The organism is Leucobacter chromiiresistens (genome assembly GCF_900102345.1).
Taxonomy (GTDB): domain Bacteria; phylum Actinomycetota; class Actinomycetes; order Actinomycetales; family Microbacteriaceae; genus Leucobacter; species Leucobacter chromiiresistens.
The window spans coordinates 2,782,287-2,823,343 of sequence record NZ_FNKB01000001.1 but is presented as its reverse complement, the minus strand read 5'-3'; the positions used below and the strand labels follow the sequence as shown (position 1 = coordinate 2,823,343).

At 71.3% G+C, this 41,057-nt stretch carries 42 protein-coding genes and 2 pseudogenes (1 of these 44 only partly in view); 37 read left to right on the top strand and 7 right to left on the bottom strand.

The window, feature by feature from the left end; translation table 11 throughout:
* The 19 genes and pseudogenes from BLT44_RS15975 to dapF form a co-directional block, all read left to right on the top strand.
* A partial coding sequence (locus BLT44_RS15975) for a lipid II:glycine glycyltransferase FemX (RefSeq protein ID WP_244887484.1) occupies positions 1 to 940 on the top strand: 940 nt, incomplete at its 5' end.
* Positions 889 to 1,065, top strand: a pseudogene (locus tag BLT44_RS15970) (lipid II flippase MurJ); the annotation flags it as partial. The gene BLT44_RS15975 and the pseudogene BLT44_RS15970, both read left to right, overlap by 52 nt.
* 250 nt (positions 1,066 to 1,315) lie before the next feature.
* Complete coding sequence (locus BLT44_RS15965; RefSeq protein ID WP_244887483.1) at positions 1,316 to 1,492, top strand: hypothetical protein; 177 nt, start codon at positions 1,316 to 1,318, stop codon at positions 1,490 to 1,492.
* Positions 1,493 to 2,087: 595 nt separating this feature from the next.
* On the top strand, positions 2,088 to 2,930 hold the full coding sequence (locus tag BLT44_RS12885; protein WP_244887482.1) for a lipid II:glycine glycyltransferase FemX: 843 nt from the start codon (positions 2,088 to 2,090) through the stop codon (positions 2,928 to 2,930).
* Positions 2,864 to 3,121, top strand: a complete 258-nt coding sequence (locus BLT44_RS15960; protein WP_244887481.1) for a peptidoglycan bridge formation glycyltransferase FemA/FemB family protein — start codon at positions 2,864 to 2,866, stop codon at positions 3,119 to 3,121. Before BLT44_RS12885 ends, BLT44_RS15960 begins: the two co-directional genes overlap by 67 nt.
* Before the next feature lie 451 nt (positions 3,122 to 3,572).
* Positions 3,573 to 5,278: pseudogene (locus BLT44_RS16185) on the top strand (DNA translocase FtsK); the annotation flags it as partial.
* Positions 5,279 to 5,335: 57 nt separating this feature from the next.
* A complete protein-coding gene (locus tag BLT44_RS16180; protein ID WP_425311211.1) occupies positions 5,336 to 6,157 on the top strand; it encodes a DNA translocase FtsK in 822 nt (273 codons plus the stop codon).
* A 79-nt stretch (positions 6,158 to 6,236) separates the two neighbouring features.
* Positions 6,237 to 7,277 (top strand): hypothetical protein, encoded by a 1,041-nt coding sequence (locus tag BLT44_RS12875; protein WP_010156630.1) that lies wholly within the window; start codon positions 6,237 to 6,239, stop codon positions 7,275 to 7,277.
* A 34-nt stretch (positions 7,278 to 7,311) separates the two neighbouring features.
* Entirely contained in the window at positions 7,312 to 7,911 is a 600-nt protein-coding gene (gene pgsA / locus BLT44_RS12870; RefSeq protein WP_010156631.1) for a CDP-diacylglycerol--glycerol-3-phosphate 3-phosphatidyltransferase, read from the top strand.
* Entirely contained in the window at positions 7,908 to 8,450 is a 543-nt protein-coding gene (locus BLT44_RS12865; RefSeq protein WP_010156633.1) for a CinA family protein, read from the top strand. Before pgsA ends, BLT44_RS12865 begins: the two co-directional genes overlap by 4 nt.
* A 64-nt stretch (positions 8,451 to 8,514) precedes the next feature.
* Positions 8,515 to 9,981: an amino acid ABC transporter substrate-binding protein/permease gene (locus tag BLT44_RS12860; protein WP_414531131.1), complete on the top strand. Its 1,467-nt coding sequence runs from the start codon at positions 8,515 to 8,517 to the stop codon at positions 9,979 to 9,981.
* Positions 9,978 to 10,736 (top strand): amino acid ABC transporter ATP-binding protein, encoded by a 759-nt coding sequence (locus BLT44_RS12855; RefSeq protein WP_010156635.1) that lies wholly within the window; start codon positions 9,978 to 9,980, stop codon positions 10,734 to 10,736. The genes BLT44_RS12860 and BLT44_RS12855 overlap by 4 nt, the downstream gene beginning before the upstream one ends.
* 207 nt (positions 10,737 to 10,943) lie before the next feature.
* The gene (locus BLT44_RS12850; protein ID WP_010156636.1) at positions 10,944 to 11,264 is read left to right on the top strand and encodes a helix-turn-helix domain-containing protein; all 321 of its coding nucleotides are present in this window, start codon (positions 10,944 to 10,946) and stop codon (positions 11,262 to 11,264) included.
* 100 nt (positions 11,265 to 11,364) lie between these two features.
* The gene (locus tag BLT44_RS12845; protein ID WP_010156637.1) at positions 11,365 to 11,589 is read left to right on the top strand and encodes a DUF3046 domain-containing protein; all 225 of its coding nucleotides are present in this window, start codon (positions 11,365 to 11,367) and stop codon (positions 11,587 to 11,589) included.
* 264 nt (positions 11,590 to 11,853) lie between these two features.
* On the top strand, positions 11,854 to 12,969 hold the full coding sequence (recA, locus tag BLT44_RS12840) for a recombinase RecA (protein ID WP_010156638.1): 1,116 nt from the start codon (positions 11,854 to 11,856) through the stop codon (positions 12,967 to 12,969).
* Positions 12,970 to 12,976: 7 nt separating this feature from the next.
* Positions 12,977 to 13,951, top strand: coding sequence for a regulatory protein RecX (locus BLT44_RS12835; RefSeq protein WP_176783290.1), 975 nt, complete (start codon positions 12,977 to 12,979; stop codon positions 13,949 to 13,951).
* Positions 13,952 to 13,998: 47 nt separating this feature from the next.
* The gene (gene miaB / locus BLT44_RS12830; RefSeq protein ID WP_010156640.1) at positions 13,999 to 15,564 is read left to right on the top strand and encodes a tRNA (N6-isopentenyl adenosine(37)-C2)-methylthiotransferase MiaB; all 1,566 of its coding nucleotides are present in this window, start codon (positions 13,999 to 14,001) and stop codon (positions 15,562 to 15,564) included.
* A complete protein-coding gene (gene miaA, locus BLT44_RS12825) occupies positions 15,561 to 16,505 on the top strand; it encodes a tRNA (adenosine(37)-N6)-dimethylallyltransferase MiaA (RefSeq protein WP_010156641.1) in 945 nt (314 codons plus the stop codon). The genes miaB and miaA overlap by 4 nt, the downstream gene beginning before the upstream one ends.
* Before the next feature lie 10 nt (positions 16,506 to 16,515).
* Positions 16,516 to 17,397, top strand: coding sequence for a diaminopimelate epimerase (dapF, locus tag BLT44_RS12820; RefSeq protein WP_010156642.1), 882 nt, complete (start codon positions 16,516 to 16,518; stop codon positions 17,395 to 17,397).
* A 131-nt stretch (positions 17,398 to 17,528) separates the two neighbouring features.
* On the opposite strand, the gene BLT44_RS12815 is transcribed toward dapF, so the two are convergent.
* Positions 17,529 to 18,152 carry a class I SAM-dependent methyltransferase gene (locus BLT44_RS12815; RefSeq protein ID WP_010156643.1) on the bottom strand — a complete coding sequence of 208 codons (624 nt, stop codon included), beginning with the start codon at positions 18,150 to 18,152 and terminating at the stop codon, positions 17,529 to 17,531.
* Between the two features lie 95 nt (positions 18,153 to 18,247).
* Between BLT44_RS12815 and hflX the strand changes: the two genes are divergently transcribed.
* The 4 genes from hflX to BLT44_RS12795 all read left to right on the top strand — a co-directional run bounded on the left by hflX (position 18,248) and on the right by BLT44_RS12795 (position 24,422).
* Entirely contained in the window at positions 18,248 to 19,861 is a 1,614-nt protein-coding gene (gene hflX / locus BLT44_RS12810; protein WP_010156644.1) for a GTPase HflX, read from the top strand.
* A 129-nt stretch (positions 19,862 to 19,990) separates the two neighbouring features.
* Positions 19,991 to 22,312, top strand: a complete 2,322-nt coding sequence (gene metE, locus BLT44_RS12805) for a 5-methyltetrahydropteroyltriglutamate--homocysteine S-methyltransferase (RefSeq protein ID WP_010156645.1) — start codon at positions 19,991 to 19,993, stop codon at positions 22,310 to 22,312.
* On the top strand, positions 22,309 to 23,523 hold the full coding sequence (locus BLT44_RS12800; RefSeq protein WP_244887480.1) for a uroporphyrinogen decarboxylase/cobalamine-independent methonine synthase family protein: 1,215 nt from the start codon (positions 22,309 to 22,311) through the stop codon (positions 23,521 to 23,523). The genes metE and BLT44_RS12800 overlap by 4 nt, the downstream gene beginning before the upstream one ends.
* Positions 23,520 to 24,422 carry a methylenetetrahydrofolate reductase gene (locus BLT44_RS12795; protein ID WP_010156647.1) on the top strand — a complete coding sequence of 301 codons (903 nt, stop codon included), beginning with the start codon at positions 23,520 to 23,522 and terminating at the stop codon, positions 24,420 to 24,422. Before BLT44_RS12800 ends, BLT44_RS12795 begins: the two co-directional genes overlap by 4 nt.
* Positions 24,423 to 24,425: 3 nt before the next feature.
* Here BLT44_RS12795 and lipA read toward each other — a convergent pair whose 3' ends face one another.
* From lipA to lexA, 3 genes are all read right to left on the bottom strand, one after another.
* Complete coding sequence (lipA, locus tag BLT44_RS12790; protein ID WP_010156648.1) at positions 24,426 to 25,403, bottom strand: lipoyl synthase; 978 nt, start codon at positions 25,401 to 25,403, stop codon at positions 24,426 to 24,428.
* The gene (gene lipB / locus BLT44_RS12785; RefSeq protein ID WP_010156649.1) at positions 25,400 to 26,077 is read right to left on the bottom strand and encodes a lipoyl(octanoyl) transferase LipB; all 678 of its coding nucleotides are present in this window, start codon (positions 26,075 to 26,077) and stop codon (positions 25,400 to 25,402) included. The genes lipA and lipB overlap by 4 nt, the downstream gene beginning before the upstream one ends.
* Positions 26,078 to 26,162: 85 nt before the next feature.
* Positions 26,163 to 26,828, bottom strand: coding sequence for a transcriptional repressor LexA (lexA, locus tag BLT44_RS12780; protein ID WP_010156650.1), 666 nt, complete (start codon positions 26,826 to 26,828; stop codon positions 26,163 to 26,165).
* 262 nt (positions 26,829 to 27,090) lie between these two features.
* On the opposite strand from lexA, the gene BLT44_RS12775 reads away from it, so the two are divergent.
* From BLT44_RS12775 to BLT44_RS12750, 6 genes are all read left to right on the top strand, one after another.
* Positions 27,091 to 27,495 carry a LysM peptidoglycan-binding domain-containing protein gene (locus tag BLT44_RS12775; RefSeq protein WP_010156651.1) on the top strand — a complete coding sequence of 135 codons (405 nt, stop codon included), beginning with the start codon at positions 27,091 to 27,093 and terminating at the stop codon, positions 27,493 to 27,495.
* An 81-nt stretch (positions 27,496 to 27,576) separates the two neighbouring features.
* Positions 27,577 to 28,665: a histidinol-phosphate transaminase gene (locus BLT44_RS12770; RefSeq protein ID WP_029608260.1), complete on the top strand. Its 1,089-nt coding sequence runs from the start codon at positions 27,577 to 27,579 to the stop codon at positions 28,663 to 28,665.
* Between the two features lie 43 nt (positions 28,666 to 28,708).
* Positions 28,709 to 29,317, top strand: coding sequence for an imidazoleglycerol-phosphate dehydratase HisB (hisB, locus tag BLT44_RS12765; RefSeq protein WP_010156653.1), 609 nt, complete (start codon positions 28,709 to 28,711; stop codon positions 29,315 to 29,317).
* Between the two features lie 77 nt (positions 29,318 to 29,394).
* On the top strand, positions 29,395 to 30,006 hold the full coding sequence (gene hisH / locus BLT44_RS12760; RefSeq protein WP_029608261.1) for an imidazole glycerol phosphate synthase subunit HisH: 612 nt from the start codon (positions 29,395 to 29,397) through the stop codon (positions 30,004 to 30,006).
* A gap of 106 nt (positions 30,007 to 30,112) precedes the next feature.
* Positions 30,113 to 30,859 carry a bifunctional 1-(5-phosphoribosyl)-5-((5-phosphoribosylamino)methylideneamino)imidazole-4-carboxamide isomerase/phosphoribosylanthranilate isomerase PriA gene (priA, locus tag BLT44_RS12755; protein ID WP_010156655.1) on the top strand — a complete coding sequence of 249 codons (747 nt, stop codon included), beginning with the start codon at positions 30,113 to 30,115 and terminating at the stop codon, positions 30,857 to 30,859.
* 17 nt (positions 30,860 to 30,876) lie between these two features.
* On the top strand, positions 30,877 to 31,770 hold the full coding sequence (locus BLT44_RS12750) for an SseB family protein (RefSeq protein WP_010156656.1): 894 nt from the start codon (positions 30,877 to 30,879) through the stop codon (positions 31,768 to 31,770).
* Positions 31,771 to 31,794: 24 nt separating this feature from the next.
* On the opposite strand, the gene BLT44_RS12745 is transcribed toward BLT44_RS12750, so the two are convergent.
* The 3 genes from BLT44_RS12745 to BLT44_RS12735 are packed head-to-tail and all read right to left on the bottom strand — an operon-like array spanning position 31,795 to position 33,319.
* Positions 31,795 to 32,121, bottom strand: a complete 327-nt coding sequence (locus tag BLT44_RS12745) for a branched-chain amino acid transporter permease (RefSeq protein ID WP_010156658.1) — start codon at positions 32,119 to 32,121, stop codon at positions 31,795 to 31,797.
* Entirely contained in the window at positions 32,114 to 32,920 is an 807-nt protein-coding gene (locus tag BLT44_RS12740; protein WP_010156659.1) for an AzlC family ABC transporter permease, read from the bottom strand. Before BLT44_RS12740 ends, BLT44_RS12745 begins: the two co-directional genes overlap by 8 nt.
* 9 nt (positions 32,921 to 32,929) lie before the next feature.
* Positions 32,930 to 33,319, bottom strand: a complete 390-nt coding sequence (locus tag BLT44_RS12735) for a DUF1844 domain-containing protein (protein WP_010156660.1) — start codon at positions 33,317 to 33,319, stop codon at positions 32,930 to 32,932.
* Positions 33,320 to 33,600: 281 nt separating this feature from the next.
* On the opposite strand from BLT44_RS12735, the gene infC reads away from it, so the two are divergent.
* From infC to pheT, 8 genes are all read left to right on the top strand, one after another.
* Positions 33,601 to 34,164, top strand: coding sequence for a translation initiation factor IF-3 (infC, locus tag BLT44_RS12730; RefSeq protein ID WP_414531132.1), 564 nt, complete (start codon positions 33,601 to 33,603; stop codon positions 34,162 to 34,164).
* Positions 34,165 to 34,240: 76 nt separating this feature from the next.
* Positions 34,241 to 34,435, top strand: a complete 195-nt coding sequence (gene rpmI / locus BLT44_RS12725; RefSeq protein WP_010156662.1) for a 50S ribosomal protein L35 — start codon at positions 34,241 to 34,243, stop codon at positions 34,433 to 34,435.
* Between the two features lie 51 nt (positions 34,436 to 34,486).
* Entirely contained in the window at positions 34,487 to 34,870 is a 384-nt protein-coding gene (rplT, locus tag BLT44_RS12720) for a 50S ribosomal protein L20 (RefSeq protein WP_010156663.1), read from the top strand.
* Between the two features lie 113 nt (positions 34,871 to 34,983).
* Positions 34,984 to 35,796, top strand: a complete 813-nt coding sequence (locus BLT44_RS12715; RefSeq protein ID WP_010156664.1) for a TrmH family RNA methyltransferase — start codon at positions 34,984 to 34,986, stop codon at positions 35,794 to 35,796.
* Positions 35,797 to 35,828: 32 nt separating this feature from the next.
* Positions 35,829 to 36,584 (top strand): LamB/YcsF family protein, encoded by a 756-nt coding sequence (locus tag BLT44_RS12710; RefSeq protein WP_010156665.1) that lies wholly within the window; start codon positions 35,829 to 35,831, stop codon positions 36,582 to 36,584.
* A complete protein-coding gene (locus BLT44_RS12705; protein ID WP_074690260.1) occupies positions 36,585 to 38,483 on the top strand; it encodes a 5-oxoprolinase subunit B/C family protein in 1,899 nt (632 codons plus the stop codon).
* 11 nt (positions 38,484 to 38,494) lie between these two features.
* Entirely contained in the window at positions 38,495 to 39,547 is a 1,053-nt protein-coding gene (gene pheS, locus BLT44_RS12700; RefSeq protein WP_010156668.1) for a phenylalanine--tRNA ligase subunit alpha, read from the top strand.
* Positions 39,547 to 41,057: the 5' portion of a phenylalanine--tRNA ligase subunit beta gene (gene pheT, locus BLT44_RS12695; RefSeq protein ID WP_074690258.1), read on the top strand. The gene runs 1,123 nt beyond the window's last position; the window shows 1,511 of its 2,634 coding nt (coding positions 1-1,511); it begins with the start codon at positions 39,547 to 39,549; the stop codon falls past the right edge of the window. Before pheS ends, pheT begins: the two co-directional genes overlap by 1 nt.

Sequence of the window (41,057 nt, the reverse complement as noted above, 5' to 3'; positions counted from 1 at the left end):
GCTGCTGCAGGAGACCGCCGAGGGCGCGTTCGTGCTGCGCTCGGAGCGGTACTACCGCGAGTTCTGGCAGCGCTTCTCGCAAGCCGGCGTCGGGCAGATGTTCCTCGCGCACCGCGACGGTGCGCTCGTCGCCGGAGCGTACGCGATGGCGCTCGGCGCGAAGACGACGTACAAGGACGGTGCCTCCATGCGGGCGAAGACGGCCTACGGGGCCTCGCACGCGCTGCAGTGGGAGGTCATGCGCTGGGCGAACGAGCGCGGCGCCCTCGTGCACGACCTGTGCGGCGCGCCGCCCTCGGATCGCGCCGACGATCGCGAGCACCCGCTGTTCGGCGTGGGGCAGTTCAAGCGCTCGTTCTCGCCGCAGATCGTCGACTACGCCGGTGCGTTCGACCTGCCGCTGCGCCCGCTGGCGTACCGCATCTGGGAGGTCGGGCGATCGGATCGCGCGACGCGTCTCACTCGCCGTTCGGAAGGACCCCTACTACTGATGGCCGCCGGACTCATCCGCGCGAGCGCCGTCATGGGCGTCGGGCACGATCGTCTCGCGCGTGCTCGGCCTCGCGAAGGCCATGCTGCTCGCCTACGCCATCGGCTCGGTCGGGGCGCGCTCGGCCGACGCGTTCGCGAACGGCAACCTGCTGCCGAACACCGTCTACATGATCCTCATCGGCGGCGTGCTCAACGCCGTGCTGGTGCCGCAGATCGTCAAGCCGCTCAGAACAGCGACGGGGAGCGGGGTACATCCAACAAGATCCTCACCCTCGTCACGACCGCGCTCGTGGTGATCACGGGCCTCGCGATGGCGGGCCCCGTGGATCGTGCGGATCACCGTGGAGGGCTGGGCGAGGATCAGCTCGCGCTCCCACGGCGTTCGCGTACTGGTGCATGCCCCAGGTCGTCTTCTACGGCATCTACACCGTCATGGGCGAGGTGCTGAATGCCCGCAGCCGGTTCGGCCCCTTCACGTGGGCTCCCGTGCTCAACAACCTGATCGCGATCGGCGGCATTCTCGTTTCATCGCGATGTTCGGCGCCGACCCTGAGGGCGTCTCGCGTGACGGGTGGACGCCCGAATGATCGCCGTGCTGGCGGCAGCGCGACGCTCGGCATCGTGGCGCAGCGCTCATCCTCTTCGTGTCGTGGCGCAACGCGGGCATCCGCTTCCGGCCAGACTTCCCTGGCGCGGCGTGGGCCTCGGCCACACCGCCGCCTCGCGACGTGGACGCTCGCAATGGTCGTGGTGATGCAGGTCGGCGGCATCGTGACGAACCGCATCGTCGCGATCGGCTCGGGGAGGGCCGTCCACGAGCGCGATGCAGAACGTCTGGCTCATCTTCATGATGCCGCACTCCGTGATCGCGGTATCGCTCGCGACCGCCTACTTCACCCGGTTGGCGGAGTGGGGGCAGTCCGGCCGCATGACCGAGTTCCGGAGCGACCTCTCGGCGTCGCTGCGGCAGATCGCCTCGTCATGGTCTACGCCGCCGTGATCCTCGTCACCGCGGCGCCCTTCGTCGGCCGCATCATCAACTTCGGGGCGCTGCCCGAGCAGGTCGACATGTTCGCCGAGGCCCTCGTCGCCTACGCGGCGAGCCTCGCGGCCTACAGCTTCCTGTTCGTCGTGCAGCGCGCCTTCTACCGCTCTCCGACACGCGGACGCCGTTCGTGTTCACCACGATCCAGATGGTGCTCGTCATGGCGCTCTCCCTGCTGCTGCCCGTGCTCGTCGCCCCCGCCACATCGGCGTCTCGTTCGCGGTGATCTGGTCGTTCGCCACGATCGTCGAGGCGCTGATCGCGACCTGGCTGCTCCGGCGCAAGATCGGCTCCATCGACGGGCGGCGAGTGGCGCAGAGCCTGACGAAGTACCTCATCGCCGCCGTTCCCGCCCTCGCCGTCGGCCTGCTCGCGACGCACCTCGGGCGCCTCATCGCGCCGAGTTCGGCGTCTGGCAGGCGCTCCCGTTCGCGGTCGTCGAGGCCGTCGTCGTCGGCGTCGTCTATCTGCTGGTGCTCCGCCTGCTCCGATCCTCTGAGGTGTCGGACATCGTCGGCACGCTCACCCGAACTCTCGGAAGGACCCGTTCGTGACCTCCCTCACCGTGACCCCCTGCACCGACCGCGCCGAGTGGGATGCCACCGTCGAGCGGCTCGGCGGCCACCCGCTGCAGCTGTGGGGCTGGGGCGACGTGAAGTCGGCCCACCGATGGTCGGCCGAGCGCGTGCTCGTGCGCTCGGGCGCCGGCGCCGACGCGCCCGTGGTGGGCGCCTGCCAGCTCCTCACCCGAACGCTGCCCGGCCCGATCGGCGACTTCGTCTACGCGCCTCGCGGCCCCGTGCTCGCGCGCGACGCCGAGGCGCCGGAGCGGCCCGCCGCCGCGCCGGCACCTTCCGCCGTCGCCGATGCCGTCGCCGACTACGTGCACGGCTCTCGGCGTGCGGTGGCGCTCTCGGTGGAGCCCGACGAGGACGCGGGCGCGTTCGCCCTCACGCCCCGCTGGCGCCGCGCCGAGACGCCCGTGCTGCCGGCGCGCACGCTGATCCTGGATCTGCGGCGGTCGGAGGAGGAACTGCTCGCGGACATGTCGAAGAAGCACCGGCAGTACATCCGGAAGTCGGGCCGGGAGGACGCCCTGCAGATCCGCCCGGTCGAGACGCTCGAGCAGCTCGACGCCTGCCTCGAGGTGTACCGCGAGACGAGCGAGCGCGCCGATTTCGGGCTGCACGAGGACTCCTACTACCAAGACGTGTTCACCATGCTCGGAGACGACGCCCCGGTCTGGGCGGCGTACGCCGAGGGCCGCCCGGTGGCGTTCCTCTTCATGGCGAAGTCGCGCCGCACGCGTTCGAGCTGTACGGCGGGATGGACGAGACGGGGCAGCGCCTGCGCGCCAACTACGCGCTCAAGTGGCACGTCATCAGGCTCATGAAGTCGATCGGGATCGAGCGGTACGACTTCGGCGGCCTCATCAACGACGGCGTGACCACCTTCAAGACGGGCTTCGCGTCGCACGAGAACCTGCTCGCGGGCAGCTGGGACCGCCCGGGCCCGGGGTACGCGCTGTGGTCGAAGGGCCTGCCGCTCGCGAAGCGCGCGGTTCGGGCGCTGCGCCGACGCTAGGGGCTCCGCCGGTCGCCTCCGGGCCCGGCGATTCGCGCGGGCGCGGAGCGTCAACTCGCCATTGTCGGCGGTCGAACGTACCTCGTACCATGGCCAGTAAAGCTTCGTCGCGCCAGCACACGGGAAAGGCCGCGACTCGGGTTCCCGTTCAGCGGATACCCGAGCGACCGCGAAAACGAAGGTGCTCGCCGAACCGGAGGCTACGGACGGCGTCGTCGTGCGCGCCTGGAACGGATTGGCGCACGCCGTCGGGGCCGCGGCCCGCGCCTTCCGCGTCGAGCCGCTCGCGCCCGAGGATCGTCGTGACGGCGTGCCCCTGCTCCTCGTGCTGCTCGCGATCGCCGGAGCGGTGATCGAGTGGTTCTTCATCGGGCAGACGTTCGCCGTGACCCTCGATGCGTGGTCGTTCGGCGGGCTCTTCGGGCGGGTCGCCTTCGGTCTGCCGATCATCATGGCGGGCTTCGCGCTCTGGCTCTTCAACCATCCGTCGAGCGTGCACGACAACCGGCGCATCGCGACGGGGCTCACGCTCGCCGTGCTCTCGGCAGCCGGTCTGTGCCACCTGTACGGCGGCATGCCGAACCCCTGGGAGAACCCGGAGCAGCTGAGCGCTGCGGGCGGCGTCTTCGGCTGGCTGGTGGGTGGGGCGCTCAAGTACCTCACGATGTGGGTCGCGGTGCCGCTGCTCTCGATCCTGATCCTCATGTCGCTGCTCATCGTCTTGAAGACGCCGCCCTCGCGCATCGCCCGACGCGTGCGCGAGGCGTACGCGTTCCTCTTCGGCGTGAGTGCGGAGGGCGAGCATGATGCCGCGCCCGCGACCGCGCCGAAGCGCAGCCGCAAGCAGGAGCGGGCCGAGCAGCAGGCGCTCTTCGACCTTGAGCAGCAGGAGGGCGACGGCGACGCGGTGCCCTGGTGGCGTCGCAACGCCTCCGGCCGGGAGGAGGACCCGGAGTACGCGGCCGACCGCTCCGGCCTCGATGCCGCACTCGGCGGCTCCGCACTCGGCGGCACCGCGCCTGAGGCGGAGAAGAACGGCGCGTTCGAATCCGCGCTCGCCCCCGAGCCGGCGACCGGCGTGTTCCCCTCAGACCTCTTCGACGAGCTCGAGCAGGCCGAAGCAGCCGTGCAGGCGACGGCGACCGGACCGGCGTCGGGGCTCGGCGACGACTCCTGGGACGACTTCGCGGCCGCCGCTCCCGAACCGCCCGCGGAGGAGCCGGCCGCACCTGCGGCGGCCTCGGAGCCCTTCGTCGTCGCGCCGCCGCACAGCCCCGCCGACCAGGCCGCGTACCGCCTGCCCGACCAGAACGCGCTCTCGGCCGGCGACGCCCCGAAGACGCATACGGAGGCGAACGACCTCATCACGGCCGCGATCGCGCGGGTCTTCGAGGAGTTCAAGGTCGATGCCCGGGTCTCGGGCTTCTCACGCGGCCCGACCGTGACGCAGTACGAAGTCGAGCTCGGCCCCGGCGTCAAGGTGGAGAAGGTCACCGCGCTCTCGAAGAATCTCTCCTACGCCGTCGCCTCGAACGAGGTGCGCATCCTCTCCCCGATCCCCGGGCGGAGCGCAATCGGCATCGAGATTCCGAACCAGGACCGCGAGAACGTCGCGCTGGGCGACGTGCTGCGTTCGAGCAAGGCGCAGCGCAGCCCGCACCCGATGACCATCGGCGTGGGCAAGGACGTCAAGGGCGGCTTCGTCGTGGCGAACCTCGCGAAGATGCCCCACCTGCTCGTCGCCGGTGCCACCGGCTCGGGCAAGTCGAGCTTCATCAACTCCATGATCACCAGCATCCTCATGCGGGCGACGCCCTCCGAGGTGCGCATGGTGCTCGTCGACCCGAAGCGCGTCGAGCTCACCGTCTACCAGGGCGTGCCGCACCTCATCACGCCCATCATCACGAACCCCAAGAAGGCGGCCGAAGCGCTGCAGTGGGTCGTGAAGGAGATGGACATGCGCTACGACGACCTCGCGAGCTTCGGCTTCCGCCACATCGACGACTTCAACGAGGCCGTGCGGTCGGGCGGCATCGTGCTCCCCGAGGGCAGCCAGCGCGTGCTGAAGCCCTACCCCTACCTGCTCGTGGTGGTCGACGAGCTGGCGGACCTCATGCTCATCGCCCCCGGGACGTCGAGGACTCGATCCAGCGCATCACGCAGCTGGCCCGCGCCGCCGGCATCCACCTGGTGCTCGCGACGCAGCGTCCCTCGGTGAACGTTGTGACCGGCGTGATCAAGTCGAACGTGCCGAGCCGCTACGCGTTCGCCGTCGCGTCCGGCACGGACTCGCGCGTCATCCTCGACGAGGTGGGCGCGGAGCGGCTCATCGGGCAGGGCGACGGCCTGCTCCTGCTGAACGGCGAATCGTCGCCGGTGCGCGTGCAGGGCGCGTGGGTCGGGGAGGCGGAGATCGCGCAGGTGGTCGCACACGTCAAGGCTCAAGCGCAGCCCGAGTACCGCGCGGACGTGGCGCAGGCGGTCGAGAAGAAGGAGATCGACGAAGACATCGGCGACGATCTCGAGGTGCTGATCGCGGCCATCGAACTCGTCGTCTCCTCGCAGTTCGGCTCGACCTCGATGCTGCAGCGCAAGCTGCGCGTCGGCTTCGCGAAGGCGGGCAGGTTGATGGACCTGATGGAGTCGCGCGACATCGTCGGACCGTCGGAGGGATCGAAAGCCCGCGACGTGCTCGTCAGCCCTGAGCAGCTGCCCGAAGTGCTCGCGCGCATCGGCGGCGGCCCGGCCCCCGCCGCACCCGCGTTCGAGTCCCCGCGCCCGCAGCCGCCGAGCGCCGGCGCACCGGGCTCCTCCGCATCCGTGGCGAGCGGCGCGGCGGGCCTCGCCTCCGGAGGCGCCGCCTCCGCTCCGAGCACCGGCGGCGACGCGGAGACGGACGTCATCGATCCGTTCGACGCATCGCTCGGAACCGCCGACCCCCGGTACGACGACCCGATCGCCCAGCACCAGGCGAGCCTCGAAGAGGTCGAGAGCGACGGCGACGAGGACGCGTGGCAGCTCACCGGGCGGGACTGACCCGAAACGCTTCGGACCGATGCCGGACCGAAATCCGAGTGGCGCGGAGCCCCCGCGCCGATGAAAAGAGGAGACGACGGTGACGCATCCCGACGCGCAGGTGGCCCCCGGTCCGCACGAGCCGCAGGAGCACGACCGCCGGCAGCGCGGCGCCTGGATCTGGGGAGTGACCGCCGCGCTCGCCGTGGTGGTGCTCGGCGCCGCCGGCACGGTGATCGCCGTCGACGCGCAGTCGAATAATCGCGGTGAGGTGCGTGCGATCGCGGCGCAGTACCTCGACGCGGTCGCGGCGGGGCGTCTCGCCGACGCGGAGCAACTCTTCGACGGAGCACCGTCGGCAGGCTCGGGCGAGGCCCCGAGCGCCGACGTGTTCGCCGAGGCGGAGCACATCGCGCACCCCGAGCTCGGGCGCTTCCGCGTCGACTTCGACGCCGGCCGGGCCACCGGCGAGGTCGTCTACGAACTCGACGGCTACCCGTACACCGACCACCTCGAGCTGCGTCGCGACGAGGACGACTCGTGGAGCGTCACCTCGGGGCTGCGATACGACGTGATGCTCGACACGGCCGGAGGCGGAGCGCTCGGGTTGCGCGGAGCCGACGAGCCGTTCCCCGCGGGGGCCGACGTCGTGACCCTTTACGCGGGCCAGTACGCGCTCGAATCGCACAATCCCTACTTCACGACCCTCGACGGGGCCCGATTCCCCGTCACCTCCGCGGGCGACGCGCTCTTCGCCTCCGACTGGGTCGCTCCCGGGCCCGACTACGCCGACGAGGTGCAGCGGAAGGTCGCCGAGGCCTACCGCGAGTGCGCCACGTCGACGGACGTCTGGGAGTTGCAGTCATGCGGCATCGACGTGATGGAGCCGAGCCCGAGGTTCGACCCCGCCGCCCAGGTGGCCGTATCGGTGGAAATGGTGACGCCGCCGCTGGTGAGCAGCGTCGACGAGACCTCGATCTGGATGCAGATCGAGGATCGCGGGGCATTCACGGCGACGTACACCGGCCGCGGCGCCGACGGCCGACCGCTCACCGAAGAGCTCGAGGTGGGCGCCTCCGACGCGGACGTTGAGGTGACGCCGACGACGGACGGGCTCGACGTCGAGATCTACGCCTACTAGGAGCGGGCGGCGGCGCCTCAAGTAGGCTGCTGACATGACCGCCAACGCCCCCGCGCCCGCGGCGCCCAGCAACTGGAACGCCCCCAACGTCATCACGGGGGCGCGCATCCTCGCCACGCCGTTCTTCCTGTGGATGCTGCTCGCCGATGGCGGCACCGACGGCCCCTGGCGGTGGGCGGCGGCCGTGTTCTTCGTGCTCGCGATCGCGACGGACGCGTGGGACGGGCACATCGCACGGTCCCGAGGGCTCATCACGGATCTCGGCAAGCTGCTCGACCCGATCGCCGACAAATTCCTGACCGGCGCAGCGCTGGTCGGCCTCTCGATCCTGGCCGAGCTGCCCTGGTGGGTCACCGTGCTCATCCTCGTGCGCGAGGTCGGCATCACCGTGCACCGTCTGCTCGTCGCCCACGACGTCGTGCTCGCCGCCGCCTGGGCGGGCAAGGTGAAAACCGTGGCGCAGTCCGTCGCGATCACCCTCGCACTGCTGCCGCTCGCCGGTGTCGTGGGATCCGCCGCGCCCCTCGTCGAATGGGTCAACATCATCACGATGACCATCGCCTTCATCCTCACTATCACGAGCGGGCTCGACTACATCGTGGGGTACGCGCGGGCGAGGCGGGCGGCACGGTGACCGCGTCCCGCCGAGCGGAGCTCGCCCGGCGCGTCATCGAGGAGGCGGGCGCGCGCGGGCTCACCCTCGCCGTCGCCGAGTCGCTCACCGGCGGTCTGCTCGCCGATGCCTTCGTCTCGATTCCGGGGGCCTCGCGCGTGCTCGTCGGGGGCATCGTCGCCTACGACACCGCGCTCAAGCACTCGCTCCTCGGAGTCGACGACGAGCTCCTGCGCCGGAGCGGCCCCGTCGACGGCGACGTCGCGCGACAGATGGCCGCCGGGGTGCGTCGAGCGTGCGCCGTGCCGCGCAGGGGCTCCGCCGAGGCTCCCACGGCAATCGGCGTCGCCACGACGGGCGTCGCCGGGCCCGATCCCGATCCGCAGACCGGTCAACCCGCCGGAACGGTCTGGGTCGCGGTGAGCGCGGGCGCCGTCGAGCGGCAGCGGCTGCTCGACCTCGACGGCGACCGCGCGACCATTCGCGCGGCAGCCGTCACCGCGGCGATCGAGCTGCTGGTCGAGTGCCTCGAGCCCGGATCGGCCTCATCCGCTCCGTGACCTCGGTACGCTGGGGGCGAATCGATCATCGCAGATCGCGGCGATCCAACTCCGCGAAGGGGAATTGAGAGTGCAGAAGAACAGACGTTGGACTCGCGTGCGCGCCGGTCTCGCGGCAGGATTCGCAGCGACGCTGCTGCTGGGAACCGGAGCGGCGACTGCGGTCATGCCGGCTCAGGCGGAGGGGGAGACGTACGTCATCGCGACGGACACCACCTTCGCGCCGTTCGAGTTCCGCGATCCGTCGACCGGAGACCTCGTCGGCATCGACATGGACCTGATGAACACGATCGCGGAGCGGGAGGGGTTCAGCGTCGACATCCGCTCGCTGGGCTTCCAGGCCGCGCTCTCGGCCGTGCAGTCGGGGCAGGCCGACGGCGTCATCGCCGGCATGTCCATCACGGACGAGCGCAAGGAGATCTTCGACTTCTCCGAGCCGTACTTCGAGTCGGGCGTGCAGATGGCGGTCGCCGCGAACGACGACTCGATCGAGGGCTATGACGACCTCGCGGGTGAGACCGTGGTCGCGAAGTCGGGTTCCGAGGGGCTCGCCGAGGCCGAGAAGCTCGCCGAGGAGTACGGCTTCACGGTGAAGGCGCTCGATCAGTCGGCGACCATGTACGAGTCGGTGAAGAACCAATCGGCGGTCGCAGTGTTCGACGACTACCCGGTGCTGGCCTACGGCATCGACCAGGGCAACGGACTCAAGGTCGTCACCGAGAAGATCCCGGGCGGCGAGTACGGCTTCGCCGTGGCGAAGGGCGAGAACTCGGAGCTGCTGGCGGCGTTCAACGACGGGCTGGCGAAGCTGCAGGCCGACGGCACCTACGACGAGATCCTCGACACGTACCTCGGCGATTCCGAGACCACGCAGGGCGGCGGCAACATCTTCGAGCTCGTGGTCGAGAGCTGGCCGGCGCTCTCCAAGGGCCTCTGGAACACGGTGTCGATCACCGTCGTCTCCTTCATCATCGCCCTCGCGCTCGGGCTCGTGTTCGGGTTCATGAAGATCTCGTCCTCGCGCGTCGTGCGCGGAATCGCCACGGTGTACGTCTCGATCTTCCGCGGCACGCCGATCCTCGTCTGGGCCTTCCTCTTCTACTTCGGGCTGCCGCAGCTCACCGGGGCGCCCGGAAACGTCTTCCTCGCCGGTGTCGCCACGCTCGCGCTCAATGCCGGTGCCTACCTGACCGAGATCGTGCGCGGCGGACTGCAGGCCGTGGATCCGGGGCAGATGGAGGCGGCGCGGTCGCTCGGCCTCGGGTGGGGGCGCTCGATGCAGCGCGTCGTCGTGCCGCAGGCAGCCAAGATCTCGATGCCCTCCGTCATCAACCAGCTCGTCATCACGCTGAAGGACTCGTCGCTGCTCCTGACCATCGGCTTCGCGGAGCTCCTCTACCAGGCGCAGCAGATCTATGCGGCGAACTTCCGCACGACGGAGATGCTCATCATCGTCGGAGTGATGTACTTCATCGTCATCACCCTGCTGACCTGGCTTGCGAACATCGTGGATAAGAAGGTGAACAAGTGACCGAGAACACGGCAACGCACACGGGCACTCCGGCGATCGAGGTCGCGGGACTGCGCAAGTCGTTCGGCAGCAACGAGGTGCTCACGGGCATCGACCTCGTCGTGGCGGAGGGGGAGGTGGTCTCCGTGATCGGACCCTCGGGATCGGGCAAGTCGACCCTGCTCCGGTGCCTCAACCGCCTCGAGGAGCCGAGCGGGGGCTCGGTCGTGGTGAGCGGCATGGAGCTCACCTCGCAGCAGGCCGACATCAACGTGGTGCGGCAGAACATCGGCATGGTGTTCCAGCACTTCAACCTGTTCCCGAACATGACGGTGCTCGAGAACATCATGCTCGCCCCGGTCGACCTGAAGAAGAAGTCGAAGAACGAGGCCCGCGATGCGGCGCTGTCGCTGCTCGAGCGCGTCGGGCTCTCCGAGAAGGGGGACGCCCGACCGGCGTCGCTCTCGGGCGGGCAGAAGCAGCGCGTCGCGATTGCGCGTGCGCTCGCGATGGAGCCGAAGATCATGCTGTTCGACGAGGCGACGTCGGCGCTCGACCCCGAGATGGTGGGGGAGGTGCTGCAGGTGATCCGCGATCTCGCGGCCTCGGGCATGACGATGGTGCTGGTCACCCACGAGATGGGCTTCGCGCGCGAGGTGTGCGATCGCGTCGTGTTCATGGACGGGGGCGCCGTGGTGGAGGAGGGCGCACCCGAGCAGGTGTTCGGCGATCCGCAGCAGGCGCGCACGCGGGAGTTCCTCTCGAAGGTGCTGTGAGCGCCTCGGCAGCGCATTCCTGATATTTCGCTGAACCTGAGTCAGGCAGACTCAACTTCAGTGAGATTTCAGGAATACAGCGGTTAAGCTCGGGGTTGTTCACAGTACGGCGATCCGAAAATGGTCGGCGTCCCCGCAGCGACAGCCCGTCGCGGAGCGGGTATGGTGGAGGCACGACTCGGGTTGTGCACGTGAAGGAGGGTTCACATGGTGCTCATGCGTCAGGAGATCGGCGATGTGCTGCGTGACTTCCGGCTGCAGAAGGGTCGTACGCTGCGGCAGGTCGCCGGTGAGGCGAGCGTCGCGCTCGGATATCTGAGCGAGGTCGAGCGCGGTCAGAAGGAGGCGTCGAGTGAGATCCTCGCCGCCGTCGCCGATGCGCTCGACACCCCGCTCTCCGTGATCATGGGAGAGGTGAGCGAGCGACTCTCCGTGGTCGAGGGCTTGTCGCTCCCGATGGCTCACCGGGTTCCCGACACGGTGCCTGCGGAGCTGGTGTCGGGGTTCACCCCCGAGCTGGTCTCGTAGGCATCTCGAGAGGTGCGCCGTGCGAGCGGCGCTGAAGCGCCCGGCCGTTTCCGGTTCGGGCGCTTCGACGTGTCGGGGCGGAAGACAGGAACGGGTGTGAATGATGCGGTTGAGTGAGTTCCGGCGCGCGTGCGTCTCGGAGTTCGGCGAGGACTACGCCCCCGTGCTGCTGCGCGACCACTGGTTGGCCCCGCTCGGAGGTACTGCGAACGAGGCGATCGAGCGCGGAGTGGCGCCGCGTCACGTGTGGGAGGCGCTCTGCGATGACCTCGCCGTGCCGGTGGCGCGGCGTCACGGGCGCGGGCTGCCGGATCCCCGCGAGTAGCGGGAGCGACGGGTGCGCGGCGCGCGCCGCGACAGACACGCCGTCGCATTCTTCGAAACTGTGTTCGAATGGTGTTATCTTCGTCTACAGGTGGTGAGTCGCCCTTCGCATTCACAGTTCTCCGCCTCCGGCCATGAATGTCGGTGGCTGATCCTAGGGTGAGAAGCGCACGACCACCGATGCCTTGTCTGCCCCATCCGGGGCCGAGACAGTATGCAGGCAGCACACCCAGCGGCACGCCGCGCACGTGATGAGGAGCACACCATGGCTGTAGCCAAAGACCGCGAGAAGGCCCTCGAAGCCGCTCTCGCGCAGATCGACCGCAACTTCGGCAAGGGCGCGGTCATGCGCATGGGGAGCCAGGATCGGCCCCCCGTCGAGGTGATCCCCACGGGCTCGGTGGCGCTCGACGTCGCGCTGGGCATCGGCGGCCTGCCGCGCGGCCGCATCATCGAGATCTACGGCCCCGAGTCGTCGGGCAAGACGACGCTGACGCTCCACGCGATCGCGAACGCGCAGCGCGCCGGCGGCATCGCGGCCTTCATCGATGCCGAGCACGCGCTCGACCCCGAGTACGCGCAAAAGCTCGGTGTCGACATCGACGCGCTGCTCGTCGCGCAGCCCGACACCGGGGAGCAGGCGCTCGAGATCGCCGACATGCTGATCCGCTCCGGTTCCGTCGACCTCGTGGTCATCGACTCGGTCGCGGCGCTCGTGCCGAAGGCCGAGATCGAGGGCGAGATGGGCGACAGCCACGTCGGTCTGCAGGCCCGCCTCATGTCGCAGGCGCTGCGCAAGATCACGGGCAGCCTGAACTCGACCAAGACCACGGCCATCTTCATCAATCAGCTGCGCGAGAAGATCGGCGTCTTCTTCGGAAGCCCGGAGACGACCGCCGGCGGCAAGGCCCTCAAGTTCTACGCCTCGGTGCGACTCGACATCCGTCGCATTCAGACGTTGAAGGACGGCGCCGACGCGGTGGGAAACCGCACGCGCGTGAAGGTCGTCAAGAACAAGATGGCGCCGCCGTTCAAGCAGGCCGAGTTCGACATCCTGTACGGCATCGGCATCTCCCGCGAGGGCTCGCTCATCGATTACGGTGTGGAGCAGGGGCTGATCAAGAAGAGCGGTGCGTGGTTCACCTACGACGGCGACCAGCTCGGCCAGGGCATGGAGAACGCGCGTCGGTTCTTGATCAACCACCCCGATGTCGCGCTGGAGATCGAGGAGAAGATTCTGACGAAGCTCGGCGTGAACGGGCGCAAGGAGGCGGGGGCTGAGGAGACGGCTCCTTCGGCGCCCGCAGCCAAGGGGGCGTCAGCGGCCAAGGCGTCGGCGAAGTCGGCGCCCGCAGAGCCCGAGAAGCGCGCGAGCGCCTGAGATGGTGGTGCGGTTTCTCCCTCCGCCCGATGAGGAGTCGCGGTCGGAGGATCGCGGCGACCTGGCCGAAGTCATCGAGCTGCGCTCTCAGCTGAACCGGCCGCGCGTGCGCGGAGCGGTCGGCTTCGGCGATCGCATTGAAGAGGGCGATGGGGCTGATGAGGTCGATCGCATTGATGAGGTCGATCGCATTGATGAGGTCGATCGCACTGATGAGGTCGATGAGGTCGATGCGGTCGATCATCCCGAGGGGGAGGCCGGCTCCGCAGCGCGTCAGGCGACCCGTGAGGAGCTCGCCAGGCTCATCGACTCGGGCGTCGCGTCGATGATCGAGACCGGCGTCCGGCCCGTCGTGCAGGGCGACTTCGCTGCGCGGGTATCGCCGACGAGTGGACCGCTCGAGGGCGGCGCCGATACGGCAGAGCCCGACCAGCAGGAGATCGACGACCCCGAATCGGATCCCGCCGACGAGGCGCCCGGGCGCACCGCCCACGAAGACGGAGTGCGCATCCTGGGTCGCCGCGCCCGGACGAGCGGCGAGCTCCGGGAGGAGCTCGCCCGCCTCGACCACGGGGCCGATGAGATCGAGACGGTCGTCGACGAGTTCACCCGCAGCCTCTATCTCGACGATCTCGGGCTCGCCCGCACGCTCACCGAGAAGCTGCGCCACACGAAGCGGGCGAGTCGGTCGCAGATCCGCGTGAAACTGCAGGCCCGCAGGCTTCCGGGCGACGTGATCGAGACCGCGATCGGCGAGCTCGACTCCGATGAGGAGTTCGAACTGCTGCGGCAGACCGCGCGCGACCGCGCGGCGAAGCTCGGCGGGCTCGAGCGTCAGGTCGCCGAACGCCGGTTGCTCGGCTTTCTCGCCCGGCGGGGCTGGTCCGGCGAACCCGCGATGCGCGCGGCGCGGGACGCGCTCGACGGGGCGACCCGAGGCTCGCGCGGCGGCCGCGGCGGTTCGGGCGTCCGCTTCGAGTAGCAGCGCCCGCCGCCGGCGCGCCCGCCGTCGCCGGTAGACTGGAGACCATGAGTCTCACCGCTGTCGAACCCCCTGAGATCCAGCTGTCGCCCGCATCGGTGCGTCGCGACGGCACCCCCCGCAGCTACTCCGTGCGCACGCTCGGCTGCCAGATGAACGTGCACGACTCAGAGCGCCTCTCGGGGTCGCTCGAAGCCGCCGGATACGTGCCGGCCGACTCGGCGGAGGCCGCCGACGTCATCGTGATCAACACCTGCGCCGTGCGCGAGAACGCGGCCAACAAGCTGTACGGCAACCTCGGCCACCTCGCGGGCGTCAAGCGCGAGCGCGAAGGCATGCAGATCGCCGTCGGCGGGTGCCTCGCGCAGAAGGATCAGGGCGCCATCGTCGAGAAGGCGCCCTGGGTCGACGTGGTCTTCGGCACCCACAACATGGGGTCGCTGCCCGCCCTCCTCGAACGCGCCCGGCACAACGCCGAAGCGCAGGTAGAGATCCTCGAATCGCTCGAGGTCTTCCCCTCCACGCTGCCGACCAAGCGCGACTCCGCCTCCAGCGGGTGGGTGTCGATCTCCGTCGGCTGCAACAACACGTGCACGTTCTGCATCGTCCCGGCGCTCCGCGGCAAGGAGAAGGACCGACGCCCCGGCGACATCCTCGCCGAAGTCCAGGCGCTCGTCGACGACGGAGCGATCGAGGTGACGCTCCTCGGCCAGAACGTCAACACCTACGGCGTCGAATTCGGCGACCGGCAGGCGTTCGGCAAGCTCCTGCGCGCCATGGGCGGCATCGACGGGCTCGAGCGGGTGCGGTTCACGAGCCCGCACCCGGCCGCCTTCACCGAGGACGTTATCGCCGCGATGGCCGAGACGCCGAACGTGATGCCGGTGCTCCACATGCCGCTGCAGTCGGGCTCCGACACCGTGCTGAAGGCCATGCGCCGCTCGTACCGGTCGAAGAAGTTCCTCGGCATTCTCGAGGCCGTGCGCGAGCGCATCCCGCACGCCGCGATCACCACCGACATCATCGTCGGCTTCCCCGGCGAGACCGAGGAGGACTTCGCCGACACCCTCCGCGTGGTCGAGGCCTCGAGATTCGCGAGCGCGTTCACGTTCCAGTACTCGATCCGACCCGGCACCCCCGCAGCCGACATGGACGGGCAGCTGCCGAAGGCGGTCGTGCAGGAGCGCTACGAGCGTCTGCAGGCGCTGCAGGAGCGCATCTCCCTGGAGGAGAACCACGCGCAGATCGGTCGCACCGTCGAGGTGCTCGTCTCCGCAGGCGAGGGCAAGAAGGACGCGACCACCCGCCGCCTCTCGGGGCGCGGCGAGGACAACCGACTCGTGCACTTCGCAGTGCCCGAGCACGGCGACGAACCCCGCCCGGGCGATGTCGTCACGGTCGCCATCACGGCGGCGGCCCCGCACTTCCTCATCGCCGACTCGGCGATCGACCCGTCGGAAGCCGCGCGCCGGTTCGTCGTGCGACGCACCCGAGCGGGCGACGCCTGGGATCGGCGCCAGGCCGAGAGCTGCGGCGTCCCCGCGCCCGCCGAGGCCGCCGCTCCGGCGCCGCGCGTCGTCAACCTCGGGCTGCCGACCCTGCGCACCCGATGACACCGAGGGCCGCGCAGCCGGCCGACACCGAGCAGCGTGCCCGCCCGCGCCTCTGGGCCGTGGTGGGCGCGACCGGCACGGGCAAATCGGCGCTCTCCCTCGATCTCGCCGAGCGGCTGATCGCGACCGGCCGACCCACCGAGATCGTGAACGCCGATGCGATGCAGGTCTATCGCGGCATGGACATCGGCACGGCGAAACTGCCGGAGGCGGAGCGGCGGGGGATCGCGCACCACCTCTTCGACGTGCTCGACCCCGGCGACGAAGCAACGGTGGCGTGGTACCAGGAGGCGGCCCGCGCCGCCATCGGAGGCATTCACGCCCGCGGGGCCGACGCGATCCTCGTCGGGGGATCGGGACTCTACGTCTCGAGCGTGCTCTTCGACTTCCAGTTCCCGCCCCGCGACGACGCGCTGCGCGCAGAGCTCGAGGCGGCGCTCGAGCGCGACGGGGTGGACACGCTGCTCGAGCGACTGCGCGCGCGCGACCCGGCGACCGCCGAGGCCGTCGACGCGCGAAACCCGCGCCGGGTGGTGCGGGCGCTCGAAGTGGCCCTGCTCGGGGGCGACGCGCAGGTGACGCTGCCGGCCGAGCCGCGGCTGTGGCACGGCGCGCAGGCGGGCGGAACGCGCCTCCTCGGTGTGCGGGCCGATCGCGCGGAGCTCGTCGAGCGGCTCGACCGGCGCGTCGAGCAGATGTGGCGGGCGGGCCTCCTCGACGAGGTGCGGTCGCTGGTGCCGCGGGGCATCGCATCGGGACCGACGGCCTCCCGCGCCATCGGGTACGCCCAGGCGCTCGCGCAGCTCGACCGGCGACTCACCGAGGCCGAGGCGATCGCGGAGACCCAGGTGCTCACCCGTCGCTACGCCCGCAGACAGGTGAGCTGGTTCAAGCGCTACGCCGGGGTGGAGTGGCTGCGGGCCGGCGAATCGCCCGCGTAAACTGGGGGCCATGACGACCCTCGCGTTCACCAAGGGCCATGGCACGGGCAACGATTTCGTGCTGTTCACCGACCCCGACGGCGAGCGCGAGCTGACTCCCGAGCAGATCCGCTTCCTCTGCGACCGCCGGTTCGGCGTCGGCGCCGACGGCGTGATCCGGGCGGTGCGCTCGCGCTCCATTCCGGAGGGGGCGGCGTGCCTCGCCGAGGAGCCGGACGCCGAGTGGTTCATGGATTACTGGAACGCCGACGGCACGCCGGCCGAGATGTGCGGCAACGGCGTGCGGGTGTACGCGCACTATCTGATCACTCGCGGCCTCGTCGCCCCGGAGCGGCGCGACACGCTGCCGATCGCGACGCGCGCCGGCGTGAAGGACGTGCTCGCCGGCGTCTCCGGGTACACCGTCGATCTCGGGCGCTGGCGCCTCGCCGAGGAGCGACTCGTCGCCGCGCAGGGCCTCGATGTGGCTCGACCGGGGCTCGGCATCGATCTCGGCAACCCGCACGTCGTCACCGCGCTGGCGGACCCCGCAGAGCTCGACGGCCTCGACCTGCACCGCGAGCCCGCGCTCGAACCCGTCGCCGAGAACGGCGCGAACATCGAGTTCGTCGTGCCCGAGGATCCGCTGGTCAAGGACGGGGTGGCGCGCATCCGCATGCGCGTGCACGAGCGCGGTGTCGGCGAGACCCTGTCGTGCGGCACGGGCACGGCTGCGGCCGCGCTCGCGTTCCGGCACTGGGGCGGCGCGGGCATGCCGAACCACTGGCGCGTCGACGTGCCCGGGGGCCGGCTCGCCGTGCGCATGTTCCCCACCGAGGAGGGCGAGCACGTGTCGCTGAACGGCCCCGCCGAGCTGGTCTACACGGGGGAGATCGAGCTTCCCGACGCCTGACGGCCCTCGCCCGATGCTTGACGGCCCTCGCCCGACAGCTGTCGGCCCCGCCTGACGCCTGACGGCCCCCGACCGGTGCGGCCCCGACCGGTGCGGCGCCCGCTCGGCGCCGAGCCCGACCGGCGCCGCGCCTACCGCTCCGGGCGACTCGCTCGGATGATGTGGAAGCCCTTGTCGCGAGACGGGCGGTCGACGACGAGATCGGCGAACTCCGCCGCGATCCAGCGCTGCAGCGAGTCCGCGCCCAGGTGCTTCGCGACCACGAGGTGCGCGACGCCCCCCGCCTGCAACCGGGGGAGCCACTGGCGCAGGATCGCGTGCAGCGCGTCCTTGCCCACGCGGATCGGCGGATTCGAGCGGATCTCGCCGAACTCGAGCCCGTCGGACACCTCGTCGGGCGACGCGACCCGCACGTGCGCGAGGCCGAGCCGCTCCGCGTTCATCCGGGTCAACTCGCGCGACCGCTCGTTGACATCGATCGCCCAGATCTCGCGCTCGGGCTGCGCGAGCGCAGCGTCGAGCGCGATCGCGCCCCAGCCGCAGCCCACGTCGAGCAGCGGGGCGCCTCCAGCGGGTCCGAGATCGTCGGCTTCCGGGAGTGCGCGCAACAGGATCGCGGTGCCGCGATCGAGCTGATCGGGGCTGAACACGCCGCCCGCCGTCACGACGGTGCGCGGAGCGCCGGCGAGCTCCACCTCGACCTCGCGGGGCCGGAGCTCGCCGCCGGGGGATTCGGAGAAGTAGTGCTGGGTCACCGCACCAGTATCCCAGGCCTCCGCCCGCGCGGCGGGCTGCGCCCACGGCGAACGGCCGACGCGCCCGGGCGCGCGCCGCGTAGACTGGCCTCCAGATGAAGAAGCAGAACGCAGACGATGCAGTGATCGCCGTCGAGGACGCTGTCGGGGAAGACGCACTCGATCGCGCAGCCACGACCCCAGGCACGACCTCCCCGGCGAACTCGGACCCCGCTCCCGCGGACCCCCTCGACCGGGTGCTCGCCCGCGCCGCAGGCGCCGGCTCGGCGACCGTGATCCGCGATCTGACGAGCGGCGCGCAGGCGCTCGGCGACGCCGACCACGACCGGCTCGAGGGCGATCTCGACGCGATCCGCATGGAGCGCGAGGATCGCGCGTCGCTGAAGCGCGTCGTCGGGCTCTCGACCGAGCTCGAAGACGTCACCGAGGTGGAGTACCGGCAGCTGCGGCTCGAGAACGTCGTGCTCATCGGCGTCTACTCGCAGCGGAGCGCCGAGGACGCCGAGAACTCGTTGCGCGAGCTCTCCGCGCTCGCGGAGACCGCGGGCGCGCGCGTGCTCGACGGCCTGCTGCAGCGGCGCGCGCACCCCGACCCGGCGACGTACCTGGGCAAGGGCAAGGCGCAGGAGCTCGCCGAGCTCGTGGCCGCGGTGGGCGCCGACACGGTGATCGCCGACACCGAGCTCGCGCCGAGCCAGCGCCGTGCGCTGGAGGACGTGGTGAAGGTGAAGGTGATCGACCGCACGGCGGTGATCCTCGACATCTTCAGCCAGCACGCGAAGAGTCGCGAGGGCAAGGCGCAGGTCGAGCTCGCGCAGCTGCAGTACCTGCTGCCGCGCCTCCGCGGCTGGGGCGAGTCCATGTCGCGTCAGGCGGGCGGCCAGGTCGGCTCCGGCGGCGCGGGAATGGGATCGCGCGGCCCCGGCGAGACGAAGATGGAGCTCGACCGCCGCAAGATCCACATCCGCATGTCGAAGCTGCGCAAGCAGATCGCCGGCTTCGCCCCGGCGCGCGAGGCGAAGCGCGCGAATCGCAAGCGCGGCGAAGTGCCCTCGGTCGCGATCGCCGGGTACACGAACGCCGGCAAGTCGAGTCTGCTGAACCGCCTCACGGGGACGCAGGAGCTGGTGCAGAACCAGCTGTTCGCAACGCTCGACACGGCGATCAGGCACGGCGAGACCGACGACGGCCGCCGCTTCACGTACGCCGACACGGTCGGTTTCGTGCGCAACCTGCCGCATCAGCTGGTCGAGGCGTTCCGCTCGACGTTCGAGGAGGTGGGCGACGCCTCGGTGATCCTGCACGTGGTCGACGGATCGCACCCGGATCCCGAGGCGCAGCTGCGCACGGTGCGCGACGTGATCGCCGAGGTCGAGGCGCAGGACATCACGGAGCTGGTGGCGTTCAACAAGGCCGATCTGCTCGACGATTCGCAGCGGCTGATGCTGCACGGGCTCGTGCCCGACGCCGTGTTCGTCTCCGCGCGCACGGGCGAGGGCATCGAGGAGCTGAAGCGGCGGATCGACGCCGCGCTGCCGGTGCCGGATCGCGAGATCACGGTCGTGGTGCCCTACGACCGCGGCGAGCTCGTCGCCGAGCTGCACGAGCGCAACCGCGTGCTGGAGACGGAGTACGTTGAGACCGGCACCCGCGTGCGCGCGTACGTGACGGCGGAGACGGCATCGAAGCTGGAGCAATACGTGTCATAAGCGCTGCTGAGGCGTCCGGGTAACAGGGAGCAACATCGCACCGCGAATGCGCACCGCTGGATACCTTGGGGGAGTTCCACGGGGAGCAGCGCCTGCTGCGATCCTTGAGTTCCCACGAAAAGGACGGCCATGACCGCAACGACGCATCTGCCCACCGCGACGATTCTCGGATACCCGCGACTCGGGCGCCGCCGCGAGCTGAAGCGGGCGATCGAATCCTATTGGAAGGGGCAGAGCGACGAGGCGGCTCTGCAGCAGACCGCGCGCGAGCTGCGCGCGAGCACCCGTGCGCACCTCGTCGAGCTCGGCCTCCCCGCGGCCGGCGGCGCGGTGCCCGAGAGCTTCAGCTTCTACGACCAGGTGCTCGACGCGACGCTGGCGCTCGGCGCCATCCCGCAGCGCTTCGCCGACATCGCCGGCAGCGATCTCGTCACCTACTTCGCGCTCGCCCGCGGCGACCGCGACCACCAGCCGCTCGAGATGACCAAGTGGTTCGACACGAACTACCACTACAGCGTGCCCGAGATCGACGAGCGCACCCCGTTCGCGGCGAACCCCGCGCAGCTCGTCGCCCAGCTCTCCGAGGCCGCCGAGCAGGGCATCGAATCGCGCCCCGTGATCGTCGGGCCCGTCACCTACCTGCTGCTCGCCAAGGCCTCCGACGCAGCCGCCGCCGGCTTCCAGCCGATCGACCGCCTCGACGAGGTCGTCGCCGCGTACGGCGAGCTGCTCGCCGCGCTGGCGGGAGCGGGGGCGCAGTGGGTGCAGCTCGACGAGCCCGCACTCGTCTCCGACTCCCTGCCGGTTCCGCGCGAGCAGACGCTCGAACTCGTCGAGCGGGCCTACACGGCGCTCGGCGCGACCGCCGAACGCCCCCGCATCCTGCTGACCGCGCCCTACGGCGACGCCTCGTCGGCGCTCGCGCGGCTCGGCGCGCTGCCGGTCGAAGCGGTGCAGGCCGACCTCGTGCGCGGCTCGCTCCCCGAGGCGGAGCTCGCCTCGGGCGAGCTCACCGCGGCCTTCGCCGACACGCAGCTCGTCGCGGGCGTCGTCGACGGGCGCAACATCTGGAAGACCGATCTGCGCGCGGCGTTCGGCGCGCTCGAGCGCCTGCAGCGCGCCGGGATCGCGACGGTCGCCGCCACCTCCAACAGCCTGCAGCACGTTCCCCACAACGTGCGCGACGAGACGCGGCTCGACGCCGAGCTCGCCTCCTGGCTCGCCTTCGCCGACCAGAAGGTCGAGCAGGTCGTGATCCTCGCCCGGGGGCTCGCCGAGGGCGCCGCCGCGATCGAGGGAGAGCTCGCTGCAGTCGACGCGATCCTCGCATCGCGCGCTCAGACCGCCGGCGTGCGGGTGGACGAGGTGCGCGCCCGCGTCGACGCCGTCGCGGGGGAGGATCGCGAGCGGGCCGACGAGGAGGAGCGCCGCGCCGCGCAGCAGGCCCTCGACATCCCCGAGCTCGCCACGACCACGATCGGCTCGTTCCCGCAGACCGCCGAGATCCGACGCGCCCGCGCCGCCTTCGGCCGGGGCGAACTCGGCCAGGAGGAGTACGACGAGTTCCTGCGCGCCGAGATCGCCCGCGTGATCCGTCTGCAGGAGGAGATCGGCCTGGACGTGCTGGTGCACGGCGAAGCCGAGCGCAACGACATGGTCCAGTACTTCGCCGAGCTGCTCGACGGGTTCGCGGTCACGGAGCACGGCTGGGTGCAGTCGTACGGCACGCGGGCGACCCGCCCGTCGATCCTGTGGGGCGACGTCTCCCGCCCGGCGCCGATGACGGTCGCCTGGTCGGCGTACGCCCAGTCGCTCACCGACCGACCGGTGAAGGGAATGCTCACCGGGCCCGTCACGATCCTCGCCTGGTCCTTCGTGCGAGATGATCAGCCGCTGGCCGATACGGCGTCGCAGGTCGCCCTCGCCCTGCGCGACGAGATCGACGACCTCGTCGAGGCGGGCATCCGCATCGTGCAGGTGGACGAGCCGGCCCTCCGGGAGCTGCTGCCCCTCGACGCCGACCGGCAGGCGGCGTACCTCGACTGGTCGGTGGGCGCGTTCCGCCTCGCGACGAGCGGCGCGGCGCCCGGCGTGCAGATCCACACGCACCTCTGCTACTCGGAGTTCGGCGAGATCATCGACGCCGTCGACGGGCTCGACGCCGATGTCACGAGCATCGAGGCGGCCCGCAGCCGGATGGACGTCGTCGAGCCACTGGGCGAGCACGGATACTCGCGCGGCATCGGCCCGGGCGTCTACGACATCCACTCGCCCCGCGTGCCGAGCGTCGAGGAGCAGCAGGAGCTGATCCGGATCGCGGCAGCGCGCATTCCAGGCGAGCAGCTCTGGGTGAACCCCGACTGCGGCCTGAAGACCCGCGGGTACGAGGAGACCGTGGCGAGCCTCACGAACCTGGTGCACGCGGCCCGTGCGGTGCGCGCGGGCGCGTGAGCGCGCCGGACGTCCGTGGGGCGGGGGCGGCGGGAGCGGCGGAAGCCGCCCTCCCCGCCGAGCACGCCGAGGCGTGGCGCGGCGGCGAGCTGCCGACCGAGGCCGTGGGCAGCCTGCCGCGCCCCGCGAGTCTGCAGCGCGCGGTGCTCGATGCGGAGGCCGGCCTGGTCGACGCGGAGACGCTGCGCGGCGAGCAGGATCGCGCCGTGCGCGACACCCTCGAGAGGTTCGCGGAGACCGGCTCGCCCCTCGTGAGCGACGGGGAGCAGCGGCGGCAGAGCTTCTCGAGCTACCCGCTCGGCACCTCGTTCGCGGGCGACGTGCGCGAGGGGCCGGTGTTCGCGGTCTTCGCCGACGGGCACCACCGGGTGATCCCGAGCCTCGCCCGCGGCCCGTTCCGGTTCCGCTCCTGGGCGGCGGACGACGTGGCGGCCGCGCGGCCGCTCACCCGCCTCCCGCTCAAGCAGGCGGTCGTCTCGCCGTCGATGCTGTCGCTCATGGTGCCCGCGGAGGGGCTCGGAGACTACTCCCGAGACGCGTTCCTCGACGATGTGGTGGCCGGGTGCGCGGAGGACATCCGGCGCAGCTTCGCCGCCGGCGCCTCCCGCGTCACCATCGACTTCACGGAGGGGCGGCTCGCGCTGCGCCGCGATCTCCGCGCGCCGTGGGCGGGCCCGGAGGCGCTGGGCGGCTTCATCGACCTCATCAACCGCGTGCTCGCGGAGCTCGCCCCCGAGCACCGCGCCGCGGTCGGCGTGCACACGTGCCCCGGCAACGATCACGACTCGGCCCACAGCGCCGACGTCGACTACGCCGCGCTGATCCCCGAGCTCTTCCAGATCGAGGCCGGGTACTTCCTGGTGCAAGCCGCGAGCGAGAAGGAGCCGGATCGGGTGGCCCGGCTGGTGGGCCGGCAGCTGCGCCAGCGCGCGCGCACCGCGGCGGCGCCGAGGGTGCTGCTCGGCGTCACCGATCCGACCAGCCCGAAGCTCGAGACCGCGCCGGAGGTGCGGGATCAGCTGGTGCGCGCCGCGCGGTTCATCCCGGCCGAGCTGCTCGGATCGACGGACGACTGCGGATTCTCCCCGTACCTCATCGACGAGAAGCCGAAGCACGGCTCGCCCGACTTCGCGCGCGACGTGGCGTTCGCGAAGATCGCCGCACGGGTGCGCGGCACCCGCCTCGCGCAGGAGGAGCTGAGCGGCGCATGAACTCCTTCCTGCTCCCCGCCCGCGCCGCGACGCGCGCCCGCTTCTCGTTCGAGGTGTTCCCCGCACGCTCGGGTGCGGCCGCACTGGCCCTCGGGCACGCCGTGCAGCATCTGTCGGCGGCGGATCCCGACTTCATCTCGGTCACCTACGGCGCGAACGGATCGAACCGCGACGCCTCGCTCGATCTGGTCGCGTACCTCCGCGATCACACCGACGCGCTTCCGCTCGCGCACCTCACCACCGTGGGCGAGACGCCCGACGCCGTGCGCGCCGCCATCCACGCCATCATGGACGCGGGCGTGCACGACTTCCTCGCACTCCGCGGCGACCCCCCGCGCGGGCTCGACGAGCGCGATGCGCGGGTCGCGGGTTCGATGAGCTCGTGGGAGCTCGTGCGCCTCATCTCGCAGGCGCGGGCGGAGCGGCCGCCGCTCACCAGTGTGGGGCGCACCGCCGTCGCCGCCTACCCGAACGGCCATCCGCTCTCCCGCTCGCGCGCCGAGGACGTCGACTGGCTCGTCGCGAAGCAGGAGGCCGGCGCGAATCTCGCGATCACGCAGCTCTTCTTCCGCGCCGAGGAGTACCTGTCGTTCGTCGAGGATGCGCGTGCGGCCGGGCTCACGATCCCCGTGCTCCCGGGCCTCATGCCGGTCTCCACGAGCGCCCAGCTGCGCAAGGTCGCCTCGCTCGCGGGCCGGCCCGCTCCCGTGGAGCTCGCCCGCGCATTGGACGCCGAGGGCGGCTATGCGCCGGAGCTGGGCGTCGAGCACACGGTCTCGTTGGCGCGAGAGCTGCTCGACGGCGGCGCCCCCTCGGTGCACCTGTACACCTTCAACCGGCACGAGCAGGTGCTCGCCGTGCTGCGGGAGCTCGGCCTGCTCACCCCCGATCCGGTGTAGGGGTCACCGGGCGGCCCGGCCGCCCGCGCCGCTGCCCGCGCCGGTCGCCTGCGCCCACAGGCGACCGGCGCGGTAGGAGGAGCGCACGAGCGGGCCGGCGAGCACGCCCGAGAACCCGAGCTCCTCGGCCTCCAGCTGCATCTCCGCGAACTCGTCGGGGTGCACCCACCGGTCGATCGGGTGGTGCAGCGCCGAGGGGCGCAGGTACTGGGTGAGGGTGAGGATGCGGCACCCAGCGTCGCGCAGCTGCGCCATCGTCTCGCTGACCTCGGCGCGGGTCTCGCCCATGCCGAGGATGAGGTTCGACTTCGTGATCATGCCGGCGTCGCGGGCGCGCTCGATGATGCCGAGCGAGCGCTCGTACCGGAACCCGGGCCGGATGCGTCGGAAGATGCGCGGCACCGTCTCGAGGTTGTGCGCGAACACCTCCGGGGCCGCCGCGAACACCTCGGCGAGCCCCTCGGGGCGGCCGCCGAGATCGTCGACGAGCACCTCGACCCCGGCGCCCGGGTTCAGCTCGTGGATCTGGCGGACGGTCTCCGCGTAGAGCCACGCGCCCGTGTCGGGGAGGTCGTCGCGCGTGACCCCCGTGATGGTCGCGTACTTCAGCCCCATCGTGCGCACCGACTCCGCGACGCGGCGCGGCTCGTCGCGGTCGAGCGGGAGCGGCTTGCCCGTCGAGATCATGCAGAAGTCGCAGCGGCGCGTGCAGATCGAGCCGCCGATGAGGAAGGTCGCCTCGCGGTCCTCCCAGCACTCGAACACGTTCGGGCACCCCGCCTCCTGGCACACGGTGTGCAGCCCCTCGCGCTCGACGAGATCGCGCACCTCGCGATATTCGGGACCGAGCCTCGCCCGCGTCTTGATCCATGCGGGCTTCCGCTCGATCGGGGTCTCGGCGTTGCGCGCCTCTATGCGGAGGAGGGGTCGGCCCTCGGGTGCGGGTCGCTCTCCCGTCGACGGCAGTCGCCGGGCGCTCATGCGACGAGCTCCGCGATCGCGGCGGCGAGCCGGCCGTCGAGGAAGGGGGCGAGCTCTGCCGGTGCGATCCGGCGCCCCGCCATCGCGCTCAGCGTGGTCACCCCGGCGTCGCGGATGCCGCACGGCACGATCGCGGCGAAAGGGGCCGGATCGTTGCAGCAGTTCACGGCGATGCCGTGGGTGATGATGCCGGCTCGCGCGTGGAGGCCGATCTGGGCCACCTTGGCCGGGACGTCGTGGTGCTGCACCCAGACCCCGGAGCGCCCCTCGATGCGGGCGCCCGCCAGCCCGAGGTCGGACATGGCGGCGATGATCGCGGTCTCGAGCGCCCGCACGAGATCGACGACGCCCGCGCCGCCGCGCAGTCGGATCACGGGGTAGCAGACGAGCTGGCCCGGCCCGTGCCAGGTGACCCGCCCGCCGCGGTCGACGGGAACGACCGGGCTCCCATCCGCGGGGTACTCCTCGGGATCGGCTCGGCGACCGGCCGTGTACACCGACTCGTGCTCGAGCATGATGACGGTGCCGCGGTCGGCTCCGCGCTCGATGCGCGCGACGGCGGCGGCCTGCAGGTCGAGGCCGCGCGCATACGGCACCAGGTCGGGCGCTAAACCCGCGACGGTGGTTGCGGGATGGGGGAGCGCACGGGAGGCGGCTGACGTGGTCGCGGTCATGCGACCACCTTAGATGGACTCGGTGCAACAAATCAAACGGCGGCCGAAGCCGCGCGCCGCCGGGGGCGCGCGTCGGCGGGCGCGCTCAGACGGACCGGAACACGGCCACGACGCGGCCGAGCACCTCGGCGTGGTCGCCGAGGATCGGCTCGAACGCGCTGTTACGCGGCAGGAGCCAGGTGTGGCCATCGCGCCGCCGGAACACCTTGACCGTGGCCTCGCCGTCGAGCATCGCCGCCACGATGTCGCCGTTCTCGGCCTCGCGCTGCTGGCGGATCACCACGAAGTCGCCGTCGCAGATCGCGGCGTCGACCATCGAGTCGCCGACCACGCGCAGCATGAACAGCTGGCCGTCGCCGACGATGGTGCGGGGGAGCGGCACGATCTCCTCCACCTGCTGGTCGGCGGTGATCGGCACGCCGGCCGCGATCTGACCGACGAGGGGCACGTAGGCGGCCTCCTCGGGGCGCTCGGCCGGGGCCTCGGCGATCGCCGCCGAGGTGGAGGCGAGCTCGACCAGGATCTCGAGCGCGCGGGGACGATTCGGGTCGCGCCGGATGTAGCCGCCCAGCTCGAGGCGACTGAGCTGGTGGGTGACGCTCGACAGCGATGAGAGGCCGACCGCGTCGCCGATCTCGCGCATGCTCGGGGGGTACCCGCGGCTCTCCACGGAGCGCGCGATGCACTCGAGGATGGCCTGCTGCTTCTCGCTCAGCGGCTTGGCGGATCGGGGCGCGGCTGCGTCGCTCATCGCTGTCCTTTCTGGCCCTGTGGGCGATGCGGATGGGGCGCGATCCATGAATGTCGGTGGGTGCTGATTCAGTGATCCCGTTGATCGAAACCTTAGTCGTGCCGTTCGAACACGGGCAAACATACGTTCGAGTGTCGCCGAAAATAAGGGAACATGCGTTCGAACCACCGGTTGCGGTTTCGCTTCATCGAATAAATATTCGAAACAGATGTTCGGTGCGGGCGGCGCTCGCAGCGGCCTCGCATCAGGAAGGGATGTCATCATGAGCGCAGCAGCGGTTCAGGGTCAGGATTCACGGGAGACGATCGACGCTTCGGGCGCACTCCGCCTGACGCGGCGCGGGCGCATCGTGCTCGGCGCCCTCGCGACGATCCTCGTCGCGGGCGTGCTCGCCCTCCTCGCGTCGCTCGCCGCTCCCGAGGCGATGGCGTCGGGCGAGGGGCCGAACGGCGAGCAGTTCGAATACGTCGTGGTGCAGCCCGGCAGTTCGCTCTGGTCGCTCGCGAGCGATCTCGACCCCGCGGCCGACCCCCGCGACCTCATCACCGAGATCGTCCAGCTGAATCAGCTCGACGACTCGTCGGTGCAGGCGGGCGAGGCGATCGCGGTTCCCCTGCGCTACTCCGACAACCCCCTGGTGGTGTCGGGCGACGAACTGGGCGCGTGAAGGCGGTGCCCGGCCGTCGGGTGCACGAGCGCCTGGCGGGCTCGCCCCTCGCATGAGGTGCGACGGTCGTAGAATTGCCGGGTGACCAGTTTGAGCGACCTCCCTCTCCGTGACAACCTCGTGGGGCAGCAGCCCTACGGCGCACCGCAAGACGCGGTTCGAGTGAGCTTGAACGTGAACGAGAACACGCATCCGATCCCCGAGAACGTCGCTATCGACATCGTGCAGTCGCTCGCGCGCGCGGTGACCGGTGTGAACCGATATCCGGATCGCGAGTTCACCGAGCTCCGCGGCGCACTGGCAGGCTATCTCGGTTACGGCCTCGTCGCTGAGCAGGTGTGGGCGGCCAACGGGTCGAACGAGGTGCTGCAGCAGGTGCTGCAGGCGTTCGCCGGCCCCGGGCGCTCGCTGCTGAGCTTCACCCCGACATACTCGATGTATCCGCTGCTCGCGGCCGGTACGGACACGGCCTGGATCGGGGTCGAGCGCCCCGCCGACTACGCGCTCACCCCGGAGGCGGTCGTCGCCGCGCTGCGCGAGCACCGGCCGGACGTCGCGATCCTCTGCGGTCCGAACAACCCGACCGGCACGACGCTCGACCGCGAGGTGATCGTCGCCGCCTACGACGCCTTCGACGGCATGCTCGTCATCGACGAGGCCTACCAGGAGTTCGACACCGAGCGCGAGAGCGCCGTCGCACTGCTGCCCGGTCGGCACCGGCTCATCGTGTCGCGCACCATGAGCAAGGCGTTCGCCTTCGCGGGAGTGCGACTCGGCTACCTCGCGGCCGACCCCGCCGTGATCGATGCGCTGCGCCTCGTGCGGCTGCCCTACCACCTCTCCGCGCTCACCCAGGCGGCGGCCACCGCCGCCATCCGGCACGCGGACGCGATGCTCGCGACCGTCGCCGACATCAGCGCGCAGCGGGATCGGCTCGCCGGCGCCCTGACCGAGCTGGGCTACACCGTGCACCCCTCGGGCGCCAACTTCCTGCTCGTCGGCGGCTTCGCCGATCCGGAGGCGACGTTCGAGGAGCTGCGTGCACAGGGGATCCTCATCCGCAATCTCAGCATCCCCGGCCACCTGCGCATCACCGCGGGCACCGCGGCCGAGACCGGCGCCGTGATCGACGCGATCGCGGCACTCGGCCCGGGAGGAGCGCGGGGCTGACGCAGCGCCCGTCGCGAGACGCGACGCCGATAGACTGGTGACCATGACTGCCGCACCCCGCACCGCATCGCTCGAGCGCTCCACCAGCGAGTCGCAGATCAGCGTGCGCGTCGACCTCGATGGAACCGGAACGTCGCAGATCGAGACGGGCGTGCCGTTCTTCGATCACATGCTCACCGCGTTCGCGCGCCACTCGCTGACGGACCTCACCGTCAACGCGGTCGGCGATGTGCACATCGACGTCCACCACACGGTCGAGGACACGGGGATTCTGCTCGGCCAGGCCATTCTGGCGGCGCTCGGCGACAAGGCGGGCATCTCCCGCTACGGCGACGCGCTGGTGCCGCTCGACGAATCCCTCGCGCAGGCCGTCGTCGACATCTCGGGGCGGCCGTACCTCGTGCACTCCGGGGAGCCCGCCGGCTTCGAACTGCACCTCATCGGCGGCCACTTCACGGGCTCCATGGTGCGGCACTTCTTCGAGGCGCTGACCCTGAACGCGCGGCTCACCGTGCACCTGAAGCTGCTCGAGGGGCGGGATCCGCACCACATCGCCGAGGCGGAGTTCAAAGCCTTCGCCCGCGCCTTCCGCGAGGCCAAGGCGCTCGACCCCCTCGTGCAGGGCGTCCCCTCCACCAAGGGCGCGCTGTGAGCGATCAGCAGGCGGGCGTCGGCGCCCCCGCGAGCTCCGATGCAGCTGCGGCTGGCGCCACCGCCAAGCGGGTCGTCGTGCTCGACTACGGCTCGGGCAACGTGCACTCCGCCGTGAAGGCGCTCGCCCACGCGGGAGCCGACGTCGAACTGACGCGAGACCCCGCCGCGGTGATGGCGGCCGACGGTCTCCTGGTGCCCGGAGTCGGGGCCTTCGATGCGGTGATGCAGCAGCTGCGCGCCGTGCGGGGCGACGAGCTCATCGACCGGCGGCTCGCCGGCGGCCGCCCCGTGCTCGGCATCTGCGTCGGCGAGCAGGTCATGTTCTCCCGCGGCATCGAGCGCGGCGTCGAGACCGAGGGGCTCGGCCAGTGGCCCGGCACCGTGCGCGAGATCGACGCCCCCGTGCTGCCGCACATGGGCTGGAACACCGTCCAGGTGCCCGAGGGATCCCGGCTCTTCGCCGGCCTCGAGAACGAGCGCTTCTACTTCGTGCACAGCAACGCGGCGACGGAGTGGTCCATCGAGGGGCGCACCGCGGCGACCCGCCCGCTCGTGACCTGGGCGGAGCACGGCGAGCGCTTCATCGCCGCGGTGGAGAACGGGCCGCTGAGCGCGACCCAGTTCCACCCCGAGAAGTCGGGCGACGCCGGCATCCGACTGCTGCGCAACTGGATCGACACCCTGTAAGCACGCTCGCGAGCGCACATCGGAGGCACCCCGCACCCGGCCCGGCGGCGCTCGCGAGCCCGCGTCTCGAAGACCCGACCCGCACCCCGAGAAGGAGATAACACTCATGAGCGAACTCGCCGAACGTCCGAGGCTGCAGCTGCTTCCGGCGATCGACATGGTCGACGGCAAGGCCGTGCGGCTCACCCAGGGTGAGGCCGGCACCGAGACGAACTACGGCAGTCCCGTGGACGCCGCGCTCGACTGGATCCATCAGGGCGCGGAGTGGATCCACCTCGTCGACCTGGACGCCGCGTTCGGCCGGGGCAGCAACGTCTCCGTCGCCCGCAAGATCATCAAGCGCGCCGGTGACGTGAAGATCGAGTTCTCCGGCGGCATCCGCGACGACGCCTCGCTCGAGGCGGCGCTCGAGATGGGCGCGACGCGCGTCAACCTCGGCACGGCAGCGCTCGAGAACCCCGAGTGGACGGAGGCCGTCATCGCGCGCTTCGGCGACCGGGTCGCGGTGGGGCTGGACGTGCGCGGCGAGACCCTCGCCGCTCGCGGGTGGACGCAGGAGGGCGGCAATCTCTGGGACGTGCTCGACCGGCTCGAAGCGGCCGGCTGCTCCCGCTACGTCGTCACCGACGTCACGAAGGACGGGACCCTGCGGGGGCCCAACATCGACCTGCTCGCGCAGGTGTGCTCGCGCACCAACCGGCCGGTCGTCGCATCGGGCGGCGTCTCGAGCCTCGACGACATCGCTGCGCTGCGCGACCTCGTCGACGACGGTCTGGAGGGCGCGATCGTCGGCAAGGCGCTGTACGACGGGGCGTTCTCGCTGCCCGCCGCGCTCGACGTCGCGGGCCGGTAGGCGGGGACGCCGCGCGCATGGCGATCAAGAAGCTCCCGTCGACGGGCGACGCCCCGCGCAGCACGGGCGTGCCCGACAGCCTGAGCGCCGGCGGGCCGTCCGACTCCGCGGGGTTCCCGTGGGCCGGGCGCACGTTCGATCACCACGACACCGCGTTCGCGGACGACGACGGCCGCGCTTCGGAGCACGTCACGGCGCTCATCCGCGCGGTGCGCGACGCCGCCGATGCGGCGAGGACGGCCGCCGCGGCCGCCGAGTACTGGTCCGCCGTGAGTCGCGTCGCGCAGGCGCAGTCGGAGGCGATCGCCGGATTCGCGGCCGAGCGCTTCCTGGTGCCGATGCTCGCGGAGGCGGGGGAGCTCGGGCAGACGCCCGACGGGCGCACGGTCGAGAAGTCGCAGGAGCTGTCGATCGTGTCCGTCGCGGCGCCCGATGGACGGCGCGTGCTGCCCGTATTCACCTCCGTGGAGACCTTGCGGCGCTGGAACCCCGAGGCGCGGCCGATTCCCGTGCCCGGCTCGCAGGCGGCCCTGGCCGCGGCGCAGGACGGCACGGAGCTGATCATCATCGATCCCGGCACGCCGGAGCGGGAGTTCGGCGTGCGACGCACGGCGCTCGAGGCGCTGGCGCTGGGCGAGCGGGTGCTGCCCGCATGGGCGGACGCGGCGGTGCAGGAGGAGTTCCGTGAGCTGGGAGCGGCGGATCCGCGGATCGCGGCGCTCTGGATCGCTCCGGGCGAGCTCGAGAACCGCCTGCTGCAGCCGGAGGTGACGGTGATGCTCCGCATGTCGGAGTCGGTCGGCGACGCGCACCGGGAGGTGCTGCAGGCGCTCCAGGCCCGCATCGCCGCATCGGAGATCGTTGCGCGGAGGGTCGACTCCTTGACGCTACGGCCCGTTGCGGCGGCGTGACCGGACGTCGCCGGGGGCGCCGTTTCAGAAGAGGTTGATCAGCAGGATGTAGCAGGCGGTGCCCGCCGCCACGCTGAGGACGGCGCGCCGACGGCCCGCCAGGTGCACGATGATCGTCACCGCAGTGGCGGCGAGCACCGCCCACCAGTGATCGGCGCGTGCGACGAGCTCGTCGCGCAGGATCACGATGGCGAGGATGCAGAGGATCCCCGCCGGCATCCACCGCCCGAGCGCGGCGACGAACTTCGAGCGCCGCAGCGGTTTCAGGATCGCGAACGGCAGTGCGCGCAGGGCGATCGTGACGACGGAGCCGATCGCGACGGCCGCGAGGAGGTAACCGAGCTCAGGCACGATCGGTCTCCTCGCGGGGCGGATCGGCCGGGTCGCCGAGCTCCGAGGCCCCGAGCTCCGCGGCGCGCTCCGGCGCCGGGCGCAGTCGCGAGACTGCGTAGCGGCCAGTCAGCAGAGCGGTAAAGACGAGCAGCGCGACGAGGAGCGCGTTGTCGGGAGCGGCCAGGATCGCGATCGCCGCGGCGAGGGCGGCGAGCAGCGCCGATGGCACCTCTCTGCGGCTTCGCACCGCGTCGAGCGTCATGACGACGAAGAGCGCGACGAGCGCGAACTCGAAGCCCTCGATCGGCTCGGGCAGCGCGGACGCGAGCGCGACGCCGATGAGCCCGCCGATCACCCAGTAGGCCTGCATCGCGAGCTGCCCCGAGACCATGCGGGCGGAGGAGAGCCGGTCGCTCTCCATGAGCACGTACGTCGCGTAGGCCTCGTCGATCATCGCGTAGACGGAGTAGGCGCGGGGGATGCCGGGTGAGACGCGCGAGATCGGGAACGAGAAGGCGTAGAACACGTGCCGGAAGTTGACGGCGAACACGGTGACGGCGATGGTCACGAGCGGAGTCGCCGCCGCGATCATGCTGACGAGGAGCAGCTCGACCGATCCCGCGAAGATGCCGATCGACAGGGCGGGCGCGAGCCACCAGGGGAGCCCCGCCTGCACGACGAGCACGCCGAGGGCGACGCCGAGCGGGAGGATGCCGATGCCGACGCCGAGGGAATCGCCGAGGCCGACGGTCACCTCCGCGAGCCGCGCCGAGCGGGGCGAGCGCTCGGCGGGGCCTGCGGCGGACGGGCGGGGCACGGCGCGCCGCTAGTTGACGGGACCGGTGTACTTCTCGCCCGGGCCCTGGCCGATGGGATCGGGGATCACCGACGCCTCGCGGAACGCGAGCTGCACCGAGCGCAGTCCGTCGCGCAGGCTGCGGGCGTGCATGTCGCTCACCTCGGGGGCCCCGGCGGTGATGAGGCCGGCGAGCGCGTTGATCAGCTTGCGCGCCTCGTCCAGGTCGATCTGCGTCTCGGGGTCGTCGGCGAGCCCGACCTTCACCGCGGCTGCGCTGAGCAGGTGCACCGCGGCGGTGGTGATCACCTCGACCGCGGCGACGTCCGCGATGTCGCGCGTGGCCTGCGAGACGTCTGCCTGCTCCGACTCCGCGGCGTCGGTGGGGGTGGATGCCGGTTCGGCGGTGTGCTCGGTCATGAGATCCTGTCTGCTCCTGCGGTAAGTGTGCTACGATGTTGTCGGTTCTCGGCGTTCTGCCGAGATCACGGAAGTGGAGATTCTCCCACCCGGCACCGATTCCAGGTTACCGGGTAGTTGACACCCCGCCGATCATTCGGCAGCTGCACAAGGGTGTGGGACGGCGCGTGCGCGGTCCTGATCTCGATGTCCGTGGCTCCCGCGAGGAGCGCCCACCATTGAGATCAGAGGAGCCGGCGATCAGCGATCCCCGTACGAATGACAGAATCCGCGTCCCCGAGGTGCGACTGGTAGGACCCAGTGGCGAGCAGGTCGGTGTCGTGCCGATCGAGACTGCGCTCCGCATGGCTGTGGACGCCGATCTCGATCTCGTCGAGGTTGCCCCGAACTCGAAGCCTCCCGTCGCCAAGATCATGGACTTCGGGAAGTTCAAGTACGAGGCAGCTCAGAAGCAGAAGGAAGCCCGCCGCAACCAGGCGAACACCGTGCTCAAAGAGGTGCGCTTCCGACTCAAGATCGACACGCACGACTACGAGACCAAGATGAAGCGCGCCGTCGGCTTCCTGTCGCAGGGCGACAAGGTGAAGGCGATGATCCTGTTCCGAGGCCGCGAGCAGTCGCGACCGGAGATGGGCGTGCGCCTGCTGCAGCAGTTCTCCGAGGACATCGCTGAGTACGGAGTCGTCGAGTCGAACCCCCGCATCGACGGCCGCAACATGGTGATGGTCGTCGCGCCGCTCAAGAACAAGTCCGAGGCGAAGGCCGAGCTGAACGCTCGTCGCGCCGAGGAGAAGGCCACTCGTCGGGCCGACAAGTCCAGCAGCACGGAGTCGGACGGCGAATGAACTGCGGTGCGCTGCCGTGCGCAGCGCCACCCTGCAATCCGCGGCCGAGAGGCTCGCACACAACAAGGAGAAATCGATGCCCAAGCAGAAGACCCACTCGGGGGCCAAGAAGCGCTTCAAGCTCACCGGTTCCGGCAAGCTGATGAAGCAGCAGGCCGGCATGCGCCACAACCTCGAGGTCAAGGCCTCGAAGCGCAAGCGCCGTCTGAACGCCGAGCAGGTGCTCGCCAAGGGCGACGCCAAGCAGGCCATGAAGCTCCTCGGTCACTGACCGGCGCGAGCGCATAGCTTTCATCTGAGAACTTTCTAAGGAAGAACCGAAATGGCAAGAGTCAAAAGGGCCGTCAACGCCCACAAGAAGCGTCGCGTCATCCTCGAGCGCGCCGAGGGCTACCGCGGACAGCGTTCGCGCCTGTACCGCAAGGCCAAAGAGCAGGTCATCCACTCGCTCGTCTACTCGTACAACGATCGCCGCAAGAAGAAGGGCGACTTCCGTCGCCTGTGGATCCAGCGCATCAACGCGGGTGCACGCGCAAACGGCCTGACCTACAACCGCTTCATCCAGGGCCTCGGCCTCGCGGGTGTCGAGGTCGACCGCCGCATGCTCTCGGAGCTCGCCACCAACGAGCCCGCCGCGTTCGCCGCGCTCGTCGAGGTCGCGAAGTCGGCTCTCCCCGAGGACACCTCGGCTCCGAAGGCCGCGTAAGCAGTTCTTCCCCGCGAAGACCCCCGTTTCTCAGGAAGCGGGGGTCTTCGCGCATCCCGGGCGGTGCGGCGGGCGCGCAGAGGCGCGCCCGCCGGCGCCGTTAGGCTGAACGCATGACCGACGCGATCCTGAGCAGCACCAAGTCCGAGCGCGTGCGGAGGATCGCCTCCCTCGCGCGCAAGAAGGAGCGTCGCGCCCACGGCCGGTTCCTCGTCGAGGGTCCGCAGGCCGTGCGGGAGCTGCTCGTGCACCGGCCCGAACTCGTGGAGACGGTCTACACGACCCTCGGCGGCGAGAACTGGCAGGCCGAGGTCGATCGGCTGGCCTCCGACGCCGGGGTGCGGCTCGAGCGCGCGACCGACGAGGTGATCGCCGCCATGTCGGAGACCGTGAACCCGCAGGGCGTCGTCGCCGTCGCGCGGAGCTGGGAGGGGAGCGCGGCGGATGCGGTCGCGGGCGCCCGGCTCGTGGCGATCCTGCACGAGATCCGCGACCCGGGCAACGCGGGAACCGTGCTGCGCGCCGCCGACGCGGCCGGCGCCGATGCGGTGATCTTCGCCGGTGAGAGCATCGATCCGTTCCACCCGAAGGTCGTGCGGTCGACGACCGGTTCGCTGTTCCATCTGCCGGTGGCCGTCGCGCCGACGCTCAGCGACGCCGTCGACGCCGTGCGCGCCGCGGGCCTCAGTACGTTCGCCGCCGATGTGCGGGGAGCCGACGTGCTCGAGGCCCGGGGGGCGGGCGAGCTCGACGGGCCCGTCGCGTGGGTGTTCGGCAATGAGGCGCGCGGGCTGAGCGAGGCCGAGCGTGCGCTCGCCGATCGCTCCGTGCGGCTGCCGATCTACGGCGCCGCCGAATCGTTGAATCTCGCGACGGCGGCGAGCGTGCTGCTGTACGAGACCGCCTTCGCCCAGCGGAGCCGCTGACGGGCCGCGCCCGCGCCTGAGAGAATGGGCGGATGCTGCGCATCGACCTGAACTGCGACCTCGGCGAGTCGTTCGGAAACTACGCGTTCGGCGACGACGCCGCCGTGCTCGCCTCGGTGTCGAGCACCAACGTGGCCTGCGGCTTCCACGCGGGCGACCCGAGCGGCATCCGCGCGACGTGCGCCGCCGCGGCTGCTGCCGGGGCGACCATCGGCGCGCACCCCGGGTACCGCGATCTCGCGGGGTTCGGCAGGCGCTTCATCGACTACGACCCCGCCGAGCTCGCCGACGAGATCATCTACCAGATCGGCGCCGTGCAGGCGCTCGCGCGGAGCGTCGGCGCGCGCGTGCGGTACGTGAAGCCCCACGGCGGGCTCTACAACGCCATCGTGCACCACGAGCCGCAGGCGCGAGCGGTCGTCGACGCCGTGCGCGCCGTGGGCGATGAGCTCGCCCTGCTCGTGCCGAGCGGCTCCGCAGTCGAGCGGATCGCGCACGACGAGGGCGTGCGCACGTTCGCCGAGGCGTTCGCCGATCGGGCCTATGCCCGTGACGGCACGCTGGTGCCCCGCACCGCGCCGGGCGCGATGCTCGATCCTGCAGCCGCCGTAGCGCAGGCGGTGAGGATCGCGACGACGGGGCGCGCGGTCGCCGTCGACGGCACGGAGATCGCGGTGCCCGCCGACAGCCTGTGCCTGCACGGCGACAGCCCTGCAGCCGTGCAGCTGGCGCGCGAGGTACGCGCCGCCCTCGACGAGCGCGGCGTTCGGATCGCGAGCTTCGCGTAGATGCGCGCTCGGAATCGCTCGCACGCCGCCGCTGCGCCCCGCGCGGGGGCCTTCGCGGTGCGCCCCGTCGGCGACCGCGCGTGCATCATCGATCTGCCCGACCTCGATTCGGTGCTCGCACTCGCGGCGATCCTCAGAGAGCGCCGCTTCCCCGGAGTGATCGACATCGTGCCGGCCGCGCGCACCGTGCTCGTCAGGTGCGCGGATCGGGCCAGCGCGCGCCGCATCTCAGCTGAGGTGGCGGGGCTGCCCGCCGGGATCGCCGGGTTCGCGCGCACCATGCTCGGCGAGACGGCGCGGGTCGCAGTGATCGACGTCGTGTACGACGGCCCCGACCTCGATGTCGTCGGCGCGCACACCGGGCTGGGGGCGGCCGGGGTGATCGCCGCGCACACGGGTGCCCGCTGGACGGCGGCCTTCGGCGGCTTCGCGCCGGGCTTCCTGTATCTCACCGGCGGCGATGGCGCGCTCGACGCTCCTCGGCGCGACACCCCGCGCGAACGCGTCGAGGCGGGGTCGGTGGCGCTCGCGGGAGGCTTCTCCGCGGTCTACCCGGGAGCCTCGCCGGGCGGGTGGCAGGTGATCGGACGCACGAGTGCGCGGATCTGGGATGCGGAGCGGGAGCCGGCCGCGCTGCTGGCCCCGGGCGACACCGTGACCTTCCGCGCCGTTCGGGAGCAGATCGCGCTCCCCGGCGTGGCGGTCGGCGCCGCGGCTCGGCTCGCGGGGGAGCCCCCGGCCGGCGCGGGGGTCGTGCTCACGGTGCTCGACCCCGGCCTCCAGACGCTCGTGCAGGATGCCGGCCGGCCGGGGCACGCGGCGATCGGGGTGAGCCCCTCCGGGGCGGCCGATCGCCGTGCGCTCGCCGCGGCGAACCTGGCGGTGGGGAACGCGGCGGGCGCCCCCGCGCTCGAGACGCTTAACGCCGCGCTGTCGCTGCGCGCGGAGGCCGACGCCGTCATCGCGCTCGCGGGCACGGATGCCGAGGCGGTGATCGACGACGCGCACGGCGAGCGACGCCCCGCGCCGCACGACGCGACCGCGTTCGACGTGCACCGCGGGGAGACGCTGCACGTCGGGCCCGCGGCGCGCGGGTTGCGGGGCGTGCTGGCGGTGCGCGGCGGCATCGCGACGCCCGGAGCGCTCGGAAGCGCGAGCCGAGACATCCTGTCGGGTCTGGGGCCGGCGCCTCTCGCCGCAGGCGACATCCTCGCACGGGGAGCGGCGTGCGCGCCGGAGGCGGCGGACTCCGCAGAACGTTCGTCCGAACACGGAGCCCCGACGGCGCGAAGCGGACCCGCCCGCCCGCCCGGAGACCGTGCCGTGCTCCGCTTCGTGCCCGGCCCCCGCGACGACTGGTTCGACGCGACCGCCCGCGAAGCGCTGACCGCCCGGGAGTGGCGCCTCGCGCCGGCCTCGAACCGGGTGGGGCTGCGGTTCGACGGCGCGCCCCTCGTGCGCTCGCAATCCGGCGAGCTGCCGAGCGAGGGCACGGTGCGCGGGTCCATCCAGGTTCCGCCGGACGGGCTTCCCGTGCTCTTCCTCGCCGACCACCCCGTGACCGGCGGGTACCCGGTGATCGGCACGGTGGTCGACGCCGACACGGATGTCGCCGCGCAGCTCCGCCCGGGAGCGCGGGTGCGCTTCCTCCCCGTCGACGCCGACGACGGCGGCCTCGACCAGGCGCTCGCAGGAGGGGAGGACCCGGGCGCGGCGATCCCAGAGACCGTCCGCGTGTCGCTGGAGGTCGACGGCAGGCGCATCGCCGTCGCCGTTCCCCGCGCGCTCGCCGCCGCTCTGGATCGGCTGGCCGATGCGCCGGGAGGCGATGGGCCGGACGTCGATGCGGTGCGCGCGGCGCTCATCGCGGAGATTCTCGCCGCGCACGGCTCCCGGTAAGATAAGGACTCGTGTCAGACAGCGCCCCGAATTCGAATCCGATCACCGCTGCCGCGGCCGACGCCGCCGTCGCGGCCGCGCTCGCCGCATTCGCCGCAGCAGCGTCCGTCGCCGAGCTGAAGGCCGCGCGCACCGCCCACGCGGGCGAGGGCTCCGCGATCGCGCAGCTCAACGCGCAGATGCGCGCGGTGCCGAAGGACGAGAAGGCGGCCACCGGCAAGCTCATGGGGCAGGCCCGCGGTCGCATCGAGGGCGCCTACCAGGGGCGCGAGGCCGAGCTCGTCGCCCAGGAGGCCGCCGCACGGCTGGTCGCCGAGACCGTCGACGTGACCACCGCGCCGGTGCGCCGCACCGCCGGCACCCGGCACCCGCTCGCGCAGCTGCAGGACGAGGTCTCTGACGTCTTCATCGGCATGGGGTGGGAGATCGCGGAGGGCCCCGAGGTCGAGCACGAGTGGTTCAACTTCGACGCGCTCGGCTTCGATCCCGATCATCCGGCGCGCGCCATGCAGGACACCTTCTTCGTCGAACCCGCCGATCGCCACCTGGTGCTGCGCACGCACACCTCGCCCGTGCAGATCCGCTCCCTGCTCGACCGCGAGCTGCCGGTCTACGTCGTCGCCCCCGGGCGCACGTACCGCACCGACGAGCTCGACGCCACGCACACCCCCGTGTTCAGCCAGATCGAGGGGATCGCGATCGACCGCGGTCTGACGATGGCGCACCTGCGCGGCACCCTCGAGCACTTCGCGCGGCAGATGTTCGGGGCGGAGGCCGAGATCCGGTTGCGGCCCAACTTCTTCCCGTTCACCGAGCCGTCGGCCGAGATGGACGTCTGGCAGCCGCACGCCAAGGGCGGCGCGCGCTGGGTCGAGTGGGGCGGCTGCGGCATGGTCGACCCGAAGCTGCTCGCCGCCGCCGGGATCGATCCCGACGAGTACCAGGGCTTCGCCTTCGGCATGGGCATCGAGCGCACGCTGCAGTTCCGCCACGACATCAACGACATGCGAGACATGGTCGAGGGCGATGTCCGATTCAACCGTCAGTTCGGAGGACTGGTATAATGCGCGTTCCGCTCAGCTGGCTCGGCGAGGTCGTCTCGCTGCCCGAAGACGTCACCCCCGAGGCGGTGCACGCCGACCTCGTGCGCGTGGGCTTCGAGGAGGAGTCGATCCGCCGCTTCGACGTGACCGGACCCGTGGTAGTCGGCGAGGTGCTCTCCCGCGAACCCGAGGAGCACTCGAACGGCAAGACGGTGAACTGGTGCCAGGTGCGCGTCGCCCCCGAGGGGCGGACGGCAGCGGACGGCGGGGCCGGCGTGCGCGGCATCGTCTGCGGCGCGCACAACTTCGACGCGGGCGACAAGGTCGTCGTGTCGCTGCCGGGCGCGGTGCTGCCCGGCGGGTTCGAGATCTCGGCGCGCAAGACGTACGGGCACGTGTCGGACGGCATGATCGCCTCGGCGCGCGAGCTCTCGCTCGGCGAGGATCACGACGGCATCATCGTGCTCTCCCGTCTGGGCCTCGACCCCGCCGTCGGCGACGACGCCCGTGCGCTGCTCGGGCTCTCCGACACGGCGGTCGAGATCAACGTCACCCCGGATCGCGGGTACGCGTTCTCCATTCGCGGCGTCGGCCGCGAATACGCGCATGCGACGGGGGCGACCTTCAGCGATCCGGCGCAGGCGGTGACGCCGGCCATCGGCGCCGGGTTCCAGGTCTCGATCGACGACCGCGCGCCGATCCGAGGCCGCGCGGGAGCCACCGGGTTCGTGACGCGCGTCGTCCGCGGCATCGACCCGTCGCGGCCGACCCCCGCCTGGATGGCGGCCCGGCTGCAGCTCGCCGGCATCCGCTCGCTGTCGCTCGAGGTCGACATTTCGAACTACGTGATGCTCGAGCTCGGCCAGCCGCTGCACGCATACGACCTCTCGAAGCTCACCGGCGGCATCACCGTGCGCCGTGCCGCGGCGGGGGAGACGCTCGTCACTCTCGATGGTCAGGAGCGCGAGCTGCACGCCGAGGATCTCGTGATCGCCGACGAATCAGGCGCGATCGGCCTGGCCGGGGTCATGGGCGGCGAATCGACGAAGGCCGACGACGGCACCGTCGACGTGCTCATCGAGGCGGCCACCTTCGATCCCGTGTCGATCGCGCGCACCGCGCGCCGGCACAAGCTGCCGAGCGAGGCGTCGAAGCGCTTCGAGCGCGGCGTCGATCCGCTCGTCTCGCGGGCCGCGGCGCAGCGCATGGTCGACCTGCTCGTCGACCTCGCGGGCGGCACCGCCGACGCGCTGGGCTCCGACCTCGTCGCGCCCTGGGAGTCGGAAGAGGTGCGTCTGCCCGTGGCGCGCGTCAACGGACTGCTCGGCACGGACTACAGCGATGCCGAGATCCGCGGCGCGATCGAGACGATCGGGTGCCGCATCGTCGCCGACGAGAACGATGAACTGCGCGTCGCCCCTCCGAGCTGGCGCTCCGACCTCAGCCGCGGCGCCGACCTCGTCGAGGAGGTCGCCCGCATCGTCGGCTACGACCGCATCCCCTCGGTGCTGCCCGTGGCTCCCGCCGGTCG

What these genes read in the sequence shown, in the direction of transcription:
- BLT44_RS15965 (WP_244887483.1), top strand. Translation starts at nt 1,316, where the DNA reads ATGCAGAACGTCTGGCTCATCTTCATGATGCCGCACTCCGTGATCGCG.
- BLT44_RS15960 (WP_244887481.1), top strand. Translation starts at nt 2,864, where the DNA reads ATGGACGAGACGGGGCAGCGCCTGCGCGCCAACTACGCGCTCAAGTGG.
- pgsA (WP_010156631.1), top strand. Translation starts at nt 7,312, where the DNA reads ATGACCGCCAACGCCCCCGCGCCCGCGGCGCCCAGCAACTGGAACGCC.
- BLT44_RS12850 (WP_010156636.1), top strand. Translation starts at nt 10,944, where the DNA reads ATGGTGCTCATGCGTCAGGAGATCGGCGATGTGCTGCGTGACTTCCGG.
- BLT44_RS12845 (WP_010156637.1), top strand. Translation starts at nt 11,365, where the DNA reads ATGATGCGGTTGAGTGAGTTCCGGCGCGCGTGCGTCTCGGAGTTCGGC.
- recA (WP_010156638.1), top strand. Translation starts at nt 11,854, where the DNA reads ATGGCTGTAGCCAAAGACCGCGAGAAGGCCCTCGAAGCCGCTCTCGCG.
- miaB (WP_010156640.1), top strand. Translation starts at nt 13,999, where the DNA reads ATGAGTCTCACCGCTGTCGAACCCCCTGAGATCCAGCTGTCGCCCGCA.
- miaA (WP_010156641.1), top strand. Translation starts at nt 15,561, where the DNA reads ATGACACCGAGGGCCGCGCAGCCGGCCGACACCGAGCAGCGTGCCCGC.
- dapF (WP_010156642.1), top strand. Translation starts at nt 16,516, where the DNA reads ATGACGACCCTCGCGTTCACCAAGGGCCATGGCACGGGCAACGATTTC.
- hflX (WP_010156644.1), top strand. Translation starts at nt 18,248, where the DNA reads ATGAAGAAGCAGAACGCAGACGATGCAGTGATCGCCGTCGAGGACGCT.
- metE (WP_010156645.1), top strand. Translation starts at nt 19,991, where the DNA reads ATGACCGCAACGACGCATCTGCCCACCGCGACGATTCTCGGATACCCG.
- BLT44_RS12795 (WP_010156647.1), top strand. Translation starts at nt 23,520, where the DNA reads ATGAACTCCTTCCTGCTCCCCGCCCGCGCCGCGACGCGCGCCCGCTTC.
- lipA (WP_010156648.1), bottom strand. Translation starts at nt 25,403, where the DNA reads ATGAGCGCCCGGCGACTGCCGTCGACGGGAGAGCGACCCGCACCCGAG.
- lipB (WP_010156649.1), bottom strand. Translation starts at nt 26,077, where the DNA reads ATGACCGCGACCACGTCAGCCGCCTCCCGTGCGCTCCCCCATCCCGCA.
- lexA (WP_010156650.1), bottom strand. Translation starts at nt 26,828, where the DNA reads ATGAGCGACGCAGCCGCGCCCCGATCCGCCAAGCCGCTGAGCGAGAAG.
- BLT44_RS12775 (WP_010156651.1), top strand. Translation starts at nt 27,091, where the DNA reads ATGAGCGCAGCAGCGGTTCAGGGTCAGGATTCACGGGAGACGATCGAC.
- hisB (WP_010156653.1), top strand. Translation starts at nt 28,709, where the DNA reads ATGACTGCCGCACCCCGCACCGCATCGCTCGAGCGCTCCACCAGCGAG.
- priA (WP_010156655.1), top strand. Translation starts at nt 30,113, where the DNA reads ATGAGCGAACTCGCCGAACGTCCGAGGCTGCAGCTGCTTCCGGCGATC.
- BLT44_RS12750 (WP_010156656.1), top strand. Translation starts at nt 30,877, where the DNA reads ATGGCGATCAAGAAGCTCCCGTCGACGGGCGACGCCCCGCGCAGCACG.
- BLT44_RS12735 (WP_010156660.1), bottom strand. Translation starts at nt 33,319, where the DNA reads ATGACCGAGCACACCGCCGAACCGGCATCCACCCCCACCGACGCCGCG.
- rpmI (WP_010156662.1), top strand. Translation starts at nt 34,241, where the DNA reads ATGCCCAAGCAGAAGACCCACTCGGGGGCCAAGAAGCGCTTCAAGCTC.
- rplT (WP_010156663.1), top strand. Translation starts at nt 34,487, where the DNA reads ATGGCAAGAGTCAAAAGGGCCGTCAACGCCCACAAGAAGCGTCGCGTC.
- BLT44_RS12715 (WP_010156664.1), top strand. Translation starts at nt 34,984, where the DNA reads ATGACCGACGCGATCCTGAGCAGCACCAAGTCCGAGCGCGTGCGGAGG.
- BLT44_RS12710 (WP_010156665.1), top strand. Translation starts at nt 35,829, where the DNA reads ATGCTGCGCATCGACCTGAACTGCGACCTCGGCGAGTCGTTCGGAAAC.
- BLT44_RS12705 (WP_074690260.1), top strand. Translation starts at nt 36,585, where the DNA reads ATGCGCGCTCGGAATCGCTCGCACGCCGCCGCTGCGCCCCGCGCGGGG.